General features: G+C 58.9%; 33 protein-coding genes and 14 pseudogenes. 39 read left to right on the top strand and 8 right to left on the bottom strand.

Annotated elements, in window-relative coordinates:
* Nucleotides 1-187 precede the first annotated feature (187 nt).
* The 17 genes and pseudogenes from NKJ01_RS28535 to NKJ01_RS28455 all read left to right on the top strand — a co-directional run.
* A pseudogene (locus NKJ01_RS28535) lies at nt 188-646 on the top strand (IS21 family transposase); the annotation flags it as partial.
* 16 nt (nt 647-662) lie between these two features.
* Nucleotides 663-1438: pseudogene (istB, locus tag NKJ01_RS28530) on the top strand (IS21-like element helper ATPase IstB).
* Nucleotides 1439-1797: 359 nt separating this feature from the next.
* A complete protein-coding gene (locus NKJ01_RS28525) occupies nt 1798-2793 on the top strand; it encodes a succinylglutamate desuccinylase/aspartoacylase family protein (protein WP_352733143.1) in 996 nt (331 codons plus the stop codon).
* Nucleotides 2794-3010: 217 nt separating this feature from the next.
* Nucleotides 3011-4120, top strand: a complete 1110-nt coding sequence (locus NKJ01_RS28520) for a M14 family metallopeptidase (protein WP_352733141.1) — start codon at nt 3011-3013, stop codon at nt 4118-4120.
* A gap of 763 nt (nt 4121-4883) precedes the next feature.
* Nucleotides 4884-6212 carry an aspartate aminotransferase family protein gene (locus NKJ01_RS28515; RefSeq protein WP_352733138.1) on the top strand — a complete coding sequence of 443 codons (1329 nt, stop codon included), beginning with the start codon at nt 4884-4886 and terminating at the stop codon, nt 6210-6212.
* 14 nt (nt 6213-6226) lie between these two features.
* Nucleotides 6227-7306 carry a phosphotransferase gene (locus NKJ01_RS28510; protein ID WP_352733135.1) on the top strand — a complete coding sequence of 360 codons (1080 nt, stop codon included), beginning with the start codon at nt 6227-6229 and terminating at the stop codon, nt 7304-7306.
* A gap of 275 nt (nt 7307-7581) precedes the next feature.
* Nucleotides 7582-8739 carry a M24 family metallopeptidase gene (locus NKJ01_RS28505; protein ID WP_352733132.1) on the top strand — a complete coding sequence of 386 codons (1158 nt, stop codon included), beginning with the start codon at nt 7582-7584 and terminating at the stop codon, nt 8737-8739.
* Between the two features lie 6 nt (nt 8740-8745).
* Nucleotides 8746-8994, top strand: a pseudogene (locus NKJ01_RS28500) (transposase); the annotation flags it as partial.
* Nucleotides 8995-9507: 513 nt separating this feature from the next.
* Nucleotides 9508-10761 carry a methylaspartate ammonia-lyase gene (locus tag NKJ01_RS28495; protein WP_352733129.1) on the top strand — a complete coding sequence of 418 codons (1254 nt, stop codon included), beginning with the start codon at nt 9508-9510 and terminating at the stop codon, nt 10759-10761.
* 15 nt (nt 10762-10776) lie between these two features.
* Nucleotides 10777-11928: a CaiB/BaiF CoA transferase family protein gene (locus NKJ01_RS28490; RefSeq protein WP_352733126.1), complete on the top strand. Its 1152-nt coding sequence runs from the start codon at nt 10777-10779 to the stop codon at nt 11926-11928.
* Nucleotides 11929-12061: 133 nt separating this feature from the next.
* A complete protein-coding gene (locus NKJ01_RS28485; RefSeq protein ID WP_352733123.1) occupies nt 12062-12964 on the top strand; it encodes an HpcH/HpaI aldolase/citrate lyase family protein in 903 nt (300 codons plus the stop codon).
* 126 nt (nt 12965-13090) lie between these two features.
* Nucleotides 13091-14017: a LysR family transcriptional regulator gene (locus NKJ01_RS28480; protein WP_352733152.1), complete on the top strand. Its 927-nt coding sequence runs from the start codon at nt 13091-13093 to the stop codon at nt 14015-14017.
* A 194-nt stretch (nt 14018-14211) separates the two neighbouring features.
* Nucleotides 14212-15645 carry an aldehyde dehydrogenase family protein gene (locus NKJ01_RS28475; protein ID WP_352733120.1) on the top strand — a complete coding sequence of 478 codons (1434 nt, stop codon included), beginning with the start codon at nt 14212-14214 and terminating at the stop codon, nt 15643-15645.
* A gap of 6 nt (nt 15646-15651) precedes the next feature.
* A complete protein-coding gene (locus NKJ01_RS28470) occupies nt 15652-17196 on the top strand; it encodes a fumarate hydratase (protein ID WP_352733117.1) in 1545 nt (514 codons plus the stop codon).
* A 195-nt stretch (nt 17197-17391) separates the two neighbouring features.
* On the top strand, nt 17392-17889 hold the full coding sequence (locus NKJ01_RS28465; RefSeq protein ID WP_352733114.1) for an Lrp/AsnC family transcriptional regulator: 498 nt from the start codon (nt 17392-17394) through the stop codon (nt 17887-17889).
* A 165-nt stretch (nt 17890-18054) separates the two neighbouring features.
* Nucleotides 18055-19461 carry an aminotransferase gene (locus NKJ01_RS28460; RefSeq protein WP_352733111.1) on the top strand — a complete coding sequence of 469 codons (1407 nt, stop codon included), beginning with the start codon at nt 18055-18057 and terminating at the stop codon, nt 19459-19461.
* A gap of 342 nt (nt 19462-19803) precedes the next feature.
* Nucleotides 19804-20040, top strand: a complete 237-nt coding sequence (locus NKJ01_RS28455; protein ID WP_502905924.1) for a glutathione S-transferase N-terminal domain-containing protein — start codon at nt 19804-19806, stop codon at nt 20038-20040.
* Nucleotides 20041-20150: 110 nt separating this feature from the next.
* Here the strand turns inward: NKJ01_RS28455 and istB (NKJ01_RS28450) are convergent.
* A pseudogene (gene istB / locus NKJ01_RS28450) lies at nt 20151-20906 on the bottom strand (IS21-like element helper ATPase IstB).
* 229 nt (nt 20907-21135) lie between these two features.
* On the bottom strand, nt 21136-22449 hold the full coding sequence (istA, locus tag NKJ01_RS28445) for an IS21 family transposase (protein ID WP_352733108.1): 1314 nt from the start codon (nt 22447-22449) through the stop codon (nt 21136-21138).
* A gap of 269 nt (nt 22450-22718) precedes the next feature.
* Here istA and NKJ01_RS28440 point away from each other — a divergent pair, with 269 nt between their 5' ends.
* Nucleotides 22719-23051, top strand: a complete 333-nt coding sequence (locus NKJ01_RS28440; RefSeq protein ID WP_352733105.1) for a glutathione binding-like protein — start codon at nt 22719-22721, stop codon at nt 23049-23051.
* Between the two features lie 209 nt (nt 23052-23260).
* Here the strand turns inward: NKJ01_RS28440 and NKJ01_RS28435 are convergent, their stop codons facing one another.
* Nucleotides 23261-23563, bottom strand: coding sequence for a hypothetical protein (locus tag NKJ01_RS28435; protein WP_352733103.1), 303 nt, complete (start codon nt 23561-23563; stop codon nt 23261-23263).
* A gap of 300 nt (nt 23564-23863) precedes the next feature.
* Nucleotides 23864-24538, bottom strand: a complete 675-nt coding sequence (locus NKJ01_RS28430; protein ID WP_352733100.1) for a PhzF family phenazine biosynthesis protein — start codon at nt 24536-24538, stop codon at nt 23864-23866.
* Nucleotides 24539-24672: 134 nt separating this feature from the next.
* Between NKJ01_RS28430 and NKJ01_RS28425 the strand changes: the two are divergent.
* The 3 genes and pseudogenes from NKJ01_RS28425 to NKJ01_RS28415 form a co-directional block, all read left to right on the top strand.
* A pseudogene (locus NKJ01_RS28425) lies at nt 24673-24933 on the top strand (transposase); the annotation flags it as partial.
* 160 nt (nt 24934-25093) lie between these two features.
* Nucleotides 25094-25917, top strand: a pseudogene (locus NKJ01_RS28420) (xanthine dehydrogenase family protein molybdopterin-binding subunit); the annotation flags it as partial.
* Nucleotides 25917-26162, top strand: coding sequence for a MoaD/ThiS family protein (locus NKJ01_RS28415; RefSeq protein WP_352733097.1), 246 nt, complete (start codon nt 25917-25919; stop codon nt 26160-26162). The pseudogene NKJ01_RS28420 and the gene NKJ01_RS28415, both read left to right, overlap by 1 nt.
* 180 nt (nt 26163-26342) lie before the next feature.
* Here NKJ01_RS28415 and NKJ01_RS28410 read toward each other — a convergent pair.
* Nucleotides 26343-26474 (bottom strand): annotated as a pseudogene (locus tag NKJ01_RS28410) (IS6 family transposase); the annotation flags it as partial.
* Between the two features lie 374 nt (nt 26475-26848).
* On the opposite strand from NKJ01_RS28410, the gene NKJ01_RS28405 reads away from it, so the two are divergent.
* The 14 genes and pseudogenes from NKJ01_RS28405 to NKJ01_RS28340 all read left to right on the top strand — a co-directional run bounded on the left by NKJ01_RS28405 (nt 26849) and on the right by NKJ01_RS28340 (nt 39987).
* Nucleotides 26849-28279 carry an amidase gene (locus NKJ01_RS28405; RefSeq protein WP_352733094.1) on the top strand — a complete coding sequence of 477 codons (1431 nt, stop codon included), beginning with the start codon at nt 26849-26851 and terminating at the stop codon, nt 28277-28279.
* Nucleotides 28280-28552: 273 nt separating this feature from the next.
* Nucleotides 28553-30145: an ABC transporter substrate-binding protein gene (locus NKJ01_RS28400; RefSeq protein WP_352733092.1), complete on the top strand. Its 1593-nt coding sequence runs from the start codon at nt 28553-28555 to the stop codon at nt 30143-30145.
* Nucleotides 30146-30150: 5 nt separating this feature from the next.
* A complete protein-coding gene (locus tag NKJ01_RS28395; RefSeq protein WP_352733089.1) occupies nt 30151-31092 on the top strand; it encodes an ABC transporter permease in 942 nt (313 codons plus the stop codon).
* 1 nt (nt 31093) lies between these two features.
* On the top strand, nt 31094-31975 hold the full coding sequence (locus tag NKJ01_RS28390) for an ABC transporter permease (RefSeq protein WP_352733087.1): 882 nt from the start codon (nt 31094-31096) through the stop codon (nt 31973-31975).
* A 1-nt stretch (nt 31976) separates the two neighbouring features.
* The gene (locus tag NKJ01_RS28385) at nt 31977-32984 is read left to right on the top strand and encodes an ABC transporter ATP-binding protein (RefSeq protein WP_352733085.1); all 1008 of its coding nucleotides are present in this window, start codon (nt 31977-31979) and stop codon (nt 32982-32984) included.
* Complete coding sequence (locus NKJ01_RS28380; RefSeq protein ID WP_352733149.1) at nt 32981-34009, top strand: ABC transporter ATP-binding protein; 1029 nt, start codon at nt 32981-32983, stop codon at nt 34007-34009. The genes NKJ01_RS28385 and NKJ01_RS28380 overlap by 4 nt, the downstream gene beginning before the upstream one ends.
* Nucleotides 34010-34251: 242 nt before the next feature.
* Nucleotides 34252-35745 (top strand): M81 family metallopeptidase, encoded by a 1494-nt coding sequence (locus NKJ01_RS28375; protein WP_352733082.1) that lies wholly within the window; start codon nt 34252-34254, stop codon nt 35743-35745.
* Nucleotides 35746-36250: 505 nt separating this feature from the next.
* Nucleotides 36251-37495: a Zn-dependent hydrolase gene (locus tag NKJ01_RS28370; protein WP_352733079.1), complete on the top strand. Its 1245-nt coding sequence runs from the start codon at nt 36251-36253 to the stop codon at nt 37493-37495.
* Nucleotides 37495-37737, top strand: a complete 243-nt coding sequence (locus NKJ01_RS28365) for a hypothetical protein (protein WP_352733157.1) — start codon at nt 37495-37497, stop codon at nt 37735-37737. Before NKJ01_RS28370 ends, NKJ01_RS28365 begins: the two co-directional genes overlap by 1 nt.
* A gap of 316 nt (nt 37738-38053) precedes the next feature.
* A pseudogene (locus tag NKJ01_RS28360) lies at nt 38054-38314 on the top strand (ABC transporter substrate-binding protein); the annotation flags it as partial.
* Nucleotides 38268-38555: a hypothetical protein gene (locus NKJ01_RS28355; RefSeq protein WP_352733155.1), complete on the top strand. Its 288-nt coding sequence runs from the start codon at nt 38268-38270 to the stop codon at nt 38553-38555. The pseudogene NKJ01_RS28360 and the gene NKJ01_RS28355, both read left to right, overlap by 47 nt.
* A 65-nt stretch (nt 38556-38620) precedes the next feature.
* Nucleotides 38621-38878 carry a transposase gene (locus NKJ01_RS28350; protein WP_352733076.1) on the top strand — a complete coding sequence of 86 codons (258 nt, stop codon included), beginning with the start codon at nt 38621-38623 and terminating at the stop codon, nt 38876-38878.
* Nucleotides 38850-39080 (top strand): hypothetical protein, encoded by a 231-nt coding sequence (locus NKJ01_RS28345; RefSeq protein WP_352733073.1) that lies wholly within the window; start codon nt 38850-38852, stop codon nt 39078-39080. The genes NKJ01_RS28350 and NKJ01_RS28345 overlap by 29 nt, the downstream gene beginning before the upstream one ends.
* A gap of 206 nt (nt 39081-39286) precedes the next feature.
* Nucleotides 39287-39987, top strand: a pseudogene (locus tag NKJ01_RS28340) (IS6 family transposase).
* A 669-nt stretch (nt 39988-40656) separates the two neighbouring features.
* On the opposite strand, the pseudogene NKJ01_RS28335 reads toward NKJ01_RS28340, so the two are convergent.
* Nucleotides 40657-41054 (bottom strand): annotated as a pseudogene (locus NKJ01_RS28335) (transposase); the annotation flags it as partial.
* 188 nt (nt 41055-41242) lie between these two features.
* Here NKJ01_RS28335 and NKJ01_RS28330 point away from each other — a divergent pair.
* From NKJ01_RS28330 to NKJ01_RS28320, 3 genes and pseudogenes are all read left to right on the top strand, one after another.
* Complete coding sequence (locus tag NKJ01_RS28330) at nt 41243-41971, top strand: methyltransferase (protein ID WP_352733070.1); 729 nt, start codon at nt 41243-41245, stop codon at nt 41969-41971.
* 18 nt (nt 41972-41989) lie between these two features.
* Nucleotides 41990-42228: pseudogene (locus NKJ01_RS28325) on the top strand (SMC-Scp complex subunit ScpB); the annotation flags it as partial.
* Between the two features lie 616 nt (nt 42229-42844).
* Nucleotides 42845-43555: pseudogene (locus tag NKJ01_RS28320) on the top strand (IS110 family RNA-guided transposase); the annotation flags it as partial.
* A gap of 87 nt (nt 43556-43642) precedes the next feature.
* On the opposite strand, the pseudogene NKJ01_RS28315 reads toward NKJ01_RS28320, so the two are convergent.
* Nucleotides 43643-43786 (bottom strand): annotated as a pseudogene (locus tag NKJ01_RS28315) (transposase domain-containing protein); the annotation flags it as partial.
* Between the two features lie 160 nt (nt 43787-43946).
* Between NKJ01_RS28315 and NKJ01_RS28310 the strand changes: the two are divergent.
* Nucleotides 43947-44213 (top strand): tyrosine-type recombinase/integrase, encoded by a 267-nt coding sequence (locus NKJ01_RS28310; protein ID WP_352733146.1) that lies wholly within the window; start codon nt 43947-43949, stop codon nt 44211-44213.
* 129 nt (nt 44214-44342) lie between these two features.
* On the opposite strand, the pseudogene tnpC reads toward NKJ01_RS28310, so the two are convergent.
* Nucleotides 44343-45322, bottom strand: a pseudogene (gene tnpC / locus NKJ01_RS28305) (IS66 family transposase); the annotation flags it as partial.
* Nucleotides 45323-45404 lie beyond the last annotated feature (82 nt).

Raw genomic sequence — 45404 nt, 5'->3', positions numbered from 1 at the left:
GGATGCTTGCCGCGGAGCCGAATAGCTCTCCTCGACAATCCGCAGCTTCGCCTCTTCCGACCAGCGGCGCCGGCGGCCAGTGTCAGCAATCTCGAGACGAGTGACTTGGCGACTGTCAGTAGCGATATCCATACCGACAGTCAGCTACATGCTCCCTTCGCCCGCAAGGCGGCCCTCCTCGGAGCGCGTGGATGTGCGGCTCACTCACCGGGTGGTCGAGCTCTTCCATGATCACAAGCGCGTCGCCAGCCATGTCCGCCGCTCGCAGCGCTGCGGCCATGTCACCGTCAACGAGCACATGCCCAAGGCGCACCAGCGCTATGCCAACACAACGCCGGCGAACCTGATCCGGCAGGCAGCCGGGATCGGCGCCAACACCGCCATCCTGGTCGAGCGGATGATGCGCGACCGTCCCCATCCCGAGCAGGGATACCGCTCCGCGTTTGGCATCCTCTCGCTGGCCCGTCGCTACGAGCGGGATCGGCTCGAGGCAGCCTGCGCGCGGGCACTGACCATCAATGCGATCACCTACTCCTCCGTCAAAGCCATCCTCAAATCCGGCCTCGACCGTGTGCCGCCCGCGGCCGAGCCGGTCAAGCCCACGCCATCGCACACCAACATCCGCGGCGGCTCCTATTATCAATGAAGGAAGGAAACCAACCATGCTGACACATCCAACCCTCGACCAGATGCAGGCTCTCGGCCTTGGCGGAATGGCCGCCGCCTATCGGGACCTGGCCGACCAGAGCAACGCCGACGATCTCAGTCGCGACGAGTGGCTTGGCCTGATGCTCGATCGTGAAGCCGCCATGCGTGCCGACAAGCGTCTGACCAACCGTCTCGCCGTTGCCAGGCTGCGCTTTGTCGACGCCTGCATCGAGAACTCGACTTCGCCGCGCATCGTGGGCTCGACCGGCGCAATACGCTGTCGCTGGCCCAGGGCGCCTGGCTGAAGGCGCATGAGAACCTCATCATCACCGGGCAGACCGGCACCGGAAAGACCTGGCTGGCCTGCGCCTTCGGACGTCAGGCCGCCCGGCTCGACCATTCCGTGCTCTACCTGCGCATGCCGCGTCTGTTCGAGGATCTCGCCCTGGCGCGTCTCGACGGCCGCTTTCCCCGTCTCATCGACAAACTGGCTCGGGTGCAACTGCTCATCCTTGACGACTGGGGCACCCACAGCCTAACCGACCAGCAGCGTCTCGATCTGCTGGAAATCTTCGAGGAGCGCTATCGCCGGAAATCGACGCTGATCACCGCGCAACTGCCGATCGCCCAGTGGCACGCCATGATCGGCGAGCCGACAATCGCCGACGCCATTCTCGACCGGATCATCCACAACGCCCATCGCCTCACCCTCGAAGGCGACAGCATGAGAAAGCAAAAAACACCGCCGCTCTTGACCGGCGCCGAAAACGGCGAAATCAATCGCAAATGAGTTCAACCAGGCAACCGAGGGCTGACCCCATCCTGCTGTCCGCGAGTTAGTGAAACTGCTGTCCGCGATTTAGCGGAACGACTGTCCCGTTTTTGCGAAATACGCAATCTGCCCGGCGATTCCGAAGGAGCGGCGAAGGGCGCGATAGTACAGCGCCAGGCGTGACGTGCCTGTCGCAGCGTCCTTGTGAACATCGAGCAGCGGGTAGTTCCACCAAGCCAGGCGGCGGCCATCTAAGAGCGCGATGGTACCGCTCGGAACATTATATTGGCGTATTGAAGACAGTCCGGCGCATACTCATAAAACGGAAAAACGCACACCGGCGCCTGGTCGCCTTGCTACTCGAATAGGGATGAAAAATGAGCGAAGCACCACATCTTACGTTTGATCTCGACAGCCCCGGCGTAAGCACGGGGCACCTTGTTGTGCCCAAAGGCGCGGACTGCGACTCTCTTTCGCTCCCGGTCTTCAGCTGCAATAGAGGGGAGGGACCGAGCCTACTTATCACTGGCGGAAACCATGGCAATGAACTGCAAGGCCCGGTTCTTGCTCGGCGACTTGTTGAATGGCTTCCCGAAGCGCAGACGTGCGGCAGGATTATCATCGTACCGGAGATCAATCCACTTGCCGTGCAGGCCTGGACCCGCAACACGCCAATTGACGGAAAGAACCTCAACCGAGTGTTTCCGGGTCGATCGGATGGCTCGGTAAGTGAACGGATCGCAGATGCGATTTCGCGTATATTGTTGCCTATGGTGGACACCGTTCTCGATCTGCACAGTTTTGGGCCGACCTGGGATTGTGCACCGTCGATCATCTCACACCCTATTGCCGATATCGATCAGATGACGAAGACGGTGAGCATTTCGAAGGCATTCAAGTTGCCGGTGACGTTGCTCTGGGAGCACAACGAAACGGATGGAATGTTCGATACTTGCGTGCATAGACAAGGCAAAACATTCATTTGCACGGAATTTGGCGGCGGCGTAGTTAGCGCCGAAGCTCTCACCCTGTACGAAGCTGGGGTTCGCAACGGGCTCATTGCGCTAGGGTTGGTCGCGGGCAAGGCCGAGTATCCGACGTTCCGTCAGCAGAAGTCCGGCCAAACACTGGAAACAACTGCCTCCGACCAGTTGAAATCGCCTTCGCCGGGCATCTTCGAACCGCGCTGCTCGGTGATGGATGAAGTGAAGCAGGGAGATGTGGTAGGCGTCCTACATCCGATGGGTTCGCTGTCCGCTGCTTCCATCGATATTCGCGCGCAATCGAAATCTATCGTGTTCGCAATCCGATCAGCAATGTATGTCCAAAGCGACGAAGAAGTGGCGATACTCGCACGCCCCTTAGCTCACTGAAGGTCGGATGTTCGTCGTCAACCGCGCGCGGGAGATTAAGGAAAACGGTAACCCGCCGGCGGTGTCAGGCGCAGCAGACCGGGGTGGCCTTCCATCTCATGGCGGGTCTTGGTCTCGAAGAGATTGGCACTACGACCATCCGATCGTTGATCCTTACTGAGGATGGTTACGCGCCACTCATCGAAAACCCCGGCGAGTTGATCGTTAAGGACTGACAATGCGCGACGAGATACTGCAGGACATCTCCGAAAGCTTTTCCGACACGTATTTCAAAGCGCGCCAGAAGTTCCTCGAGCTCGCCAAGTCTGTGAAATCATATGAATCGCCCGCCCGGGGACCGGGTGGCGAGGAATTGTTCACCGATGTCGCTTGGTTCGGCAATCCAGACGCGTGTCATGTGGGCGTATTGATCTCGGCCACACACGGCGTAGAGGGCTACTGCGGCTCGGCTGGGCAAGTGGACTGGATGCGAGGCGGCAATGCGAGCTCGCTGGGGCCGGACCAGGCGATGTTGCTGATACATGCACTCAACCCATATGGTTTTGCGTGGAACCGCCGCGTCACCGAAGAGGGTTGTGACCTTAATCGCAACTTCGTGGACTTCTCGCAGCCTCTTCCGATTAATCCGGGGTATGACGATCTTGCCGATCATCTCGTCCCAGCACTGATAAGTGGTCCCGAGTTTGAAGCCTCTGAGCTGGCTATTGAGAAATTTCGCAAGGAGAATGGCGAAGTCGCCTTCCAAACCGCGCGAAAGGCTGGACAGTATAGTGATCCCCACGGCGTATTCTTCGGAGGCTTCGGTCCCAGCCATTCGCGTTTGACGCTAGAGAGCATTTCGGACGATTTCTCTCTAAAGTCCCGGGATCAGGTGGTGATTGTCGACGCACATACCGGCCTGGGTCCCTTCGGATACGGCGAGCTTCAGACTGAGCAGCCCTCTGGGCTTGCTGGTTATGAACGTGCATTGGCAATGTTTGGCAGATCGGTAACCTCGCCTGATCTTGGGACCTCATCGTCAGTGCCGATACGGGGCTGCGTTGATGAGTTTTGGCAGCGGCTGCTAGGTGAGCGTCACATTTACGTAGCGCTTGAATTCGGTACGTTCGATCCGGAGAACGGTCGAAGGGTCCTGAGAGAGGATCATTGGTTAGCGAAGAATCCCGACGCTGACCCGGACCTTGCACGAGCCATCCGACTCCGTCTTCGCGAACACTACGATCCGAGGTCGGAGGATTGGCGCGAAATGATTCTTTGGCGCAGCCGTCAGGTGCATAGGCAGATGGTTGAGGGCATCTTCAGGGTAGATGGCGGCTTGCCGACATAGCCAGACAAGCAGGGAGCATTGCCGATGGCAGTCAGGGATGACGTTCAGCTGCCGCGCCGGCAGTTTGAGCAATTCACCTAGCGCCGGCGAGTTGCAAACGAACAATTCGAAACTCTGGTAGTGTCGAACGGTGCAATACACCGCTGCGTCGGCTCTCGGGGCCTATAGAAAAATCGTTGCGACGGATCCTGCGGAGCTGTGCCTTCAGGCGCGGCTTCTCAAAACCTTGGACGGCAACAGTCATCAACACAGGCGATCCGAATCACGGGCGCACCCACGGAATCAACCATCGTAGCTCGTTAACCCGAGTTCGCCGCCCTTTCTCACGAACTTCAAGTAGCCTTGCCCAAGGAGCGGGGCATCGCCGGGGACAGACAGTGTCGGGTAGTATCCGCAGCGCGCTGGCGAAACGGGGTCAGCGCATTGCGGGCGACCCGCACCGTGCTTGACGCATGCTCGCACTGCTCCAATTATCGCCTCGCTTGTTGTCATCTCGTCGCGAGAAGACAACAATCTGTAAACTGAATTGGACCGCGGCGGCCGATGGCTGTCTATTCCTTATCAAAGGCATGGATTTGATTTCAGCCTAAAGGGCACTTCGAATGAACGAATGTTTTTTTGCAGCAGTTAGCGTAACGATCGCAACATCTCGCGTCGAGGCTGAACCTGCCAATCTTATGGAGCGTTGCTCTGATTCACCAGAAGGCAGCGGACCCGACGAAAACTCCGGCTGTTTTCTACGATCGTCCACTGTCACGCTGAGATGAGCTCGCGCAACCCCAAGCAGATCGATGCGATTGGTGTCAGCGATCTGCCAGAACGACTCCAGGACATCATCCGACGCCGTGACGCGGTGCTCGGTCCTGGCTACCAATTTTCCGAGACGATTCCGGTGGAGTTTGTCTCGGGATTTGGTGCCCACCTGATAGACAGCGACGGCAATGATTATCTCGATGCGTTTAACAACGTTCAAGGCGTCGGCCACGCCCACAGGCACGTTGCGGATGCCGTTTCCCGCCAGATTGCCACAGTCAACACTGATACTCGCTACCCCCAGGAAGCGCTGGTCGCCTATGCTGAGCGGCTACTTGCAACTTTCCCAGTTGAGCTGTCGAAGCTAAGCTTACCCTGCACTGGATCTGAAGCGAATGACCTAGCAATTCGGGTCGCGAGGTTCCATACGGGCGGCGAGGGTATCATAGTTACGCGTTGGGCGTTTCACGGTCGCACGCGTGAGGTCGCCAGTTTTTCCCCAATGCTAGGGGCAGGATCCCCGCTCGGACTAAACGTCCGACTCATTTCCGCTCCTGACCCCAGGCTCTGCGAACCCGGGCATTCCCTCGAGAATTATATGCGGGATCAAGTGCGTGCCGCGATTTTTGACCTCGAACGGCACGGGTACCGGCTGGCAGCCTTGATTGCCGATTCCGCTTTCACCTCCGACGGCATTTTTACTCACCCTGTGGGATTCATGCAGGCAATGGTCGATGAGGTCCATGCCGCTGGCGGCCTCCACATTGCTGACGAGGTTCAATCGGGGTTCGCTCAGCTCGGGGATTCGATGTGGGGGTTCAGTCGGCACGGCGTGGTTCCCGATATCGTCACAATGGGCAAGGCGATTGGGAACGGCTTTCCCATCTCTGGCGTTGCTTTCCGCCCGGAGGTCTCTGATGAATTCGGACAAAAAGTCAGCTACTTCAACACACTGGGCGGACGATCGCTTTCCATAGCCGCGGCGTCCGCAGTGCTCGATGTGTTCGAGCAGGAGAATGTGCGTGAACGCGTTGCCGTGAACGGAGCAGCCTTGCTGGGAGGGCTTGAAACGCTGACACGGGATTCTCCGTATGTTGCGGAGATCCGAGGCAGCGGGCTGTACCTTGGTGTCGAGATCATCAAGGACGGAGAGACACTCGTGCCTGATCCCATTCGTTGCGAAAGCATCATCAAGGACCTTCGGGATCGTCGAGTTCTGATCAGCCGGACCGGCTCCGCAGGCAACGTGTTGAAAGTTCGTCCTCCAGTCGCCTTCACCGCTGCCGATGTGTCTCGATTCCTTGAGACCTTCGCCATCGTAGCAAAGCAGCGGCTCTAGAGGACTCTAGCAACATGAACAAATTATCTGACGCAAAGCTGCAACGGCTCCTGGAGGAGAGTAGCCTGCTCTCATCAAGCCAATCTATCGACCCCTTGTTTCTGAATAACATGCTTGAAAGGCACTACGGGCTCAGCGGACGGGTTGAACGATTGGGCAGTGAAAAGGGCCATACGTTCAGGTTCAAAACCGGCGTGAATGAATACCTCGTAAAGGTGTCACCGTCCGACGAGCCTGAACAAGTTACGGCGTTGCAGATTGCAGCGATGCGTTATCTTGATGACGCCGCTCACGCCTTGCCGATCCAGCGGATCAAGCCCACCCTCGATCAGAGGGATAGCGTTCCAATCGACTTAGGCGATGGCACCTGTCGAACACTTAGTGTTTTCTGCTTTGTCGAAGGCCTTCTATGGGAGCATATGGATGCCAACGTTGAGCAGTTGACCAAGGTGGGAGATATGCTCGGGCGAGTAAACATTGCGCTGCGATTATTTGGGCATCCAGCTGCCGCGCGCAGCTTAGTTTACGACATTAGGCACTTTCGCCATTGGGCGGGACTTGTTGGTTACGCGCCAGACCCCAAGCACCGACTGCTGGCTCAACGGGTCTTCAAGCTCTTCGAAGAAGTCGTGCTGCCGAGGCTGCCCAGTCTTGAAATGCAAGTGATCCACGGTGACTACGCTCCCAACAATGTCGTGGTGGATCCGCACAGCGATGTCTTCGTGGCAGCCATCCTTGACTTTGGTGACACCGTCCATAGCGCTGTGATATTTGACCCTGCGAATACGGTCGCGCACCTGATCGGCCGCACTCAGGATCACCCGTGGCAGGATGCCTTTGCCTTTGTCGCCGGATACGAGCAAAGCCGGCCGATAAACGAGTCGGAACTTCCACTTTTGCCAGTTGCGGCTCTCGCGCGGCTCACCATGCTGGCGTTGATCAGGTACTGGAAGGCGGAGCGCGCACCTGACCAGAGCGAGGAGCTACTCGCTAGTGCCGAGTATTACTGGGCGAACCTAGAGCGGGCCATGGGCGTACCACTGGATGACCTGGTGGCGCGATTCCGCTACCGCGCCGGTGATCCTGGTGCTTGAGCCCAGATAGGAAGTAGGTGGCGCTTGAGGGAACGTTGCCCACCACCACCATACATTCGAGTACCTCGGCGATCGTATGCCATTCCAGATGTTCAGTCCCGGTATCCGTGAACGTCAGAGATCGGGAATTCTTCTTTGAACGCCAGACTGCATCTGGGAGAGCATATTGGTTAGCCGACGCATGTCCATGGCCGTCGAGTACGGATACGTAGCCCTAAGGGGCGTATTTCTACCCTCAACTTGACCGACTACAACCGACGATAAGGAGCTTATCTATGACTGCTGTCGAATCGATTCCCTTCACCGGTGCCCCGTTCCCGAAATCAGAGTACGAGCGAAGGCAGCAGAGGGTGCTTGAAACAGTTGCCCAAGCCGAGCTCGATGCACTTGTGGTCACTGCCCATGGTCATCTCCAGTATCTCAGTGGATACGATGGAATGGGGGCTTATTTCATGCCGTTTCCGTTGATTCTCGTGCCGGGAAGGGCTCCAACATATGTCGTCCGGGAATACGAGTTCACTGGCGTTCGCGCGGAGAGCTGCATCGATGAGTTGGTTGGTTATACAGAGCAGCCAGATTTTGCCAAAGTGGCTGCGGACGTTTTGCGCAAGTTGGGGTTGGCAGGCAAGAAGGTAGGTTTCGAGCTGGGCTGCTGGGGCCTCGCTCCGGCAGATGTATATGCGCTTCAGACCCTCATTCCCGAAATGAAAATTGCCGATGCCTCTCGTCTGGTCTCATCAGTTATGGCCGTGAAGAACGAGTTGGAGATTAATGCAATGCGTCATGCGATGGCCGCGACCGACGTGGCCGTGCGTGCATTTCAGCGGTCTCTAAGGGCCGGCATCTCCGAAGCTGAAATGGCGGTGGCCATCCAGCGTGAGGTTACCAAGTCCGGCGGCGAGGACGTCAGGCTTGTCTCAGTCGGATTTGGCGAGAGGACGAAGCTACCGCACACGAAGCTGACACGCCATCCAATGGGCAACAACGAACCTGCGATGGTTGAAGTCGGCGGCATTAAGCAGGGGTATGCCGGGCCTCTGGTTCGCGGTGCAGTGCTTGGCAAGCATGCTGAGACCGAGACCTTGCATGCTTTGGCGGAGGAGGCACTTGAAGCCGCCATCGCTGCAATCAAGCCAGGTGTAACGGCGGGAGAGGTGGACGCGGCCGCCCGCAGGGTGATCGAGCGATCTGTTAGACCCAAAGCCCTTAATCATCGGGTTGGATACCAGACCGGGTCCCCATGGGGCGAACGCGGCAATATCAGCCTGGAGCCCAGCGCACTGGACGTCCTTCAGGCCAATATGACCGTCCATATGCCCGTCATTCTCATTGGGGAAGGTCGTTACTTGTTTGGCTGTAGCGAGACTGTCTTGGTGACGGAGCGCGGAGCGGAAATACTCAGCGGTACACCACACACACTCTATCGCGCGTGATGCCTTGCAGCGGGGATGAGCGGCATCTCCAAGAGCCAGGTCTCGCGGCTGTGCGAGGAAATCGACGACAAGGCGAAAGCCTTCGTCGAGCGCCTGATCGAGGGCGATTGGCCGTAACTGTGGATCGACGCCACCTGCCTGAAGGTCCGCCGCGCGCTGGGCGAATCGTCTCCCGCCATCATTGCCGTCAGCGTCAACGGGGACCGCCGGCGAAAGGTCCAGGCCATGAAGATTGGCGCCTTGAGGGCCGAGCCGATCTGTTGCAGTAGCAAGTTGGGTTCCATTCCATCGATGCGCCGACGCAACTTGACGACCCTGATGCTTCCCTTTGCGGCCACCGGACCGAACTCACCGTGTAATTCCCGAACTGCGTCGATCAATGCCGTTCGTTGACGCACCAGCAAGGATCGGGACCAAATGCATAGCAAGAACAGGCTGCTGCTCGCGCTCTTGACCGGCACGAACCAAATGTTCGGTCTTGTGACCCTTCGCAGATCGCCTCGGCGTCGGCCGCATCTGTCTTGTTCTGTTTGACCTACGGTTAGACGTATGAGGACCGGATCAGCGAGCGAAGCAGACATATTGTAGTGCAAAAACAAGAGAGGCGACGGCGGTCCTAAAAATAGGCACTGGCCATCTCAAAACGCGATGACATAGCCCGGAACATTATATTGGCGGACCCAATGCCAACTGGCACATACTTCGTAGGTAACGGAACCAACCGCATCCGCCCGTCAACACCGTCCGGCAGAAATCGAGCGAACTGAAGTGCAGATCAAAGATGTACTCCTCGCGCCAGGAAACGGCGCGTTTTTCTACGACGATCAGGCAGCTATAAGAGCGGGTGCCTCGCAGGACGGTTTTGTCTATGTGGGCCAACCCGTGACGCCAGCCTTCCAATCCATTCGCGTTCCGGCAAATTCGCTAAGTATCGGGCTTGTCCTTGTCGACGACACCGTCGTTTGGGGCGACATGATGAGCGTTCAGTATTCTGGTGCCGGTGGACGCGATGCGTTGTTTGAAACTTCTCAAATCTCGGATTTGACGTCGCGGGTCGTGGTGCCTCGGCTTATCGATGTCGATGTATCTCGCTACCTTGATGCCTGCGCGAAGGTTTTCGAGCCCGTCGGACACAAGCGGTTACCTCTCGCGATTGAGTATGGCGTCAGCCAGGCGCTCCTTCGCGCAGCAGCCCACCTTCAACGTACGACAATGGCAGAGATCGTATGCAGTGAATTTGACCTACCGCTGCCAACGCGCAGGGTCCCGATCTACTGCCAGAGCGGTGATGCTCGGGAACTTAACGTCGACAAGATGATTTTGAAAGCCGTGGATGTGCTTCCCCACGGTCTAATCAATTCACGGCAGAAATTCGGTGTCGACGGCCAGACCTTCATGGAGTTTGTGAAGTGGGTTGTGACGCGTGCGCGTCAAATCGGCAGTCCAGGATATCATCCGGTGCTGCATTTCGATGTGTATGGCTGGATCGGCCAGGAAATCGGCCTAGAGCCGCAACGGATCGCCGACTTTATCTGCAAGGTTGCAGATACCGTCCCGGATTTCACGCTCAACATCGAGTCCCCGGCGGATTTTGGTTCGACGCAAGCTCAAATTGAGAACTACGCCAAGATCGTATCGATTTTGGACAACCGGGGTTCCAGCGCGCGCATTGTCGTGGATGAGAGATGCAATACGCTTGAGGATATCCGGCTCTTTGCCGAAGCGAAGGCCACGCATCTCGTTCAAATCAAGACGCCCGATGTCGGCTCAATTGCCGATACAGCGCGGGCAGTTCTTCTCTGCAAAGCGAATAAGGTAGGCGCATATGTCGGGGGAAGCTGTACCGAGACAGATCTCTCCGCCCAAGCTTCCGTCCACGTATCCGTGGCAACCCAGGCCGACATGATGCTTGCAAAGCCCGGAATGGGTGTCGACGAGGCATTCTCAATTGTTGGGAACGAACAAAACCGGTTGCTGGCGATGCTGAACCATCGTCGGACCAAAAACGAAAAAATTGCATGAAAAGCACGGTGTCGCATGCAGAACTCTCTTGAGGGGATCACTGTCGTAGCCGTGGAGCAGGCCGTGGCCGCGCCTTACGCATCTTCCCGTCTTGCTGACGCCGGCGCCCGTGTCATCAAGGTCGAGAGGCCCGAAGGGGACTTTGCCCGCAACTACGACAAGTTGGTGCGGGGACAGAGCACTTACTTCATTTGGCTCAACCGGGGTAAGGAGTCGGTCTGTCTGGACCTGAGGTTGGAGGCGGATCGCGCCGTGCTCGACACGCTCATTGCCAGTGCAGACGTCTTTATCCAGAATCTGAAGCCGGGCAGTATCGAAAAACTGGGTTTCGCGTCTGCGGATCTCCGTCGACGTTTCCCGCGGCTGATCACCTGCGACATCTCTGGTTTCGGGGAGACAGGGCCGTATTCCCATTTGAAGGCTTATGATCTCATCGTTCAGGCTGAAACAGGTCTATGCGCGATCACCGGCAACCAACAAGGGCCCGCCCGTGTAGGAGTCTCGGTTTGCGACATCTCGGCGGGCATGACAGCGCATAGCGCCATTCTTCAGGCGCTCTACCACCGCGAGGTCACCGGCGAAGGGACCAGCATTCAGGTGTCACTGTTCGATGCCGTCGCTGACTGGATGAACGTGCCGGTTCTGCAACACGACTACAGCGGCTACCACACGGTACGCGCGGGCGTGAAACACCCGTCGCTGGCGCCGTATGGCGCCTATCGTTGCGCCGACGGCAAAGAGGTCATCTTTTCGGTTCAGAATGACCGTGAATGGGTGAATTTCTGCGAGAAGTTCCTGAAGCAGCCGGGGCTTACACGCGCACCTGGTTTTGCTGACAATATGGAGCGCCTCGGTCACAGTGCGCAACTTGATGAGATCATTGAACGGCGGTTTTCTGAACTATCCTGCCACGAAGCAATGCAGGAGCTCGAGGCGGCCGGCTTGGCATATGGCCGACTGAACGAAGTGGTGGATGTTTCGAGGCATCCACACATTCGCAGGGTTGAGGTTGGCACACCCGAAGGAACCGTCGAGACGATAGCGCCGGCGGCGATTTTCAACTCCGAGCAACCCTCGTTGCGCCCAGTTCCGGCTCTTGGCGCTCATACCGAGACTGTCCGCGAGGAGGTTCTGGGGCGTTTGCGCGCGAGAGCCGCGTCAGCGTGAGCCCGCCTCTCGGTAAGGTAAGTGCGCTCGCGATTTCCAAATCGCCTGTGTACTTCGGATCATCTCAGCACGCTGGCCGCCCAGGAAGCTCACTGGCACCGCGCTCGCTAAAATCGGCCGCAGTGGCGACTCCATGATCAAGGATACCTTTGCGGCCGTTGAAAGCGCGATGTCTGTACCACGCTGGAGATCCCTGCTCTTCGTACCCGCTCACGTTCCGCGCTTTGTGGAGACGGCTCATGAGCGGGGTGCAGATGGCGTCATTCTCGACCTAGAGGATTCCGTTCCCCAGGATCAGAAGGGCGAGGCACGGCGGCAGCTTCCTGAATCCGTGGCAAAGGTGGCGCGCAAGGGCGCATCTGTTTTGGTCCGCGTGAATCGTGGTTTGCGCGCCTTGGCTGCCGATCTCGATGCAGCCGTGATGGCTGGTGTTGACGCACTGGTTCTTCCGAAGACGGATTCGGCAGAGTGGATATCTGAGATCGCTAATGCGGTTTCGGAATTTGAACGAGAAAGAAATCTTCCGCTGGGACGCATCCAGTTCCTTGCCCAGATCGAGACCCCGAGCGCCTTGCAAAGGCTCGCGGCCATTGCGTCGGCGCATCCCAGGATGGTCGCAATGGCGCTCGGTCCCGAAGACTTCAGTGCCGCTGTTGGCGGTTCCCCGGAGTTCGACCTTCTGTTGGCGCCGAACCTTTCCGTTCTTTTTGCCGCCCGTGCGGCCGGGTTGCTCCCGCTGGGCTTCGTAGGGAGCATCGGCGAGTTCTCCGACACTGATAAACTTCGCGAAGCCGCGGCGCATGCGCGGCGGCTTGGCTTTGCCGGAGCTTTGGCGATCCATCCGACACAAGTGGCCATATTCAATGAGGCTTTCTCGCCAAGCCCACAGGAACTCGAGTGGGCCCATCGTGTTATCGCGGCGGAAGACGATGCCGCCACGCGTGGCCTGTCTGCATTCTCATTGGATGGTAAGATGGCTGATCCGCCAGTGGTTCGCCGCGCCCACGAGATCCTGGCTCTCGGTAGCGACAATTGAGCCTTAAGTCAGCGGCCGGACAGGCTGGTTTTCGAGCCTGTCCGACGGTTTGTTACTTGCCTGCCATCTCGTTTCGAGATAGATATAAAAGCACTGAGGATCATGCCTCGGTTGGATTTGTTCATCGTGGACATCAGGCAGTTAAGATACTTTGTCGGCGTCGTGGAAGCCGGCAGTTTCACGAAGGCAGCTGCGATGCTCAACGTTGCACAAAGCGCTCTAAGCCTGCATGTGCGTCAGCTGGAGGAAGGATTCGGCACCCAGCTGCTCGTTCGCGACAGAACCGGTGTCAGTGTCACGGCGTCCGGAGACAAGTTGCTTGAGCGCGCGCGGATCATTCTGAATGAAATTCAACTCACTGAGGCGGAACTGACCAATTCGGTGGCCGCTCCTTCCGGAGAGGTGACTATTGGCATTCCGTCCGGAGCCGCTCGCGTCCTTAGCGGTCCCCTGCTTGAATCGGTAAGAAGCGAGTTGCCGAGGATCTCGCTTAAGATGATCGAGGGCATGACGGGACCGCTGGAGGAGTGGATGGCTGCTGGCCGTTTCAATCTCGCTGTTCTGTACCGCACTGCCGAGAGCGTAGGACAAATGACGGTGCTGGCCCGCGAAGACTTCTGCCTGGTGGTGCCGCCGGGTGAACCGCCTTTCGAAGATTCGATACCGCTAGCCGACCTGCACGCGTTTCCGCTGGCGGTTCCCATGCGCAACAACAATGTCAGGCGTTCGGTGGCTGATGTGGTTGCCCAACATGGTTGTGTGCTGGACGTCAGATTCGAAGTCGACTCCCTTTCTACGATCATCAATATGGTCATGGAAGGAAAGGCGTATTCCATCCTTACGCCGTCGGCCATTCAGAAAGAGGCGTCTCAAGGCCAAGTCCGAACGGTTAAGATCATTGATCCCGTGATAACTCGTTCCGTTGTCCTTGCCGTCAACCCGAAAGACGACCGCTCTCCCGCCGTCTCCGCGGTCCGCAAGCTGATTCCCAAGGTCGTCAGGACATTGATCGAGAGCAGGCACTGGTCGGCGACGGTTCCGGACCGGGCTTAGGCACATCCCAACCAGTTTCAGTGCTATTGCTCCTCCGCGGCTGCTTGAGCGATGTCAATCTCGATTCCAGATGGTTTTGGGCGATATTCCATATTTGACCGGACCCGATCAAAGCGATGAAACTGCAGAGAAGAGAGCCCACGGTCGGGATATCGGCTGGTCTCGCACCTGAATTCAGTCAAGCGGAGCATGCGATGTCCAACGCCACGAGCTATCAGCTTTTCATCAATGGCAGGTGGCGAGACAGTGGTGACGCAACCAGTCTGCCGGTGATCAATCCCGCGACGGAGAAGGTGTTTGCCTCGGTGGCCTCGGCGACGGCATCGGACCTAGATGAGGCCCTCGCTTCGGCAGAGCGAAACCGCCGGTCTTGGTCCTCACGGTCTGCAAAAGAGCGCGGCGAAATCCTCTTAGCAGCCGCAAGGATTCTGGCAGCGAAGGTTGGAGCGGCAGCCAGAGACCTGTTGGCCGAACAAGGAAAGACGATTGCCGAAGCAACAGGTGAGTTCGCGCGCGCTGTCGAGACGCTGGAGTGGAACGGCACGCATGCCGAAGGGCTGTCGGCCCCGATTCCGATAGGCCCGAACCGGATGATCGTACCGGAGCCCCTTGGCGTCGTTGCTGCCTTTACGCCTTGGAACTATCCCGCCGTTCTCATCGCTCGCAAGCTCGCCCCTGCTTTGGCGGCAGGCTGCCCGGTGATCCTCAAAGGGGCTGAAGAGACGCCAAGCGCGGCTGTCCATTTCGTCGAAGCCTTGCGACAAGCGGGTATTCCGGACGGCGTGGTCAATCTCGTCTTTGGCGTTCCGGTGCAAATATCCCGGCATCTCCTCAGCTCGCCGATCGTCAAGGTCCTAACTTTCACGGGCTCTACCGAGGTTGGAAAACAACTCGCCAAGCTTGCCGCGAATAACTTGCAGCGATGCATCCTCGAGCTCGGTGGGCACTCCCCCGTCATTGTGTGCGAGGATGCCGACCTGGCAAAAGCTATACCGGCAATCTCGGAATACAAGTTCGAGTGCGCGGGTCAGAGTTGCAACGCGCCGAGCAGGATCCTCGTCGCGCGGCCTCTCTATGAGGAATTCCTATTCCTGATGACGGAAGCCGCCCGCAAGATCAAAATCGGTCCGCCGGACGACCCTTCCACGGAGATGGGGCCAATGGCAAACGAGCGGCGAATCGAGGCCATGCAGCGTCTGGTCAAGGATGCGGTCGATCGCGGCGCCACCATCGAAACCGGCGGCACCCGCCTCGAGCAACCGGGTTTTTACTGGCCGCCAACGATCCTGACAGGCGTGCCGAAGGATGCGAAAGTGCTTCATGACGAGCCGTTCGGACCGGTCCTCACCGTGGCACCGTTCGACACCATCGAGGAGGCGATCGAAGAAGCCAACGCCACTGACTATGGTTTGGCCGCCTACTTCTTCACCGGTGCTGACGATACCAAACGGGCGCTGATCGGCGGTCTTTCGGCCGGCGCTCTTAGTGTGAATTATCTTAAAGGGGTTTCAGCAGATGCGCCGTATGGAGGCGTTAAACAGAGCGGGTATGGATATGAAGGAGGCGAGCAGGGAGTGCGGAGCTTCCAGAGCCTGAAACTGGTCAACGGGTTCGGTTCATTCGGATGAGATTTCGTGGATAAAAAATCACGAATCATTGCCGGCAGGGATATCACAAAGAGCGTCGCCGACGCCCTTCAGTACATCTCGTACTACCATCCCCCCGACTACATCCGGTACCTTTCGCAGGCCTATGCGCGCGAACAGAGCCCGGCGGCTAAGAACGCCATCGGGCAGATTCTGCTGAATTCGCGCATGGCGGCATTTGGGCGGCGGCCGATCTGCCAGGACACTGGTCTCGTGGTGGTTTTCGCCAAGGTCGCGATGGGCATTCGCATCAAGTCTGCGGCCAGTTTCGCCGACCTCGTGAATGAAGGCGTCCGACAGGCATATCTCGACCCCGACAATCCTCTTCGACCATCGATCATCTCGGATCCGCTTGGCCGACGATTGAACACCCGCGACAACACGCCGGCAGTCGTCCACGTCGAACTTGTGCAAGGCAACAAGATTGAGATCACCATCGCCGCAAAAGGCGGCGGGTCGGAAAACAAGGCACGTTTCACCACCCTTAACCCCAGTGCATCTGTTGCCGACTGGGTGGTCGACACCGTTTCGACCCTTGGCAGCGGATGGTGCCCGCCCGGGCTGATCTCGGTCGGCATTGGTGGTAGCGCCGAAAAGGCGATGCTGCTCGCCAAGGAGGCCATGAACGAGCCTATCGATATGACCGATCTCATCGCCAAGGGGCCATCAAACGTTGAGGAGGCGCTCCGCATTGAGCTTTATGAACGCATCAACGCTCTCGGGATAGGAGCCCAAGGTCTCGGAGGTCTGACAACTGTCGTTGATGTCAAGGTTGCAACCTATCCGACCCATGCAGCGTCCAAGCCCGTGGCACTCATCCCGCAATGCGCAGCCAATCGGCACTTGACGTTCACATTGGACGGCAAAGGACCAGCGCAACTCCAACCGCCCGATCTGTCCCAATGGCCCCAGATCGGTCCCGAGGACTTGCAAACAACCGGCGTCCGCCGGGTCAACTTGGATGAGCTGACGAGGGCAGAGACAGCATCGTGGCGCTGCGGAGAAACTCTTCTTCTATCCGGAAAGATGCTGACGGGTCGTGACGCCGCCCATAAGCGAATGGTCGACCTGATCGATGCCGGCAAGCCGCTCCCGGTCGATCTCCGGGGACGCGTGATCTACTATGTCGGACCGGTCCGCGCGGTGAGGGATGAGGTCGTGGGGCCGGCTGGCCCAACAACCTCAAGCCGCATGGACGATTTTACGGAAAAATTGCTCGCGCAGACCGGGCTTTTTGCGATGGTCGGCAAGGCGGAGAGGGGGCCAGCCGCTATTGCATCGATTGCCAGACACAAGACCCCCTATCTGGTCGCAGTGGGTGGCGCTGCCTACCTTATCTCAAAATCGATCAAGGCGGCGCGGCTCGTTGCCTTTGAAGACCTGGGCATGGAGGGCATTTATGAATTCGAGGTCCAGGACATGCCGGTTATCATGGCTGTCGATGTCGAGGGAAACTCGATTCATAATTCCGGGCCGATTGAATGGCGCAAGCGCATGGCTGCCGATAGCATCGCGCGCAACATAGGCGTTTGATAATCCCGTCAAACAATTGTCCTGCGTCGCTTATCCATAGGCTCCGAAGAGCAACGAGAAGGCTATGCGCTTTGTTTGGGCAAGGTGATGCCCACCCCGCGACGAACGCAACCTTTAGTGCTCGCACCATAGATGCAATTGGCGCGGACCCTAAAGCAGCCTAAACGTAAAGCCGTGATTCAGCTCCGGCAGGCCATGAAGTCGAAACTCAACACCGTACGCTTGGACGCTTGGGACCTTCGGATTCTGTCCGAGCTGCAAGCAGACGGTCGGATATCGAAAAGCGAGCTTGCCAAGCGCGTTCATCTGTCGGCGTCGACTTGCTCGGAGCGGCTTCGTATACTTGAAGCATCAGGAGCTATTGAAGGCTACTACGCGCGGCTCAGTCCATCCCTCACTGGGGGCGTGATTTTCGTGATGGTGGAGGTGGTTTTGGATCGTCACCGCCTCGAAGATCAACGACACTTTGAGACCGCAATTCAGGGCGTCCTTGAAATTTTGGACTGCTGGGCAATCGGGGGCCGGGTCGATTACCTGATGCGCGTTGCAGCTCCTTCTATGGCTGCTTATCAGGAATTCATGGAAGGATTTCTGCAGCTAGGCCTCGGGATCGACCAATATTATAGCCTCGTCGTGACGAAATCCGTAAAATCCAATTCGCCGATACCCTTGTCCGCACTAAGAGAGTGGTGAGTTTCGGGAGCCCGTGTTTTCCACGGAGATCGACGCAAGTTCCGTGAATTCGTCGGCCGCGGATGCGCATTGCCGTGGAACGTGAGGGGTGTCCGTAGGTATAATCAACACTTGACGAGCGGCTGACCGAGTGTTCTCCGCCGGGCGATCAACGGGAGAGCAGCAATGAGCCTGACCAATCTGGGAACCAAACAAGTTCAAGAGAAGGATCGGAGCTTCGTCTTTCATCCGTCCACGCAATTGGCAAAACACAGCCGCGGCGAGACGCCAAACCGGATTATGGCCGGAGCGGAAGGCGTCTACATCTGGGATACTGAAGGCCGAAAGAGCCTCGACGGTTTCGGCGGGCTCTACTGTGTCAACATGGGATATGGATGCACGGAGATCGCTGATGCCATTGCCAAGCAAGCGTACGAACTGCCGTTCGCTCATGTCTATGCCAGCCAAGGCACGGCGCCTGTTGCCCGTTTGGCGGAGGCCGTGGTCGAATATTTCGGACAGAACATGCGAAGGGTGTATTTTGGCCTGTCGGGTTCCGATGCCAACGAAACCAACATCAAGCTCGTTTGGTACTATAACAACATCCTTGGGCGCCCTGAAAAGAAGAAGATAATCTCGCGACATCGCGGTTATCACGGTTCAGGGCTGGTCACCGGTAGCCTGACAGGCCTTCCGTTCTTCCACAAATTTTTCGACCTGCCTCTGAACCTGGTGCGCCACACAACGACGCCGCATTACTATCGCCAGGCGCATGAGGGCGAAACCGAGGAAGCCTTCTCCAAACGCTGCGCCGACGAACTTGAAGCCCTTATTCTTGCTGAGGGCCCAGATACGGTTGCAGCCTTTATCGGAGAACCGGCACTTGGGACCGGCGGCATCGTTCCGCCCCCAAAGGGATACTGGACGGCCATTCAAAAGGTGCTGGACAAGTATGATATCCTGCTCATCGCCGATGAAGTGGTTTGCGGCTTCGCGCGAACCGGGGAGAAATTCGGTTCCCACCTTTATGGCATGCGCCCGGATTTCGTCACCATCGCCAAGGGCGTCAGTTCCGCTTACCTCCCCATCTCCGGGTCAATTATCGGCGACCGCGTCTGGAAGGTCCTGGAAGAGGGAACGGAGAAGCACGGAGCTCTGGGCCATGGCTGGACATATTCCGGTCATACGCTTTGCGCGGCAGCCGCACTCGCCAACATTCAAGTCCTTAAGGAAAGAAACATCCTGGAACATGTCCAGGATGTCGGGCCCTATTGGCTTTCCCGCATGAAAGCCGAACTGGAGGGACATCCCATTGTCGGCGAAGTTCGTGGCGTTGGAATCCTGTCTGGCGTAGAGATGATGCGGGATCCCAAAGCGCGCGTACCTTTTGAGCCCGAGCTGCAGGTCGGCGCTCGTGCCGCCGCTGCCCTGCTGGAGAACGGTGTCATCGGCCGGGCCATGCCGCATGGCGATATCCTCGGATTTGCGCCGCCACTGATCATCACCCGGGACGAAATCGACATCATCGTCGACGCGACCGCGAAATCGGTCGACACGACTTATCGTGCGCTGAAGGCCGAGGGCGCTCTATAATCCTGACTGAGCCGGTGAATACGGGCAAGGGTTCTCGGCAATTAGTCAAGAATCCCGGGCACTGGCTGCCGCGCAGCAGCGCGATCGAGGTTTGGGCGGCCGCACCGTGCAAGACGCGGAGCCCAGCCTGCCTGCCGCCGCTGTCCGGCCGTCACGCGGCCGTGACCTTCGCGGCGCGCACCCTGCCGGTGTCCTCCCACCGGCAGGGTGCCATTTCCTGGATGTCGGCTCGCGACAGGCTCCAAAAACATACGCCGAGAATCTAAATCGCAGCGCGCTGGACTGCTGAAAAAACACCTGTGGCGACCGTCGCCGGCCATGCACCGACTGGCGGAGGATTTCATGTACAAGCTTCATACGCGCCCCAACACCGGCGGCTTTGTCGTCGAGGCGCTCGCTTTGGCGGGCGTGCCTTTCGACCAGATCGATGTTACAAAGTCTGACCCGCCCGACCAGGCCTTTCTCCACATCAGCCCGTTGAACCAGGTCCCGGTCCTGATCTTGCCGGACGGAAGCTCGATGACCGAGTCGGCGGCGATCTGCGTATTCCGACGAAGCCGGCCATCGATTCCGATTTGAAGCCGGCCAGTCATTCCGATTTCATTCCGGCCGGTGTTCCGATTTGAAGCCGGCCATTTTTCGGACTGATCCTGGGTCTCGTTGATGTTTGGATTGGGTTTCGTTTCAGGTCAAGCTTGCGCTGTTTCAGACGCTCTCGGCGAGCGCTGTTTTCGCATGCTTTCACCGGTGAGATCGATGCGATAGGCGTTGTGAACGAGGCGGTCGAGGATGGCATCGGCCAGAGTTGGGTTTGCAATGATCTCGTACCAGCGATCCAGGGGCAGCTGACTGGTGACGATTGTCGATCGGCGTTCGTAGCGGTCTTCAATGATCTCAAGCACATCACGCCGCTGATCATCATTGAGTTTTTCCGGTCCCCAGTCATCGAGAATGAGAAGGTCGGTTTTGGCGAGTTGCTTGAGGATCCGGCCATAACGTCCGTCGCCTCACGTGAGGGCAAGTATTGCAAACAGCCGGGGAACGCGGTGATAGGCGACGGAGAAATCCTCTCGGCAAGCTTTGTGGCCTAGCGCACAGGCCAGCCAGCTCTTGCCCACGCCCGCCGGCCCGGTGATGAGAAGACTGTGATGCTTGCGAATCCAGTCGCAGCCGGCGAGCGCCATGAACAGATTGCGGTCAAGACCGCGTACGGCACGAAAGTCGGCATTCTCGATCTGTGCGTCGTGGCGAAGCTTTGCAGCCCTGGCGCGGGCTTCGAAACGCTTCTGGCGGCGCATGGTAGCCTCGCGCTTGAGCAGCATGGCAAGCCATTCGCCATGCTCGAGGCCGCGTGCTTCGGATTGTGCGTCGAGCTCCTGGAAGGCGGTGGCCATGCCATGAAGGCCGAGTTCGCGCAGCATGTCGATCGTCGGATGGATAAGCATTGGTGTGTCTCCTCAATGAAGTAGTCAGGGCCACGCAGATTGGCGTGATCGACGATGGCCGGTCGGTTCGGTGGAATGCCTTGCGGCCTTGTGATTGGCGATGAGCGAGGCGATGCTCTTGCAGTTCAGCCCACCGATCTCGACAGCGCGGGCTGACACGGCTTCGGCGCGATCGCGTGTGACATCGCGAAACAGGCGCAGGACACCCAGGCACGTTCGAAAGCCTTGTTCAGGATGTGGGCAGCTGGCGAGGATTGCGACAACCAAGCCTTCCGTCTCGGGCCGACGGATGCGGCCCAACGCCGAAAGCACTCCCGTGTCCATTCGGCATAGCGGTGGGAACTGGGAATGTGATCCGGATCGGTTCCATGGCGAGGATCGGCATAGCGGCGCTGATGCCGGCAATGCGCTTGCCGCGGTGGAAGATCTCGATTTTGCGCGCCGTTGCTCTCAGATCGATCTGCTGGCGAATGAGGTTGTGCGGCACGGAATAGAAGAAGGTCTTGAACTCAACATGGTAGTCCGTCGAGACGCGGGCCAAACGCCATTCGGCGAATTCGTAGTCTTCGCTCGCAAGGCTTGCGAGCGCAGCACGCTCGACGCTCTCAAACAGTTGCCGGCGACTGACGCCCAGCCGACGCATGACGTGATCATTGATGCGATCGAGTGCCTGGCGAATGGCGGCATTGGCCTCGGCCAGCGAGAAGAAGGTCTGGTTGCGCAGCCGCCCCAGAATGCATGACTGGGCGAAACGCACGCCGTTCTCGACTTTCGATTTGTCCTTCGGCCGTTGCGGCCGTGCCGGAAGAACGCCGACGCCATAATGGGATGCCATCATGCCGTAGCTGCGATTGATCTCGGGATCGTAGAAGCTGGCGCGGCTGACGCCCGACTTCAGATTGTCGGGGACGATCAGTCGGGGAACGCCATCAAAGAAACGAAACATCCGGACATGTGAACCAATCCAGTCAGGCAGTGTCTGGGTCCAGGTTGCTTCGGCATATGTGAAGCTGGACGCTCCCAAGACCGCCACAAAGATCTCCGCCTCACGGATCTCACCGGTGTCTCGATCAACGATCGGGATCCTCTTGCCGGAATAGTCCACGAAGACCTTGTCGCCGGCGGCGTGTTCCTGGCGCATCGTCGGGGAAAGCCGCTGTTCGAAGCTGCGAAAGAGCTCGCAGAACCGGCTGTAGCCATATCTGTCGGGATGACTTCCTCGATACTCCTCCCACAAGATGAGGAGCGTGACGCCCGGCTTCTTGAGCTCGACGGCAAGATTGGCCCAGTTCGGCTCTGTACGCCGCCGCGTACCCTGTTTGACACCATTGCGAGCGAAGAGTTTGTTCTCAAGCGCGTCATCGGTCAGCTCGCCTGGCAGGGGCCAGCTCAACCCGATTGCCGCTGCGCGCTGCAGATTATCCTGCACCGTACTGCGTGCTATTCCCAGCACGACCGCAATCTCGCGGGAGCTGGTCCCACTTCCGGCAAGCCGAAGCATTTGTCTCAACTGTCTCATGGTCAGCCTTCTCTTTGCCGGCATCAAAATCTCCTCGTTCGTAGCGAGGTGTTTGATGCCAAAGTTGCTGACCCAGGAGGTAATCTTCAGTGCCGAAAACTGGCCGGTCTTTGGTTGGAACGGTGGCCGGCTTCATACCGGAATGCTGGCCGGTGTTTGATCGGAATGGCGGCCGGCTTCACGTCGGAATCCGCAGCGATCTGCATCCTGCTCGCCGAGCGCCACCCGCAGGTGGGCCTGGCGCGGCGGCGAATTCACCCGCCCGCGCCGACTTCCTGCGCCGGATGATCTTCATGTCGTCGGTGATGTATTCGGCCGACCGGCGGTTCTGCCACGCCGATCGCTACACGGCTGACCCCAGCGGCATGGAAGCGGTGAAGAAGGCTGCCGTTGCCGAAATGGATCGCGGCTTTGCTATTCTCGATGCTGCCCTCGAAGGCCAGGACTGGCTGGTCGGCGACGGGCTCTCGCTGGCCGACATCTACCTCGTCATGCTGCTGGCTTGGCATCCCCAAGTTGAAAAGGTTCCGAGCAGCTGGCCGAACATCGAACGCCTGTGGGCCGGGTTACGCGAGCATCAGGTGATGAGGAAACTGAACACCTCCCACGCCATGTGGCCGGCCTGAATCGATTGCCTTGGTTCAGGCATTTTCCACGCGGCCGAGCCCATCCGTCGTTCCTGCAGGAACCGGCGCAGAGCCGGATCGCATTCGAGGCCGATCGCCCGATCATAGGCTGAGGCCGCTTTCAGAGTCCTGCCGAGCCTGGCCAGGAGACGGCGCGCGGTGCCCAATAGGGCTGGTAGCCGGCAAGTCGCTTGTCGCCGCAAAGCTCATCAGGTGGGCTCAATCCCCGCCGCAGCACCCTCGGCATCGGCAATGGTTGCGGCGCAGTTGATCGACTTCTCGTCGGGCAGGTCTTCGTCGGCCATGCGGAGCTCCATCTCCTCGGCGACCAGCCTGAGAACGTCGCGGGCTGCGCCGGTCAGCCGCCGTCGACGCGGCGCCTGCGCGCCACCGCAAGCAGCCAGGCTTCCGGCCAGCGCCGCCGCAAAGGCGTCACTCAGCGCGTCCTCGGCGACAGCGACGTTATCTTCCTCTTCAGAAAGGTAGCCGACTGTGTGGCGTATGAGTAGCATTCGAGTTCTCGGCGCACGCCGCTTCGGAAACGTGACGGCGAATGTCCTTGAAGGACCTCGATCGCGTCACTCATCACATCGGTCGTCAGCGACGGCAAGGGGTGGAACTTGATCCTTGCTGTCACCGATCGGATCGCTTGGTCGTGGACTTTGCTGCCGTTACTGAAAGCGCCTACACACCAGCGTCGGGAAGGGAAATCGTGGCTTTCATGAAAGTCACGGCATTCCCGACTAGAAAGACTCGATCTTCGGTCAATTCGCAATTAAGCCAGCCGCCGCGCGCCGAGGCCTGGTAGGCCATTAGCCTCTCGCGACCCAGCCGCTCGGCCCAGTAAGGAACCAGGGTGGCATGAATTGACCCGGTGACCGGTCCTCCGGAATGCCCGCACCCGGAGCAAAGTAACGGGACACGAAATGCGCTCGCCCGTTGCCGGCTTCCGCCCCCGTCACGACAAGGCCTACAGACCCGAGGCGGGCAATCGAGTCAAAGTCAGGGACAAAGCTACGCACAGCATCCGCGCTGCCGAGATCGGCGAAGATGCTCTCGAAATTTCGGAAGATGCGGACAGGCGGGTTGTCGAAAACACCTGCGATTTCTGCGGGAAGCGTCTCCAATGGCTCCGGCGGCAGACGGGGAATGTCCAGTCGGTAGGCATGCGGACCTTGTGTAACTCGCAGCTCGCCGACGCGTGTGTGAAAGACGAGCGGAGCTTCGGCCTTGGTCTCGGTCAGCAGCACATGCGCGGTCGCCAGGGTGGCATGGCCGCAGAAATCGACCTCATGCGCCGGAGCAAACCACCGCAAATCCCATGCGCCATCCGACCGCACTTTGACGAAAGCAGTTTCGGCAAGATTGTTCTCTTGGGCGATCGCAAGCATCAGGGCATCCGGCAGCCAGTCGTCGACCACAAGAACTGCAGCAGGGTTCCCCGCAAAAAGCCGGTCGGTAAAGGTGTCTACTTGATACATGTGCATGGGGGCCTCGTTGTTTCGGACGGCCGACCTTTAATTCGACGGACGCTCAACTGCGAGCCGCAATCGTTGAAAAAGGCGGCGTTGCTGGCGGTGTGAAGTGCTGATTGAGTCTCTCTGCGATGGAGATTGAATCGATGATGGGCGAGCGGACGGTGATGCAGGAGGCGCTGTTCTACGAGTTCAGCATCGAGCGTCACCTGCCTGGCGATCATCATCTGCGCTCGATCGACCGTTTCGTCGACCTGTCCGGCCTGCGGTCGCATCTGCGGCCGTTCTACAGCGAGATTGGGCGGCCCTCGATCGATCCCGAACTGATGATCCAGATGCTGATCGTGGGCTACTGCTTCGGCATCCGCTCGGAGCGGCGGTTGGCTGAGGCGGGAGAACTGACGCTCGACGAATTGTGCGTCGAACTGGAAGGCCGCGGCGTGATCGTGCACCGCTCCAATGTCGGCCGTCTGCTGCACCGCCTCCGGCTCAGCCACAAGAAATAGGCTCCTTCTCGTTCAAAGCAACGGAGGCGCGGCCTTTATTGATGATATAGAACAGCGTCCCGATGTGGGTGGTTCCCGCGCGTCGCTTTCGCTGGTCGCGGCGGAGGAGCTCGGCATCCCCTATGAGCAGGTCAAGGCGGTGGTCGCCGATACTTCCAGCCTCGGCTACAACGACATGACGGACGGCAGCCGCGGCACCTTCTCCTCCTCCATGGCGACGATCTCGGCCGCCCGCAACGCCATCAAGGTGTTGCGGGAACGCGCCGCGCAGATGTGGGACATACCCGTCGACGACGTGGTCTGGGAAAAAGGTCACTCGATTGCCAAGGGCGAGAAATACGGCAACCTTGCAGCATTGTCGCTGAAGGAGATCGCAGCCGCGTCAGGGAAGACGGGGGGACCGATCGCAGGCCACAGTGAGCTCGTCGCCGACGGCGCAGGCGTCTCCTTCGCCACCCATATCTGCGATATCGAGGTCGATCCCGAGACCGGCGCCACCAGGGTGCAGCGCTACACGGTCGTGCAGGATGCCGGCAAGGCGGTGCACCCGACCTATGTCGAGGGACAGTACCAGGGCGGTGCCGCGCAAGGCATCGGCTGGGCTCTCAACGAGGAGTATATCTACGGCAAGGACGGGCGGCTCCAGAATCCCGGCTTCCTCGAGTATCGCATCCCGGTCTGCTCGGACCTGCCGATGATCGACACGCAAATCCTCGAAATCCCCAATCCCAACCATCCCTACGGGGTGCGCGGCGTCGGCGAGACCTCTATCGTGCCGCCGCTGGCGGCGATCGCCAATGCGGTGTCGAACGCCGCGGGCGTGCGCATGACGCACATCCGATGTCGCCGCCGCATTCCTGGCGGCGCTCGGAACGGGGAGGGTGATGGTCGAAGTGACCCTCTGGGGATCGCTTGGTGCTGTCGCCGGAGGCAAGAACAAGGTCGAGATCGAGGCCAAGGACATAAGGGAGCTGTTCAGGAAGCTGGCTGAACAGTATCCCGGCCTCGAGCCCTTGATCGACCGCGGCATCGCCGTCGCCATCGACGGAACGATCGATCGCGACACCTGGTCGAAGGAATTGCCAAAAGGCTCCGAAATTTTCCTGCTGCCGCGTCTTGCCGGAGGATAGCTGGACAATTGTCAACGGCGGTCGGAATCTCTTCGTCCCATCCCAGACCAACCGCTCCGCAGCACAAGTTCGAACCCATCGACGCCACGCCATGGCCGCGTGGGAAGCCGTGAGTGCACGGCCTGTCTGAAAAGCGCGGTGTAGGCCTCACGCGGCTACATTTTAAACAACGTGACCACGCCGGCGCGCATAATCAGGGCCGTGCTTTCGGCACCATCCGCGGATAGTCTCGTAGGAAACGACGATCCCGCGATCGAACAGCATTTCCTCGACATCGCGCAAGCTCAGATTAAAGCGGAAGTAGAACCAGACACCACCGCTATCCGACCGAAATCGTGGCCCGTGCTGTTCTTGTAGGTCGGTGCACTCACGGACATGGGGCGCGCTGCTACCTCAATTTCCTTACCGCTCAATCAATGTGACAGCACCTCTTCAACAGCGTTTGCTGGACCCGGAACTTGAAACCCGGCCCATGTTGCAGTTCGCATAGCGTGCGAGGTCCTGGCCCAGCATGCTGCACTCCCGGCCAACAGGGCGTGGGGTCTTTTTGAACTCGCGGATGTCGCGTCGGCCACGAGGTTGCGGCCATCTCGTTCCCAGATGGGCATGATATTTAAACTGAAATTGACTCGGGCCAGCTAGTGATCGACCTTCATGCATCATAAAACTCCTAGGACGTAGCTAAGATGAAATTGAGCGAATACGTCGATCACGACGCTACCGGATTGGCCGCTCTGGTGCGCGCGGGCGAAGTAACGCCCTTGGAATTGACGCGGCTAGCCCGCCAAGCCCACGACGAGGTCAATCCACGCGTCAACGCTGTTATCGAATTCTACGAAGATGCTGAGACTGTTGAGGGCTCGGAGGGAGGGGTCTTCCAAGGTGTGCCTTTCCTTCGCAAGGATATTGGGTTCACCGAAGCTGGTCGCCTCCAGGAAAAAGGGAGCCGTCTGTTCAAAGGCCATCGTTCGAATACCGACAGCTATTTTTTCCGGCGCGCGCGGGACGGGGGGCTTCGGACTCTGGGAAGAACGACAACGTCGGAGCTTGGAACTACCCCAATGAGCGAATCCATTCTCAATGGCATCACCGGCAATCCATGGGATCTGGAACGCTCAGCTGGAGGCTCGTCTGGAGGATCCGCGGCCGCGGTGGCCGCCGGCATTACTCCTATTGCCCACGGCAGCGATGGCGGCGGGTCAATTCGCATCCCCGCGTCCTGGTGCGGTCTTGTCGGATTGAACCCATCCCGCGGACGTGTTTCCGGCGGCCCGGACAACCAGGACGCAAACTTAGGTCTCAGCCGCGCGTTTGTTCTCTGTCGGACTGTGCGCGACATGGCCGCCGCGCTGGACGTCTTTTCCGGTCCTCATCCTGGGGACCCATTTATTATCGTCCAGCCGAACCGTTCCTATGTGGAGGAGCTCTCACAGCCCACCGGTCGTCTGCGGGTCGGGGTGGCTAGGACGAGTTGGGGCGCGGTCAACCTCGATCCGGAAGTGCTGCGCGCTGTCGAGTCGACGGCAACGCTTCTGCAGGAGATGGGGCACACGGTAAAAGACATCGACCCGCCATATGAGCCCGTCGAGTACAGCAGATTATATCTCGCCCCGACGACCGCGAGTGGGCTCGAAAAAGCGGCGCGCGCCATGGGGCGCACTATCAGCACAGATACCTTGGAGCCGGTCAACCTCAAACGGTATGAATATAGCCGCGATTTGCCACTTTCCCGAGCGGCGGATTTAGAGGAGGCCCTCCGGAAAATACGTTTCCGCGTGGGCAAGGCGATCCATACCTTCGACATTCTTCTGACTCCCACAATGCCAATCGTGGCCGTGCCGCACGGCGGCATCTATTCTGCAAACAACCCGGCGGTCTCCGCAGAGGATTATGTGGAAGCGGACACGGCGATTTGTCAGTATACTGGCGTATTCAATGCCACCGGACAACCTTCGATGTCCTTGCCTTTGTCGCAAAGCGCCCGCGGGCTGCCGATCGGTATTCAGATCGTCGGCCGCTTTGGCGATGAGGCCACGCTGGTCCGTGTCGCGCGCGATCTGGAGAAAGCTAGACCTTGGAGCCACCAGCGACCAAAAATTCGAGCAGGGAACAGCTGACAATCGGATCAATGTTCGAAACTGAATGTAAGCAAACTTCCGAAAAATAACGCTTCGACCCCCCGACAGGAGCAGTGAGAACGAACTGCGTCCCCTCGTAAGGGAGATCGTTCTCGAGCGGGCAAGAAGCGAGGCGGATAGCCATCACCATGTTCATTGAACTCGTTGCTACATGGCAAGAATAACAAGACTGAATTTGACGCACACCAACCCCAACGCGAATAACTTTATAGACCCTAATCTGCCAGAATAACTCAACAGGGGAACTGGAACATGACGATCTCTCGACGCAACCTGATTAAGACGGGTTTGGCCGCCGGAACGGCCTTTTCGATCCCGTCGGTCCTGCGGGCACAGACGGCGCCAACCGCCGCACGGACGGTTCGAATGGTGATGGAGAATGTCAGTGTGTTCGACCCGGTCGTTACAACGGCTGACATCACCCGCTGCCATGCTTTCGCTATTTACGATACCCTGTTTGGGGTCGACTCGAAGTTTGTGCCGCATCCGCAGATGGTGGGGAAGTGGGGCGTTTCCGACGACAGGAAGACCTATACGTTCGAATTGCGGGATGGCCTGGGCTGGCACGATGGCACTCCGGTCACCGCGGCGGATTGTGTGGCCTCGGTCCGTCGCTGGGGCCAAAAGGCTCCCGGCGGCCAGTTGCTCATGGAGCGGGCCAGCGATATCGCGAAGAAGGACGACAAAACCTTCATCATCGCACTTAAGGAACCGCTAGGTATTCTGCTCGACACCCTGGCCTTCCAAGGCCCGTTCATCATGCGCGAGAAGGACGCGAATCTTCCCGCAACCGAGCAGGTGACCGACAATATCGGGTCGGGACCGTTCAAGTTCAACCATGCTCTTGCCAGGCCGGGCGCGAGCTTCACCTACGACAGCAATGAAAAATACGTGCCACGCAGCGAGCCATCCGACGGCCTGGCCGGCGGAAAGATCGTCAAGGTCGATCGTGTCATCTGGGACAATATCGCTGATCAGCAGACGGCGATGGCGGCCTTGCAAGCAGGTGAGGTCGATTTCTTGTGGTCGCCGCCTTTCGATCTCTTGCCAGTCATCGAGAGCGATCCCAACCTTGAACTGCAAGTTCTGGACAAGTCGGGCTCCGACATGTTTCTCCGCATGAATTGTCTGCAAAAGCCGTTCGACAACGTGAAGGCACGCCAAGCGCTACTTCATCTGGTGGACCAGGAAGCGTTCATGCTAGCGGCTTTCGGTGACCCAAAATACTTAAGCACCGTCACATCGATGTTTGGCAACGAAACACCGGTGTCCAACGACGAAAACACGGCATGGTACCATAAGGGTGGCGACCCGGAGAAGGCCAGGCAACTCTTTAAGGAGGCCGGATATGCTGGCGAAAAGGTCGTCATTCTTCAGCCCACAGACTTAGCAGCGATCAGCAATAGCGCGCAGTTGCTGGCGGCCACGCTGCAAAAGATAGGAATCAATGCCGCGCTTGCGCCAAGCGACTGGGGCGGGGTTGTCGCGCGCCGGGCTAAGAAGGATCCTGTTGAGAACGGCGGCTGGAGTATTTTCATATCTGACGTGCCTGAAGCGACCCTCGGCAATGTTATCACCAGCTCCACCTTGCCTATGAACGGCGAAAAAGGCTGGTTCGGCTGGCCGCAGAACGATGAATACGAGGCCCTTCGGGCCAAATGGGCGGATGCCGAAACGCTCGAAGAGCGGAAGGCCCTTGCCCGCAAGATGCAGCGGATATGGTGGGACTATGCCCCCCAGGTTCTGTTGGGTCAGTTTGTCGCGCCAATCGCACGCCGCAAGACGCTCACTGGCCTCATTGGCGTGCCGGGGCTCATCCCAATGTGGAACATGCAGAAGGCCTGATTCCAGTGGCTACTTACATCCTGCGCAGGATGGTCTCGACCATTGCCGTCATGGCGATGGTCGGGATCTTCATCTTCCTACTTGTCAGGCTGGCGCCGGGCGATCCGGCGGCGATGATCGCCGGCAAGTCGGCCACGGCGGAGGTGATCGCCGGCATCCGCGAACAGCTGGGTCTGAGCGATCCGATGCCCGTACAGTTCGTACGTTGGGCGTCGAGCATCCTCAGGGGTGATTTCGGGATCTCAATTTTTTCTGGGCGACCGGTTCTCGATCTCATTTCGCAGCGGCTTGAACCGACCCTTTCCCTGTCAATCCTGACGATGATCCTTTCGGTGACGGTGGGGGTCTCCTTCGGCATCCTTGCCGCGTGGCGAACTGGCGGTCTCGTCGACCGCCTCCTCACGGTCTTTTCGGCGCTTGGTTATTCTGTCCCGGTCTTCGTCATCGGCTATTTTCTCATCTACTTTTTCGCTATCAAGATGCACTGGCTGCCGGTCCAGGGATATGCGCCGATCGATGGTGGCCTCGGGCCTTGGTTCGACCGCCTGATCCTTCCCACCGTGGCTCTTAGTCTTGGCTACATTGCATTCATCGCCCGGGTTACGCGGGCGAGCATGCTCGAGGTCCTGTCAGAAGACTATATGCGAACGGCCGCCGCCAAGGGCGCCTCGTCCTACGCCATGCTTTTCCACCATGCCTTGAAGAATGCCGGCGTGCCGATCCTGACGGTGATCGGCCTAAGCTTTGCCTGGCTCATTGGCGGAGTCGTGCTTACGGAAACGGTGTTCAACATACCTGGAATCGGTCGTCTGGTCGTCGACGCGATCAACAATCGCGACTATCCCATCATCCAGAGCGTGCTCATCCTGACTTCGGGTCTATACGTCCTTATCAATCTCGCGGTCGATCTTGCCTATACGCTGATCGATCCCCGCATCCGGTATTGATATGACGCTCCCCATCACAACACGTGAAACCGTGCCGACGGCAGGTCTGCGGCTATCGGGCCTTGCCCGTCTCGCAAAGCGACATCCGCTGGTCCTGATCGGCGGCGGCCTGTTGGCACTCCTGATCATTCTGGCTCTCGCCGCACCGATGTATGCCGGCGATCCGGTGAACATGGATCCGTTCACACGCCTCCAGCCACCTTCGGACTCCATGTGGTTCGGAAGCGACAATCTGGGACGGGACGTGTTTGCAAGAACCATCTTCGGCGCTCGGATCTCCCTTATGGTGGGATTGCTGTCGGCGGCCTGCGCGGCTGTTGCCGGGCTTCTGATCGGCATCCTGGCCGGCTACAACCGCACGTTCGACAATATCGTCATGCGGGTCATGGACGGCCTGATGTCGATCCCGACGATTCTGCTGGCCATTGCGCTTATTTCTCTAACAGGGCCGGGCATCGGCATCCTCATCGTCACCATTGCAATCCCTGAGGCGCCCGCCGTCGCGAGGCTGGTTCGCTCGGTTGTCCTTAGTGTTCGCGAGCGCCCCTATGTAGAGGCCGCGCTTTGCGGCGGTGCGCGGCTGCCAAAGGTGCTCTGGAGGCATATCCTGCCGAGCACCATTCCGGCACTGATGGTGCAGAGCGCTACTGTCTGTGCAAGCGCGATTATGACCGAAGCCGGGCTGAGTTTCTTGGGCGTAGGTGTGCCCCCCGAGATTCCGAGCTGGGGCAACATGATTGCCAGTTCGCGCCTGTATCTCGCCATTGCTCCAATGACGATCTTCGCCCCCGGCATCTGCCTTGCCGTCACGGTTCTTGCCGTGAACCTCCTCGGGGATGGTTTGCGCGATATGTTCGATCCCCGCGCGAAGCGTAGGCGCTGAAATGCAAATGCATAACACTGTAAGGCAAGACGTGCTTCTCGACGTTCGAGACCTTGAGACACACTTTTACGGCGAAGAAAGCGTCACCCGCGCCCTGGGTGGCATCAGCTTCCAGGTGATGAAAGGCGAAACGCTTGGGGTCGTGGGCGAATCTGGGTGCGGGAAGAGTGTCACCGCCCTCTCCATTCTTCGCCTGCTGCCGAAGCTGACCGCCAAGACCGTCGGCGGTGAGATCCGCTTCGGTGGACGGGATCTCCTGAATCTGTCTGAACGAGAGATGCGCAAGATCCGCGGTGACAAGATCGCGATGATCTTCCAGGACCCGATGACGAGCCTCAACCCGGTCTACACAGTCGGCCACCAGATCGCCGAAGCGGTACAGATTCACACGGGAGCCTCCCGTCCAATTGCGACTGCCAAGGCCGAAGAAATGCTCCGGTTCGTCCGCGTCTCGGACCCTGAGCGTCGCGTCAATAACTATCCGTATGAAATGTCGGGCGGCATGCGCCAACGCGTCATGATCGCCATGGCCCTTGCCTGTTCGCCGGAACTGCTGATCGCCGACGAGCCGACGACGGCGCTCGACGTCACCATCCAAGCGCAGATCCTGCGGTTGATCGTTGATCTGAAAGAGCGCATGGGAACGGCCGTGATGTTCATCACGCATGATCTGGGCGTCGTCGCCGAGACATGCCAGCGCGTCATCGTCATGTATGCCGGCCGGATCGTCGAGCAAGCGGCTGTGACGGATCTGTTCGCGCGTCCCATGCATCCGTACACCCAGGCTCTCATGCGCTCCGTGCCTGACCGGCGGCAGGGCCGACAGCGCCGTCTGCCAGAAATTCCCGGCATTGTCCCAAGTCTTCGCGAGCCCATTGTCGGGTGCAGCTTTGCGCCTCGTTGCCCGTTCGCGATCGACATTTGCCGCGAGAAGACGCCCATCCTGCGTGATGTCGGGTCGAGCCACGCCGCCGCTTGCTGGCGCGCCGAAGAGGTGATGGGCGCATGAGTGGTCCTTTGCTGCAAGTCGAGAATCTGACCAAGCATTATCCGCTCGGTGCGGGGTTCTTGAAGAAGCCTTTTTCTGTGGTGCGCGCCGTTGAGGGAGTGTCCTTCTCGGTTGAGGCGGGCGAGACGCTCTGCATCGTCGGCGAATCCGGCTGCGGCAAATCGACGGTCGCACGCCTATTGATGCGGCTCGTCGATCCGACTGGTGGGCGCGTGCTCATCGACGGGACCGATATTGCGGGCCTCAAGAAGCACGAGCTTCGCGCGCATCGCCGTCGGATGCAGATGGTGTTTCAGGACCCTTACTCATCGCTGAACCCGCGCCTTACCGCTGGGCAGATTATTACCGAACCCGTCGAGAATTTCGAGCGTCTCAGCCGCAAGCAGCGCAACGCACTTGCCGCGGACCTCCTCCAGAAGGTTGGCATGGCGCCCGAGATGATGCACAGGCTGCCATCCGAGTTGTCGGGTGGCCAGCGCCAGCGGCTCGGCATTGCTCGCGCGCTATCACTCAAGCCCTCGCTCATCATCGCCGACGAGGCGGTGTCAGCCCTGGATGTCTCCGTGCAGGCACAGATCCTGAACCTGCTCATGGATCTGCAGCAGCAGATGGGCCTCGCCTTCGTCTTCATCTCGCATGACCTCGGCGTCGTCGAGCATATCGCGCATCGCGTCGCGGTCATGTATCTGGGACGGATTGTGGAGCTCGCCCCTTGTGAGGCGCTGTTCGCCAAGCCGGTCCACCCCTACACCGAGGCGCTGATCGCGGCGGCACCTGTGCCGGATCCGACGCGAGTGCGGTTGGAGGCGCCCGTCGAGGGCGAGGTGCCAAGTCCGATCAACCCGCCGAGCGGGTGCGCGTTCCATCCGCGCTGCCCGCTCGCGGTCGAGCGCTGCCGCGTAGCGATACCGCCTTTGGTGCCGATGGCAGATGGGCGCGATGTGGCCTGCCATGTGCGTGCTCCGGCGTCGGACATCCCTGGCCACCTGGCTGAAGCAGCGAATGCTTCGGCCACGACAGCTTAGGCCAGTCAGCAGTCAACCTATCGAGGAAGCAATGCAGGAAGATTCACACGATATAGGCCCAGCCCGGCGTGATGACGGCTACAATCGCGACGAGATCCCTTGAAGAGGGCTACACCTACGGGTCGCGACTGGGGCAAATATGAAGTCACCAATAGCGTGGCCCTGACAGACCTCAACCTCTAGACCGCATCCATATTGGATCGCGGTTAGCAATTTTCCTGTTCCTCAATAAGAGCTTAATTATGTCCTTCAATGTTCTAACCGCCTGTTTCACCCACGAGTCGAATACCTTCAACAAGAGGTCCGCCGGCTATAACGCATTCACGAAGTACTTTGTCTATTTCGGCGACGATGCTATCAAGAAGCTGGGCCATGTTAATGCCGAGCTGGCCGGTTTTTGCGACTGCGCGCGCGACTACGGCTGGAAGCAAACGCATGTTCTCAGCGCTGCCGCCGAACCGGCAGGCGTTGTAACTCGGGATGCTTTTGATCGCTTGGGTGGCGCCATCATCAACGCCGCTGGCGTGCACAAGGAAAAGCTCGACGGGATCCTGCTTGCGTTTCAAGGCGCCATGGTCACCGAGTTCTGCGAAGATGGGGAAGGCGAACTCCTTGAGCGGCTACGTGCAGTGGTCGGACCTGACATGCCTATTGCGATCACGCTTGATCCTCACTCCAACGTGACGCAGAAAATGTGTGAGCTTGCAGATATAATGGTGTCTTATAAGACTTATCCTCACGTCGATATGCGGGAGACTGGCCGGCATGCCGGCGCAATTCTTTATAGGACCATGAAGGGTGAAATTCGACCGCGCACGCTGCGCGCCCATCGTCCGCTGTTGTCAGAAGTGAATGGCGGGCGCACCGATGCCGGTCCGATGGTCGAGCGGATAGCGAAAGCCATAGCCTATGAGCAAGAACCTGGCGTGCTCGCAGTCAACATCAATGCCGGGTTCGCCTATGCCGATATCCGCGAGATAGGTCCAACTGTCACAGTCACCTACGACGGCAATGAAGATAAGCATCGCGCCTTCGCTGAAGAGATCGCCGATGACATATGGAAAAAGCGCTTTGATGTAATAAACTCTTATCTCTCCGTCGAGGAGGCGGCGAAGATCGCCCAGGCATATGCGCGCGGTACGGGCCCGTTGATCATCGCGGACTATGCGGACAATCCCGGCGCTGGGGCCTATGGCGATTCGACCAATCTGTTGAAGGCGATGATAGAGGCCGGAATTGAGGATGCCGCCTTTGGGCCGATGGTTGATGCGGAAACAGCCAAGCACTTGCATGGCCACACTCTCGGCGACCGCGTGCAGGTACAACTGGGCGGCAAATGCGATCCAAGCTTCGGAGGGGGGCCCTTGGAACTTGAAGGCGAGGTCTGCCTTATCAGCGATGGCTCCTATACCTGCGATGGTGCGATGTATGGCGGAATGAGTTTTTCCTGGGGTAAAACTGCAGTCTTGCGCGTCAAGGGGATCGACATTCTCGTGGTAAGCGAGCCAGCACAGATATTGGACTTGCAGCAATTTCGCGCCTTTGGCATCGATCCTGCTGCAAAGACCGTAGTTGGCCTGAAATCAATGCAGCATTTCCGCGCTGCCTTCGAGCCTATTGCCGGTGAGGTAATCGTCTGTGACAGCGGGGCTCTCACTACACCGAATTGTGAAAAACTGGCTTTTCGGAACGTGCCGCGGCCAATCTTCCCGCTCGACCGAGAAATGAAAATCTGAATCAGAATGTCACGTTGCGGAAGATTGATTGCAAGACGAATCCGAAATCGCCGTTTATTCTCCAGTCTGGACTAGATGCCATAGTGGGCTGGCGCTTCCGGTTGAGTAGCCAAGAATTTGGCTCTCCCGCAGAATGGTGGTGCTGGAACGGAGTGCGAACCAGGGCAGCGTGTGCATTGTGGACGCGAGCGGAACGATCGTAGGGGACGTTCACTATTTGCGCGGCGGTCGACGACCCGTCACGATTTGGAGAATTTCCATGCGATCGGAGCCTACTTCGGACTTACGAAATGTTCGACCGACAAAACAAAGGTTCCGGAACGGTGGGAAGACACTGTCTTTGGACTTCGGTGCGATGGCCGCAGCGACTGGCGGGATCTCGTCCGGGTTGCGTTAACTGCTTACTCGATTGGCGCGGTTCCGCTGCTGCTGATCATATATACCCCGAGATCACACAGGCCCCACCAGCGCCAAGTGTCCTCAAACTACGCTAAAGAGGTAAGCTATGACAATTTCTCCCGAAGCTCGTGTGTCCCTCGATCGTTTTTGGTCGACGATCGAAGCCTCCGCCAAGATCGGGGAGGGCCGTCCGGGCGGACTTTCGCGTCTAACGCTAACGGATACCGATCGCGAGATGCGCAATCTATTTTGTCACTGGTGCGGGGAGGCGGGGTTGAGCGTCGAAATCGACGAACTCGGCTCGATCTTCGCAAGGCGTAAGGGTACGGACGACGAACTACCGCCGATCTTGATCGGTAGCCATCTCGATACCCAGATCAACGGCGGTCGCTTCGATGGGATTGGCGGTGTGCTTGCAGGTCTCGAACTTGTGCGCACGCTTAACGATGTTGGGCATGTGACCAAACGGCCCATAATCGTCGTCGATTGGACCAACGAAGAAGGCGCGAGGTTTTCTCCGCCGATGGTAGCCTCTGGCTGTTTTGTCGGGCGGTACGAACGCGAGTGGGTCTACAACTTGATTGCCGATGACGGCCCACGTTTCGTCGATGAGCTTGAGCGAATTGGCTACAAGGGCGACAAGCCTTGCAAGGCGGGCGAGATCGACGCCTATTTCGAGCTGCACATCGAGCAGGGGCCTCTCCTCGACGCAGAGAGGCGCGAGGTAGGGGTTGTCACCGGCGCGTACCCGACCCACGGCATGCGTGTGCGCTTCGAAGGCGAAACGGCCCACACCGGCCCGACGCCGATGGACCTACGCCGCAACGCGCTGATCGCCGGGGCTCGATTTCTGACCGCGGTCGACGACATTGGTTGGGAATTCGCCATCAATGACGGCAAGGCCACTGGTTCGCGCCTCGCTGCGTGGCCGAATAAGCCGGGTATTCTTTCTGATAGGGCCCAGTGCGTGGCGGATGTACGCCACCCCGATCCCGTGACGGCCCGGGTCATGGCCGAAAAGATGCGTCGTGCCGCCAAGGCCAGTGCCGCCATGGCGGGCTGTGTCGTCGTGGTTGAGGACGAATGGTTTTGGGGGGGCGACATCTTCGAGGGGAAGCTTATCGACAGCATCCGCGACGAGGCAGTTCGACAAGGCTATAACTGGCGCGACATCCACTCTCAAGCAGGGCATGACGCCTATCATATGGCGATGCATTGCCCGAGCGCGATGATCTTTACGCCCTGCAAGGGCGGCATCACCCACAACAGTAACGAATCCTGCGAGCCCGCAGATTTCCGCGCAGGGCTCAACATGCTTTTGCACGCCGTCGTAAAACGGGCGGATCGCTGATGCGGATTTTTGAACGCGCAGACATCGGCGCACAGCTTGGCTGGGCTGGTTCGATCGGGGGGCTTCGGGGACTTCCGCTGCTACGACAGTTGCTCCCGCTTGGATGGTCGTCTGGGCAAACGCTCGTCACCAACCTCGATAGCGGCTCGGCCGAGCACTTCTATGACGTGATCTCCTGCGCCCGCGGCCAGGCCGAAAGCCTGATCAAGATGCACAAGAGCCAGCTCACCTCCTGGCTGTAACCGCCTGCTAACCAGCTCCGTGGTAATAAGACGCGCAGCCGCTCTCTATATATATATATATATATATCTTTGCATCGCGCCGACGTGCCCCACCCCCATGTCGAACTAGCCCGTCGCCGCGCAATCCGCCTAGAGGAGCTCGGGATGGCCAAGCAGGCAGACTTAGCTGGTCCCGAAGAAGTTCGACTTCGCGCCCGTTGATGCGCGCGCCCAGCGGATACCATGGTGACCGGCGTTGCCATTATCGTTTCCTCGCTTAAGCTGCAGTTGCGGCGACGGAAGGCCGGCGCTCAAGGAAACATCATGCCAACACCAAACCATCAGTTCGATATTTGGAAGCGATACCCTTGTATCCAACGACGAAAACACCGGATGGTTCAAGAAGGGCGGCGACCCGGAAAAGGCCAGGCAACTCTTCATGGAGGCCGAATATGCAGGCGAGAAAGTCGTCATTCTCCAATCCACGAATTGGGCGGAGGCCAGCAATGCCGCTCAGCTCCTCGCAGCTACATTGCGGAAGATCGGAGTCAATGCCGAACTCGCGCCGAGCAATCGTCGTTGCAGCACAGCGTCCCGAGATGCGTTTTGTCCAACCGAAGTCGGAAGATCAGCAGGCCTGCGCTGTGTTGTTCCGAGCCCGGGAGCGGCTTCTCCATCAGCGCACCGAGCTTGTGAATGCTCTGCGTTCGGTGCTGTATGAATATGGCCATGTCGTTCCAAAAGGAATCGCGCATGTGAAGCGGATTGAGAGCATCCTGGAGGAGCCTAACAGTACAGTGATCTGCCCACGCTGGTTCGCGAGGAATGCCGAGATCTGATTGAGCAGATTGCCGAGAAGACAGCGCGGATCGAATCCAAAACGAAGAAGGCCAGAGCCCTGTCAATGGAGACCGATACAGGGCGGCGACTGCAGACAGTGCCTGGTGTCGGGCCGCAAACCGCATTGGCGATCAGCGGCTTTGCTCCACCGATGGAGAGCTTCAAACGCGGACGGGACTTTGCGGCTTGGCTTGGCCTCGTGCCACGCCAATACACCTCCGGCGGCAAGGAGCGACTTGGACGCGTTTCGAAGGCCGGGCAGACCGACCCGAACTTTGTTGATCAGCGGCGCCATGTCACGCCTGACCGTGCTAGGCCGTAAATCGATCGTCGAGGGATCATGGCTGGCACGGATGCTGCGCCGCAAGCCGCTCATGTTGCGTCGCGATCGCGCTTGCGAACAAGATGGCACGGGCGATTTGGGCGATGATAACGAAGAAAGAAGATTATCGAGATCCGGCGCGAGTGGCGGCTGCATGATGGATATGCACCACCGCAAGCTGGCGTCGGTGAAGGAGGTGTAGGAAGTCGACGACCTGAATGGGCATAATGATCGAAAAGATCTGGATCGGGAAAACCAGTGTGGTTCTTCGAGCTGAGAGCTCGCCTACAAGATTTGGACCGGGTCCGCAGATCACCATCCGGGCCAGCGGCTTCTCGAAATGCCGAGATGAAAAGGCCTGAGAGAAGAACGCACTCGATCACTAGCCACAGCAGGTTGAAAAGCTTCTTGCATCAAGGGCGGCAACCAGAGAAGAACCACCGCTATCCGATCGAAATCGTGGCCCGTGCTGTCTGGCTCACTTCCGCTTCAATCTGAGCTTGCGCGATGATAGAGGAAATGCTGCTCGATCGCGGGATCGTCGTTTCCTACGAGACTATCCGCCGATGGTGCCGAAAGCACGGCCCTGATTATGCGCGCCGCATACGCCGCAAGGCACCAACGAAAGACGATGTCTGGCACCTGGATAAAGTCGTGGTGCGCATCAACGGTCAAAAATGCTGGTTGTGGAAGGTTGATCAGGACGGATATGTGCTCGACGAGACTGTCCAGACGCGTCGCAACACCAAGGCCGCCAGGCGCCTGCTGACGCGACTTCTGAAGAAGCAGGGTCTGGCGCCAAAGCGTATGATCACCGACAAATTGCGCTCCTACGGGGCGGCCAAACGCCAGCTCATGCCCAACGTGGAATACGCTCGCATAAAGGCTTGAACAACCGGGCGGAGAATTCTCACCTGCCGTTCCGAAAACGGGAACGAACGCGACAGGGTTTCCGGTCGGTCGGCTCAAGGCAGCATTTCGTGTCGATCTTCTCCGCCGTCCGAAATCTCTTCGTCCCATCCCAGACCAACCGCTCCGCAGCACAAGTTCGAACCCATCGACGCCACGCCATGGCCGCGTGGGAAGCCGTGAGTGCACGGCCTGCCTGAAAAGCGCGGTGTCGGCCTCACGCGGTCACATTTCAAACAACGTGACAACGCCCCGCCAGCAATTCGCCGGTCGACGGGTTATGGACCTCGAATGTCCGCCTACTGACTGGCGTGCCAAGTGCCGGCATTGAGGTCGATGGCGCCAAACAGGTCCGGGGATTTCAGGTGGCGAATTATCGATTGGAAAAGCGGCAATACTGGATTCCTTCCTAATGCGGTACCTGGGTCTTGGCAGGTTGTCAGACTGCCCTGCGCCTCCGGCTTTCCCATAGAGCCTTGGACGGATGGCGGGTAGACCCACCATGAATCCTCAACCGGAAGGGCCACGAACGTGAACTCTAGAGGTGACGCAGATGTCGGCACCGACCGCAGCCTGAAAGGCCTATGCCAATACCAGCCAAACCCCAGCGTGCCCCGAAAGCGCCTGGCCAACCGGATTCTGCAACGATGTCTGCCGACGCCGGTCCTATCGTGTCAGGGGCATCGCGATAAAGTACGCCATACAACGCCGCCTTTATCAACCAAAGACAGCTACGGCTGACTTGATGATGATTCCGCCGTCTGGGCTTCGGCGCTTACCCGCACGCACAGAGGCAGGATTCTGCACCATGGCAGCCCGCTCGAGGAGCGGACTATCCTGCTACGGCCGGCGTTCGATAGGTTCCGCCTCTGGCCATCAATGCCCACACGATGCGCGCCGACTTGTTGCTCCAGTGCATGCGCGGACTTTTTTGAACGTCCAGCCGTGCCGGCCGAGCTAGGCGCTCAGGGCGCTGCGGCTGATCTTTACCAACCGCTCGGTCTCCAGCCGAGCCACCATCTCGTTCAGTGTGATGTCCTTGCGCTTCTCGATCATTCCCACGATGAAGGCTTCGTGCACATCGAGGCTGGAAGCGCGGCGCCGACCCTGCCGCCGCGGCATCCGTTCGCCGATCTTTGCCCGCGCAATCCATCGTATCGCGCTCGATACCCCAACCCCGAACCGCGCCGCAGCCTGCCGTGCCGACATGCCTTCGTCCAACCTTCACCACACGCGACCGAGGGTCGCCGCTCAGTGCCTTTCCCATCGTCCACCTGCGTCGAGACGGACGTTGAATCACCAGCGGGCAGTTCAGTCACATCACATTCGACTCATCGATCACGGGACGTGCTCTAGCTTTCGGCTCTATTTGCAACTAGCAGTTGTTGTAGTTGCAAATGGATAACCCTGACTTCACTTTGAGAGAGGCAGCAACTTAAGGATACACACCCGATGATGTCTCGCACCACCCCCACAACGCCCGCTTCTGAAGCTCTCCGGGCCGACTACAAGTCCAAAAGCTGGAACGGCATTTCTGTCTATTATACCGACAACTTAGATGGCGGCGGCCTCGAATTCGCTGACGATTACCGCGATCTTTTCGATCGCTTCAAAAACAAACCTCGCTTCCAGCGTATGTTCGAATGGTGCAGTGGCCCTGGATTTATCGGATATTCGATGTTGGCTGGCAATATTTCTGAGCATCTTTGTCTAGCAGACTTCTATCTTCCTGCAATTGACGCCGCAAAATATACTGCATGCCAGAATGACATCGAAGATCGTGTGACAATTTATCAGGGAGACGGACTTCTGGCGTTGCCAGATTCTGAGAAGTTTGACCTCGTCGTTGGCAATCCGCCCCACTATGTTGAGCGCAATATGAACAATCTTGATACGGAGCCGCGTATATATGTGGACGATAAGTGGCTTTTGCATCGTGATGTTTTTTCGGGAATTCGCAAGCATCTTGAGCGCGATGGCCTCATAGTTTTGATTGAAAATGGCAGGGGCTCACATATCGACACTTTCAGACCTATGATCGAATCGTCGGGGCTTAAGATATCTGGATGGCAGTGGTCGCGGCGATTTAATTTCCTCTATTATCTATTCATCATGCGCGACGATTCAAAAGTGCAACCGCACATACGCACTCAGGGCAACGATTCTGAACTAAGGTTTGCGTGATATCGCGTCGAGGCGACGATCTTCGCGGCAGGCGAGCCGGTCACCCGAGAGACGCTCGCGCGCGTCGCCAGAAACCGCAGCATCGACCTTCTCATCGACCACATCCGCAAGGAGCTGCGCGGTCGGCCGGCGGCTGGAAGCATCAGACGCGGCCGGCCTATGCCGACGCCATCCGCATTTGGCACAGCCATCGGCGAGGGGGGCATGCGCATGCCGTAGACCTGACGCAGTCGGACGTGCTGGGTAGCCGTTGTTTACAGGCCACGGCCTTGAGCGGCATGGGTCTGTAGGCCCAAGGCAGCAGATCGTCGATGTGCTTTGTGGATGGCCGGCGACGATCCGGGCGATAACGTCAGCGAGGTAGGTGTGAGGCCTCGACGCCGTTGAGCTTGCATGTTTTTGCCGACCGCCGAACTATGCCGAGCGCCTCTTCCGATCATGGCGGTATGAAGCGCTTTGCCCGCCATTCCGACCAAGAACCGGTTCGTTGACACTCGCATAGTTCTGATGCTCAAAGAGCGTTCAGGAACTCAAGAACCCTGTCGTTTGGTCGAAATCGTTCGGCCTTGGCGCGTTCGTATGGCTTCAGCTTGTCAAGTGCGGATTCCTTCAGCTCAAGATGTGCGTGAAGATAGGTCAGCGTCGTTTGTCAGGGGCACAACCCCTGAATCTATGGGGATATGGATGGCGCTGATCTGCAGCGTCTGACGAAGGAAGAGTTGATCGATTTGGTGCTGCGGATGCAGCGGCTAGATGGGGTAACGGGCCTCTGGCGCCGCGGCCAGACTTTCGGTCGAGGCGGTCGTCCCTCACAATGATGGTGTGAACGGCGTCATGGCCGAAGCCAGCGCCAAACATCAAGGAGACACGACCGTGGATTATTATGCCGGGATTGATGTGTCATTGGAATGCTCAAGTGTCTGTGTGGTTGATGGGCAGGGCAAGATTGTGCGGGAAGCGAAGGTGGCGAGCGAGCCGGAGGCGCTGATCGCCTGGTTTGCGGCGCTCGAAGTACCGCTTGCGCGGATTGGCCTGGAGGCAGGCCCGCTGTCGCAATGGCTATTTGCTGGGCTGCAGGCGTCCGGCCTGGCAGTGGAGCTTCTCGAGACGCGCCACGTGCGCGACGCCTTCAAGGCGATGCCGGTGAAGACGGATCGCAAGGATGCGCGCGGCATTGCACAGCTCATGCGGCTTGGCTGGTTCCGCCCCGTGCACTGCAAGTCACTGCCGGCACAGGAGGTCCGCGCCCTGCTGACCACGCGCAAGCTCCTGCAGTCGAAGCGGCACGATGTCGAGATGAGCATCCGCGGGGTCTTGCGCGGCTTTGGCCTGAAGGTTGGCCCGACGACGCCGAAGACGTTTGAGCGGCGGGTTCGCGAACTGGTCGCCCATCATGACACGCTGCAGCAGATTGCCGAGGCTCTTCTCAAGACCCGAGCGGTGCTGCTGTGCGAGTTCAAGACGATCGAGAAGCGTCTTGTCGGATTGGCAAGTCGCGATGGGCAGGTGCGCAACCTGATGAGTGTGCCGGGGGTCGGGGCTTTGGTAGCACTGACATTTTCGGCGGCCATCGACAACCCGTCACCCATGCGCGACTATCAGATTGATCAGCGTTCCTCGGATCGGGCGACCTCCTGCGTTCCAAACCTTGACAGCGAACATCAGCTGTTCTCAGGCCACGGCCCTGAGTTCGGGAGCCGGGATGTAGGCCCAGGGCAGCAGGTCGTCGATCTGGCTGTTCGGGTGGCCATTGACGATCCTGGTGAGGACATCGGCGAGATAGCCGAGGGGCTCGACGCCGTTGAGTTTGCAGGTTTATGCCGACCGGCGAACTATGCCGAGTGAGCAAGTTTTTACCAACACTTTCCTCAACATAGCGGTAGCTGGATCGGCATAGCTTAGGCGCAACGGCTCTCTTTCCGAACACGCACGGCGGCAAACTGAGCGCCGACGGCGTGCAGGCGCTGCTGAACAAATATGTCGCCAAGGCTCGCGAACACTGCGTCACCCTCCGCTCGAAGCGGGTGTCGCCCATGTTTTGAGGCACAGCGCTGCCATGGAGCTGCTGCAGGCGGGCGTCGATTGTTCGGTCATCGCCTTATGGCTGGGCCATGAGGCGATGGAAACGACGCTGACCTATCTTCACGCACGATCTCGAGCTGAAGGAATCCGCACTTGCCAAGCTGAAGCCATACGAACGCGCAAAGGCCGAACGATTTCGGCCAAACGACCGGCTTCTTGAGTTCCTGAACGCCCTTTGAGCATGAGAACTATGCCGAGTGTCAACGACGGCTTCTTGGTCGAAATGGTGGGCAAAGCGCATCATACCGCCATGATCGGACGAGGCGCTCGGCATAGTTCGCCGGTCGGCATAAACCTGCTTATGCTGCGCGCGGCATAAGGCGCTTTCGATCAGCGAGGCGACGACTGCCCAGTGTTCGTCGCCGCCATCAGAGCCTGCAAAAAGGGCGTTTCTTCCGATTGAGCGCGATCGGACGAATGGAGCGCTCGACTGTATTGGAGTCGATCTCGATGCGGCCGTCGTCGAGGAAGCGGGTCAGGCCTTCCCAGCGCAAGCGTGTAGCGGATTGCCTCGGCGAGCTTGGTCTTCTGGCTAATCAGGCCGAGCTTTTCGCGCAGCCAAGGTTCGAGATCGGCAATGATAGCGCGGCTATTTTCCTGACGCATCGCGCGGCGTTCGTCAGCCGACCGGCCGCGGATGACGTCTTCGATCTTGTAGAGCTCGGCGATCCGTCTCAGCGCCTCGCTGGCAATCGGCGCGGGACCGGCTGCCGCCAGTTCATAGAAGCGCCGGCGCACGTGTGCCCAGCAGAAGGCGAGCGTCACGCCGCTTTTCTCGGCCAGCACGCGATAGCCGCCATAGCCGTCGACCTGAAGGATTCCGCTGAAGCCTGCGAGATGAGCGATCGGACGCTCGGCCTTTCGGTCCGGCGCATAGACATAGGCGACGCCCGGCGGGTCGCTTCCATTCCATGGGCGGTCATCGCGGGCATAGGCCCACAGCTGCCCAGTCTTCGTCTTGCCGCGGCCCGGATCGAGCACCGGCGCCGTGGTTTCGTCAGCAAAGAGCTTCGGTGAAGTCTTCAGCTTGCCAAGCAGCCGCTCATGCACCGGACGAAGGTGCCAGGCGGCGCGGCCGACCCAGTCGGCGAGCGTGGACCGGTCGAGATTGATGCCCTGCCGGGCATAGATCTGCGCCTGACGATAGAGCGGCAGGTGGTCAGCATATTTGGACACCAGCACCTGAGCGACCGTCGCCTCGGTTGGCAAACCGCTCTCGATCAGCCGGGCGGGCGCCGGAGCCTGAACGACCACATCCTCGCAGGCGCGCCGTACGCATACGACGAAGGCCGCATGATTGGCACAGGCGCGTGCGCGCGGCGGGCTTTATGATGGCGATGCGTGAAGGTCA

Origin of the sequence: Mesorhizobium sp. M0276 (assembly GCF_040321755.1) — a bacterium.
Taxonomy (GTDB): domain Bacteria; phylum Pseudomonadota; class Alphaproteobacteria; order Rhizobiales; family Rhizobiaceae; genus Mesorhizobium.
This window is presented reverse-complemented; position numbering and strand designations above follow the sequence as displayed.

Coding starts and splice junctions, on each gene's coding strand:
- NKJ01_RS28370 (WP_352733079.1), top strand. CDS start 36,251: ATGACAATTTCTCCCGAAGCTCGTGTGTCCCTCGATCGTTTTTGGTCG.
- NKJ01_RS28350 (WP_352733076.1), top strand. CDS start 38,621: ATGGAGACCGATACAGGGCGGCGACTGCAGACAGTGCCTGGTGTCGGG.
- NKJ01_RS28520 (WP_352733141.1), top strand. CDS start 3,011: ATGCGCGACGAGATACTGCAGGACATCTCCGAAAGCTTTTCCGACACG.
- NKJ01_RS28365 (WP_352733157.1), top strand. CDS start 37,495: ATGCGGATTTTTGAACGCGCAGACATCGGCGCACAGCTTGGCTGGGCT.
- NKJ01_RS28515 (WP_352733138.1), top strand. CDS start 4,884: ATGAGCTCGCGCAACCCCAAGCAGATCGATGCGATTGGTGTCAGCGAT.
- NKJ01_RS28415 (WP_352733097.1), top strand. CDS start 25,917: ATGGTCGAAGTGACCCTCTGGGGATCGCTTGGTGCTGTCGCCGGAGGC.
- NKJ01_RS28345 (WP_352733073.1), top strand. CDS start 38,850: ATGTCACGCCTGACCGTGCTAGGCCGTAAATCGATCGTCGAGGGATCA.
- NKJ01_RS28380 (WP_352733149.1), top strand. CDS start 32,981: ATGAGTGGTCCTTTGCTGCAAGTCGAGAATCTGACCAAGCATTATCCG.
- NKJ01_RS28505 (WP_352733132.1), top strand. CDS start 7,582: ATGACTGCTGTCGAATCGATTCCCTTCACCGGTGCCCCGTTCCCGAAA.
- NKJ01_RS28510 (WP_352733135.1), top strand. CDS start 6,227: ATGAACAAATTATCTGACGCAAAGCTGCAACGGCTCCTGGAGGAGAGT.
- NKJ01_RS28485 (WP_352733123.1), top strand. CDS start 12,062: ATGATCAAGGATACCTTTGCGGCCGTTGAAAGCGCGATGTCTGTACCA.
- NKJ01_RS28355 (WP_352733155.1), top strand. CDS start 38,268: ATGCCGAACTCGCGCCGAGCAATCGTCGTTGCAGCACAGCGTCCCGAG.
- NKJ01_RS28465 (WP_352733114.1), top strand. CDS start 17,392: ATGAAGTCGAAACTCAACACCGTACGCTTGGACGCTTGGGACCTTCGG.
- NKJ01_RS28385 (WP_352733085.1), top strand. CDS start 31,977: ATGCAAATGCATAACACTGTAAGGCAAGACGTGCTTCTCGACGTTCGA.
- NKJ01_RS28430 (WP_352733100.1), bottom strand. CDS start 24,538: ATGCACATGTATCAAGTAGACACCTTTACCGACCGGCTTTTTGCGGGG.
- NKJ01_RS28375 (WP_352733082.1), top strand. CDS start 34,252: ATGTCCTTCAATGTTCTAACCGCCTGTTTCACCCACGAGTCGAATACC.
- NKJ01_RS28330 (WP_352733070.1), top strand. CDS start 41,243: ATGTCTCGCACCACCCCCACAACGCCCGCTTCTGAAGCTCTCCGGGCC.
- NKJ01_RS28435 (WP_352733103.1), bottom strand. CDS start 23,563: ATGCTACTCATACGCCACACAGTCGGCTACCTTTCTGAAGAGGAAGAT.
- NKJ01_RS28475 (WP_352733120.1), top strand. CDS start 14,212: ATGTCCAACGCCACGAGCTATCAGCTTTTCATCAATGGCAGGTGGCGA.
- NKJ01_RS28390 (WP_352733087.1), top strand. CDS start 31,094: ATGACGCTCCCCATCACAACACGTGAAACCGTGCCGACGGCAGGTCTG.
- NKJ01_RS28490 (WP_352733126.1), top strand. CDS start 10,777: ATGCAGAACTCTCTTGAGGGGATCACTGTCGTAGCCGTGGAGCAGGCC.
- NKJ01_RS28525 (WP_352733143.1), top strand. CDS start 1,798: ATGAGCGAAGCACCACATCTTACGTTTGATCTCGACAGCCCCGGCGTA.
- NKJ01_RS28440 (WP_352733105.1), top strand. CDS start 22,719: ATGTCGTCGGTGATGTATTCGGCCGACCGGCGGTTCTGCCACGCCGAT.
- NKJ01_RS28455 (WP_502905924.1), top strand. CDS start 19,804: ATGTACAAGCTTCATACGCGCCCCAACACCGGCGGCTTTGTCGTCGAG.
- istA (WP_352733108.1), bottom strand. CDS start 22,449: ATGCCGGCAAAGAGAAGGCTGACCATGAGACAGTTGAGACAAATGCTT.
- NKJ01_RS28460 (WP_352733111.1), top strand. CDS start 18,055: ATGAGCCTGACCAATCTGGGAACCAAACAAGTTCAAGAGAAGGATCGG.
- NKJ01_RS28405 (WP_352733094.1), top strand. CDS start 26,849: ATGAAATTGAGCGAATACGTCGATCACGACGCTACCGGATTGGCCGCT.
- NKJ01_RS28400 (WP_352733092.1), top strand. CDS start 28,553: ATGACGATCTCTCGACGCAACCTGATTAAGACGGGTTTGGCCGCCGGA.